Below are 55,164 nucleotides of genomic sequence, written 5' to 3'. Positions count from 1 at the left end.
CGTCTATGTGCGTGAACGCTTCTTCTGAAAACGGAGTGGCGAACGTGTCGGATGACGGCCCTCCCCTGCGCATCATTCACTGCTTCCGCTCCCCGGTGGGCGGTGTCTTCCGCCATGTGCGCGACCTCATCGAAGAACATGTGAAACAGGGCCACAAGGTCGGCATCGTCTGCGACAGCTCCACCGGCGGCGCGCATGAGGAACGGCTTTTCGCACAGATCACCCCGATGCTGGAGCTTGGCCTCACCCGCCTGCCCATCCGGCGGTCCATCAGCCCCGGCGACCTCATGGCGCTGTGGAAATCCTACAAGCACATCAAAAGTTTGCGGCCGGACATTCTGCACGGGCACAGCGCCAAGGGTGGCGCTCTCGCCCGGCTGATCGGCTCACTCCTGCGGGCGAACAGGTATCGCGTAGCCCGCCTCTATTCACCGCATGGCGGCAGTCTGCATTACGCCAGAAACAGCCTCAAGGGGCAGCTTTTCCTGCGGCTGGAGCGGTTTCAGGAGCATTTCACCGATGCGCTCTGTTTCGTCTGCAATTTCGAGCAGGCGACTTACGAGGCCAAGGTCGGTAGGCCACGCACCCGCACTGCGATGATCTATAACGGCGTGCAGGAAAGCGAGTTCGAAACCGTACCCGCCCGCGAAGATGCCGCCCGTTTTCTCTATATCGGCATGTTGCGCGACCTCAAGGGACCGGATGTCTTCATCAGGGCATTTGCAAAAATGGAACGCAGCATCGGCCAGCCGATGACCGGCGTGATCGTCGGCGACGGACCGGACAGGGACAAATATGCGGCGATGATCGACAAGGCCGGGCTTTCGCGACGGATTTCCATGCATGCGGCCATGCCCGCCAGGCAGGCCTTCGAACTGGCAACGACAGTGGTGGTGCCGTCGCGCGCCGAAGCCATGCCCTATATCGTGCTCGAAGCACTTGCGGCGGGAAAAACGGTCATCGCCTCCCATGTCGGCGGCATTCCCGAAGTCCTTGGAGAAGACAGCGAGGCGCTCGTGCCGGCCGGCGATGCCGATGCGCTGGCACGGATCATGGTCAAGGATGCCGAGGATGCCGGCTGGGCGCAGCGGATCATGCCTCGCCCGGACAGCTTCAAGGCGAAATTTTCAACCCCGGTCATGGCGGATGAAATGATGAAACTCTATCGCGACCTGTTATCGACCTAATAGCCATTTCAAAAACACGATTTTTAATTGTATATTCTGGCCGTCCTGTAGAAACTCATCATAAACGTTTCTTAGCATGTTTCGGCTAGTTTTCTGCTCGTAGAGCGCGCGTGTCCATTCGGATGCACAAAGGGCGCTCTACCACTTTGAGGTTGCGCATCGTTCCAGTCGAAAATCCAACGCGATTTTGAGGCCGATGCGCTGGAGGGTGCGGACCAAGGCAATGACCAAGACTGACAAGGACAGACTGCAATTCGATCTGGCGTCATTGCGCAAGAAACTCTCCGACCATGAAGCCGGCGGGGCTTCGGCCTCCGAAACCGTCGTTCTCAATCCGCTTGCACGGCAGATCGCCAACCAGCTTCGCGCTGGCAACCATTCGCCCAACATGGTGATCGGGCAATTGCGGCTTCTGGAATTCACGATGCTCGTCGTCATCGCCGCCATTGTCAACGGCATCGCAGCCGATCGCGGTCTCGAAACCTTTCTGTCGGTTTTCGGCGGCGGCGTGCTGGGGGCGGCGCTCTGCGTGTTTCTGTTGCAGGCCGGTGATTGCTATCAGCTTCCGACGCTGCGCACGCCGCTGAAGATGTTCGCCCGCATTCAGGGCGCAGTGTGCCTTTCCTTCGTGGGAATTGCCTGTTTCCTTCTCCTCTTCTTTCCCGATGCGCTGCATTCCTGGCAGGCCTTCGGCATCTGGTATGCAACGGGTGCGGTGGCGATCTTCGCCGGGCGGCTGATCCTCGGCTTCGCCATTCGCCACTGGGGCCGCAACGGCGTCATGGAACGCCGCGCCGTCATCGTCGGCGGCGGCGATACCGCCAAGGACCTTATCCGCTCGCTGGAGCAGCAGTCCGATAACGATATCCGCATCTGCGGTATCTTCGATGACCGGAAAAGCGCCCGTTCTCCCGAGGTTGTCGCCGGCTACCCCAAGCTCGGAACCTTTGCGGAGCTGGTGGAATTTGCCCGGCTGACGAAGCTGGACATGCTGATCATCGCCCTGCCGCTCAGCGCCGAGGCGCGCATTCTCCAGCTTCTGCGCAAGCTCTGGGTGCTGCCGGTCGATATCCGCATTGCGGCGCATGCCAATAAATTGCGTTTCCGCCCGCGCGCCTATTCCCATGTCGGCAAGGTGCCGATGCTCGATGTGTTCGACAAGCCGATCCGCGACTGGGATTCGGTGGCGAAACGGGTGTTCGACATCACCTTCAGCCTCATCGGTATCGCCCTTTTATGGCCGGTGATGGTGGGCGCGGGAATTGCCGTGAAAACAACCTCGAAAGGCCCGGTCCTTTTCAAGCAGAAGCGCCACGGCTTCAACAATGAGACGATCAACGTCTGGAAGTTCCGTTCCATGTATACGGAACTCAGCGATCCGACCGCGAAAAAGGCCGTGACGAAGAACGACCCGCGCGTCACGCCCGTCGGCCGCTTCCTGCGCAAATCCTCGATGGACGAGCTGCCGCAGCTTTTCAACGTTCTTTACGGCGATCTTTCGCTCGTCGGGCCGCGCCCGCATGCCGTTCATGCCCAGACGGGCGACCTGAAATATACCGAGGTGGTGGAGCACTATTTCGCGCGCCACAAGGTCAAGCCCGGTGTTACCGGCTGGGCGCAGATCAACGGCTGGCGCGGCGAGATCGACCATGGCGACAAGATCAAGTTCCGCACCGAATACGATCTCTACTACATCGAGAACTGGTCGCTGTTCCTCGATCTGAAGATCCTGTTCCTCACGCCGATACGGCTGCTGAAATCGGAAAACGCCTATTGACCCACACCGGCTACCAGCACGCACCGGATTTCGACGCGCCGCTGGCCGCCATGCGGCTCGTCGGCTCGTTCTTCATCGCATTCGGCGTGTTCCTTTCCGGTTTCGTCATTTCCGAGCCGGCGCCCTATGAGCTGATGATGGTGGGACAGGTGGCCCTGTGGTTCCTGCTCGGCCTTCGCCTTTCGCGCACCGTCATCCTGCTTCTGGGCCTGCTGCTGGCCTTCAATGTCGGCGGTTATCTTTCGCTCACCACCATGGCCGATCTGGACGAGGGACCGCTTTACCTCGCCGTCTCGACCTTTCTGGCACTGACCTCGGTTTTTTATGCGGCGATCATAGAGGACAAATACCAGCGGCTGCTTTTGATTTTCCGAGCCTGGCTTGCGGCGGCGCTGATTACCGCCCTGCTCGGCATCATCGGATATTTCCACGCCATTCCGGGTTTCGAGGTCTTCACCCTTTACGACCGCGCCAAGGGCGCCTTTCAGGACCCGAACGTTTTCGGTCCCTTTCTGGTGACGCCCTCGCTCTACCTCATTTACGGCCTTCTCACCGGCAAGGCGATGCATGCGCCCTGGCGGATCGCCGGGCTGCTCATCCTGTCGCTTGCTGTGTTCCTGTCGTTCTCGCGCGCGGCCTGGGGCCTGTTTCTGTTCGCCACCATCCTCCTCGTCTTCGTGATGCTGCTGAAGGAGCGGACGGCCGCGTTTCGCCTGAAGATCCTCGTGCTGTTTCTCATCGCCGCCGGGTTGATGGTCGCGGCGGTCATCATCGCGTTGCAGTTCAAGCAGGTGGCGGATCTGTTCTCCAGCCGCGCTTCGGCGGTGCAATCTTATGATGGCGGCCATCTCGGGCGTTTTGCCCGTCACTATCTCGGCTTCCTGCTCGCCATGGAACACCCGCTCGGCATCGGCCCCATGGTGTTCGACAATATCTTTCCCGCCGCCGAACATAATATCTGGTTGAAAAGTCTGACGACGCATGGCTGGTTCGGTTTCGTGATCTATCTCGTGTTGATCTGCTGGACCATCGCCGCCGGCTTCAGGCATCTGCTGCGGCCACGGCCCTGGCAGCCGTTCCTCATCATTTCCTGGGTAACCTTCGTCGGGCATGTGATGATCGGCGCCGTTATCGATACCGACCACTGGCGACATTTCTTCCTGCTGCTCGGCATATTGTGGGGATGCATGGCACTTGAAAAACGCGAAAGCCTGCGCCGCCGCGCGCGTGCCGCCTAAAACGCTTGCCCTTACGGAACCTTACGCCATTTCATGCGTTTAGCCCCGGATTCTGATTGTCAAACGGGGAGACATCTTAATGACGCAGACCAATAATCTCTATCTCATCATCGGCGCGCTCATCGTGGTCATCGCAGGCCTTGGCATCTATGTCTGGCACGAGGAAAGCAAGCCGAAGGGGATCGAGATGAATATCGGCCCCAACGGCGTCTCCGTTCAGGAGAACTGATCCGCAAGCGTCGCGCAAAGTCCGGCCACTAAGACCGGGTGCATCCCAAGCCGAACATGGCCGGGATTCGCCCGGTCTTCTTATGAGAGGAGACGAAAGGCGGGATCGATGCCCGCCGAGCCGGTTCGATACGAATGATGCGTATCGCCCGATCAAGGAAACAGCTAGCGCAATGGTCTCCTCCATCGACCTGTCCACACGCCTCACCGCCACCAGACTGGCCCTCAAGGCCATCAAGGAGCAGGAAGACAATTCCGCCGCCACATCCTCCTCCTCGACGCGGACGTCTCTCCTCGATTCCTACGGGCTGGACACCTCTTCCTCCTCGTCTTCCACCAACACGCGGCTCACGCAGCTTCTGGCGCAATATGCCCAGACCGAGAGCGAGGATACGCAGACCGACGACACGGATACCCAGTTTTCTTCCGGCGATATTACCAGGGCCGATTTCATGAAGGAGCTGAAGGAGACGCTGGAAGAACTGACCACGGATCCGGACAAGGCTTCGCAGGCCAAGGCCATGCTGGAGGCTTTGACGGCCGGCACGCTGACCGTCTCCGATCCCGCCGAGGGTGCGCAAATCAAGGCCTGGGATGTGGCCTCCGATACGGAAACCACCTCCAGACCGGCCTCGGACATCGCCATGACGGGATGGAGCGACTTTCTGAAAGACCATCTCAAACGCGACGGCTCGGCCTATGCGAGAAGCGAGACCGGCGCCTATGTCGATACCATTTCCGGCGACAACGCGTTTTTCGGCAGCGTCGGCAGCCGCTATTATTATCTCACCTGGCCGCAGGCGAAAAACGGCACTTTGACCGTATAAGCCGAATTCCCCGATGCCCGAGCGGATGGCTGCGACATGGAACATGCCGCAGCCTCGCTTTCATCGTCTGCTCAGACGGCAGGTGCGGCAGCCGGTTCGGCTCCGCCGGAAAGCGCCTTTTGCAACTGCGCTTCCTGCGCCGGCGACAGCGACGTCTTGATGACCCGCCCGCGCAGGCCTTCGAATTCCGCCAGCACCTTTTCCGGCTGCACCTTGCGGATCAGCACGAACAGCGCTGAAGAACCGTTGGGAATGGTCTCGCCGAGCGATTTGATGAAATCGTCATCGATGCCGAAATCCGTCAGCGAACCCGCAAGAGCGCCCGTGCCGGCACCGATCGCGCCGCCGATGGCAAATCCCGCCAGTGGATTGAGGAACAGCAGGCCGACGAGGCCGCCCCAGAGACCACCAGACAGGAAACCGGAGCTTGCGCCGATCGCCGTCAGATTGACGCTCTGTCTCAGATGCACCTTGCCGTCTTCATCGCGAACGACAACCACGGCATCTTCCAGATCGACCAGATATTCCTTTTTCAGGCCTGCAAGCTTCAGAAGCACCCTGTCGGCCACTTCCGTTCCGTCAAAACCAACAACGACGAGTTCGGACATAGTTCGTCTCCCTGAGTTTCAATTCCGCTGCGATTGAACGCCGAAGCGGGCGGCTTGTTCCGGCAATGATGGAAAGAGGATGTGTCATGCGTTTGACGGCCGCCCATCCGGGCTGCTTAGTCCCCTTCTGCACCATCCACACCCTTTGCTCCTTTTTTTATGAAAAGACCATTTTCCGCTTGCGCCCTAACAGGCTTATATATAAACGGCTTTCAGGTTCGGAGCGTAGCGCAGCCCGGTAGCGCACTTGACTGGGGGTCAAGGGGTCGTGGGTTCGAATCCCGCCGCTCCGACCATTAAAATCAGATAGATAGCCAGTTCCCCCAGAGCTGGCTATATTTGTTTCAGCTATCTGGTAACCCGCGCCATGCGCGAATTTAAAAGCCCGGATTGGGCTATACGTTTGTCCAGGCCTGAGAATGAGGTGTGCCGAGATGGCCAAAAAAACGAAAATAGAACACTCAGAATTCTCGGGCGAGTTTGAAGACGACGGTATCACGGTTCTGGTTGATATCTACCGGCCCGCTGGCACACAGCAGGATTGGACGCTCGAGGTCATCAGCGAGCATGACGATGTCACCACCTGGGACGAACCCTTCGCGACCGACAAAGACGCCTGGGAAGAATTCCTGGCCACGTGTGAGAAAGACGGGATTCGCAGCTTTCTGGATGGCGAAGATCCGTCGGTCCACTAACGTTCAATTCCGCAGTGCCGGACTGTAAAGGGCGACGCCCATTGCGTTGTTGACTCTCTGCTAAAATTAGAACATTTAGTGAACAAAAGAGAGGTCATCCACTATGTCCGACGCTGAAAAAATCACCCCCATACGGCCTGACGACATAGCCGGATATGTCATCCGGTGTCATGACGGCGATGCGAAGGCGGCTGTCGAAGCCCTTCTCGGCGAAATCGAGCATCTGCAGGAACAGCTTTCCCTGGCGGTCGCCATTATGGGAAAGGGATATACGCGCGGATGGACGCCGCTGGACGGGATTGGGCGCTGATAAGCCCTGTCATTGCACCGGACCGGAGAAGCCGATAACTTCCCGCAGATAGCGAACCTTCACTGCCAATCGTCGCGAGGTGTTGAATGGATATCGATGAAGAGAAAATCGATGACACGGTGCTTGCACTGTTATGGCTGACCCTTCACAACGATTACTACGCTTGGAAGGGGCATGACTGGGATGTGCTGGAGCGTTTGCACCAGAAGGGCATGATCGATAACCCTGTTAATAAATCGAAGTCGCTGGGGCTGACGCATGAAGGGCGTCAGCGTTCGGAGGCGTTGTTTCGGCAACTCTTTACGCGACAGTGATCGGGTTAGGCCGCCGTCACGCAGTATCGCCTGACAGATTGGAATGGCCACAACTTTTCTGAGGCGATGCCGAGTTCACCCGGCATCTTGGTACGTGATTTACCCGATCATGAATCGCATACTATTGAGAGTTGGGACTGGCGCAGCAATCAGCCCTTGTCCGCCAGCTGACCGATTTCGCGGTCGATCAGGTAAAGCGCATTGGGGCCGTCGCCGATCAGCTCGATCTTGCCTAGTATGGTGCGGCAAAGGCTGTCTTCCTCATGCTGCTCATCCACGAACCATTGCAGGAATGAGGTTGTGGCGTGGTCTTTTTCCACGTGGGCAAGATCGACTGCCGCGTTGATGGCGGCGGTGACGCGGGATTCGTGCTCCGTCACGATGGTGAACAGCCCCTTGATGTCGTTTGCCGTGACCTGCGGCGCCGGCAGTTCGGAAAAGGTGACGCGTGCGCCAAGATCGTTCAGAAAGCCGAAGATGCGGTGCATGTGCTCCAGCTCTTCCGCCGCGTGGCCGAGCAGGAATTTATAGCAACCGTCGAGATTGCGTTCCGCCGCCCATGCGGCCGCGTGAAGATAGGCGTGATGGGCGCGCAGCTCGCCATTGAGGAGATCGTTCAACGTCGTTTCGATCACTTTGTTTGCCATGGTTTCATCCTTGGTTTCGGGTTGAAGAAGCGGGTTTGCGGTGCGGATTGGTGCGGCCTGAAAGGCGGGGCGTTATTGTGCGGGCGTCACCTGCCCCAGCGCCGCCTCCAGCCTTTCGCTCTTCATGACGAGCTTGGGCCGCAGCTTCTCGGCCTTTTGTCTGACGGCTTCGAGATTGACGGGCTTGCCGACCTGAATGATACCGATCATCGCCATCATCAGATGCGGCGGGCAATAATAGAGATAGACACCCTCCTTCTCGACGGTGACGGTGAAAGCCTCATCGAGCTTGCTTTTCCAGGGTCTAACGCCTTCCGGAACCGCATAGGACTGCACATAGTGGCTGGAATTTTGCGGCACGAAGGTAATGGTGTCGCCCGGCTCCGCCTTCACATAGGAAGGCTCGAACACCATGCCGCCATCCCTGCCGTAATTGAGCATCAGGATCTTGTGTTCTGCGGAAAGGGATGGCGTGACGGGAAGGATTACGGCCAAAGCGGTGGCGAACGTCATCAAAAATCGTTTCATGCAATTATTCCTTCAAGGGTTTTGAAATGTTCGAGCGGCGGGTCGCCCGCCGGCTGGATGACGGGATTGCCGCGCCGGTCGCGCAACACCTCCACGGCAACGCCATAGGTCTCGGAAATGAGCTTCGGCGTGACGATATCGCCCGGTGCGCCGGTCGCCTTCAACGCGCCATCCGAAATCACCAGCAGGTTGTCGGCATATTGGCAGGCGAGGTTGAGATCATGCAGCACGACAAGCGTCACCCGGCCATTGGTGCGGGTTTCCCGCCGCACCAGATCGAGAAGCGCCACCTGATGCTTGAGGTCCAGCGCGCTGACCGGCTCATCGAGCAGCATCGCCTGCGGCTCACGCATCAGAACCTGCGCAAAAAGCGCCATCTGCCGTTGCCCGCCGCTGAGCGAGGCGATCTCCCTGCCCGCCAGATGGGCTATTCCGGCCTGATGCAGGCGTGTCATGGCCAGATCGAGCGTTTCGTCGTCGATGTGCAGCGAAAGCCGGCCGAAGCGGCCGAGCGCTACCACCTCCAGCACGCTGAGCGCTATATCGGCCGCCGTATCCTGCGGCATATAGGCGAAACGATCCCGCCATTCCCTTCTGTGCCGCCCTGCCCTTTCCCCGGCCTGAAGGCGACGATCGCCGAGGTTGATCGCGCCGGCGGCGAGCGGCAGGTCACCGAAGATCGCTCTGAGAAGCGTCGTCTTGCCCGTTCCGTTCGGGCCGATGACGGCATGGATGTGCCCCGGCTCCAGACGTGCCGAGAAATCTCTCACAATAGCCTGCCCGCCCCGTTCGACGGAAATATTATCCAGAACCATCATCGGCCGCGCCTCTTCGGAGCGAAAATCAGCCACAGGAGAAACGGCACGCCGACAATGGCGGTGACGATGCCGACCGGGAACAGAGCGCCGGGAATGATCGATTTGGAGAGAATCGAGGCTGCCGAGAGCATCAGCGCGCCGCTCAGTACCGACATGGGCAAAAAGAAGCGCTGATCCTCGCCCACCGTCATGCGGGCGATATGCGGCGCGACCAGCCCGATGAAACCGATGACCCCGACAAAACTCGTGGCCGTCGCTGTCATGATGGCGACGATGATGAGAACCTTCATGCGCAGCCGGCGCACATTGATGCCGAGGCTCGCTGCCCGCATTTCCCCCATCCTCAGCGCCGTCAGTTTCCAGCAATCCGCTATCAGCAGGGCGCAGCAGAAGGCGGTGACGGCGGCTGTCAAACCAAGCGTTGGCCAGGTCGCCTTGGTCAGGCTGCCGAACAGCCAGAAAAGAATCTGCTGCGACAGTTCCGGCGAGGACAGGAACTGAATGAGCGACAGCAGCGACTGAAACAGAAAAAGAAGTGCGATGCCGCCGAGAATGATGGTTTCGGCCGTCATCTGCCGCATGGAGGCCAGCATGAAAAGGAAAAGCGCAGCGAGCATGGAAAAGACGAAAGCGCCGAGCGGAACGGCAATCATGGCATCCAGCCCGAGACCGCCGAGCGCAAGCACCAGCGCGGCGCCAAAGCCCGCCGCAGCCGCCATGCCGAGCGTATAGGGGCTTGCCATGGGATTATTAAGCAAGGTCTGCATCTGCGCGCCGCCGGCGCCGAGCGCCGCTCCGACGGCGAGCGCCATCAGCGCCATGGGCAGGCGAAGGCCGCGCACGATGGAATCGGTCATCGCCGCCCGTTCGCCAAGGCCAGTCAGCGACTTCACCACTTCGGCGGGCGACAGCAGCGAGGGACCGGTGGCGATATCGAGAACGAGGCTTACCGCCATCAGCACGAAAAAGACCAAGACGACGCGCCAGCGACGACGTTCACGCAGCCGGTGCGCACCGATGGCTTCGGCATTGCGGGCGGCAATTGTCATGGAAAACCTGTTCGAAAAAGACGCTGAAAAGCGGACGCCGTGCAGTGGCGTCCGCAGAATTTAACCTTCAGCGGCAAGCAAATGTGCTTTTCCGCCGCCGGCAATAGAACCATCAATCCTTGACGGCGATGGCAAAGGTGCCTTCAGGCGTGACCGGCAGGTACTTCCTGTAATAGCCGAGATAGTTGGCGATCGGATCGACATCCTTGAACTGCTCGGGATAAAGCTGCTTGGCGATATATTGCACCATGGCGAAATCGGAGAGCGTGCGCGACGCGCCCTGATAGACACCGAACAGCTGACCGTTCTTGATGGCCGGCACTTCACTCCAGCCCTGACGGGTTTCGAAGGCCTTGAGCTTTTCGCGGGCATCCGCGGCCTTAACCGCCTGCCCCATCGGCAGCGCCGCGGGGTTCTTGTTGTTTTCACGGCCGGAAATGAAGATGGCGTCGGGCTTCGAAGCCAGAACCTGCTCGGGATTGATCGGCCCCCACCACTCGACGAAAGGTGCTGCGATATTGTCGCCGCCAGCGGCAGTGGACATGGCGCCCCACATGTTCTTGCCATAGGTGAAGGAATATTCGGCCGGTCCCTTATTGCCGAATTCGACATAGACCTTCGGTTTCGGCTGACCGGATTTCGCCACCCGTTCGGCGACATCCTTCAGCGAACCGGCATAGAATTCCGCAATTTCCTTGCCGCGCTGCTGCTGTCCGGTGAGTTCGCCGAAAAGCCGGGTGGAGGCGACGTGGCGCTCGACCGTCTGGGCGTTGTAGTCGACGACAACGACGGGAATGCCCTCTTCTTCCAGACGGTCGGCATCGAGACCGAGCGCCTTGTATTGCCAATCCGCCAGGATCACCAGATCGGGATTGAGGCTCAGAACTTTTTCGACCGAGAAGGTCTGGGCTTCGACTTCACCGACATCGGCAATATCCGCAAGCGAGGCGCGGTGAGCGAGATGCATTTTCCAGTTGGCGGGAACCCAGCCTTCCCACGCTTCGCGGGAAATGCCGACGACGGAATCATAGGCCTTTTCGCCACCCACCGCCATGTAGTCCTCGAAATAGAAACCGAGAACGACGCGTTTTGCAGGAAGATCAACCTTCACCTCGCGTCCGATGACGTCGGTGATTGTCTTCTCTGCGCCGGTGGCGGAAGGTGCGATAAAGAAAACGGATAAGAACGATGCGGCAAGGCCGCCGATAAATGTTTTGCGGGTCATGATGCGATCCAGAAGTTGAAACAATGCCGCTGTATAAAAGGTGACACTTCGAGTCAACTTAAATTACAAAATCACATAAGTTGCTAATATAAAAATGAAAATTGTCATTTCCGGTAAAAATGCATGCCGGGAAATATCGCGCTGGGCGACGGCAATAGATGCTGCGCCGCCGCGCCCTCAGCCGGCCGCGATCTGTGGGTTGCGCCCGTCCCGATAACCTCCGTCATCGAGACAGGACGCAAAATCCCGTTCAGATCATCGAAGTGCTGCCCTGTGGGAAATGCACCCGAGCCGACTTCAGAACTCGTTGGAGGCGATGGCAAAATCGTCGACGACGGGCATCTTTTCCGCGTTCTCCCAGGTTCGGTCCATGGCGTAGGTTTCCGAGAGATAGGGAATGCCGATATGGCCGAAGCGGAAGGACAGCTGGCTTTCCGCCTGTTCCTCATCAAGCTTTGCCACGCGGCTGAGATAGAGCGCGGTGGCGAGGCCTGTCCTGTCCGCACCGGCCTTGCAATGAATGAGAATGGGCTTCGGCGCATCGCGCATGATGGCGACCAGCTCGTTGACCCTGTTCATGTCGAGCTCCTGACTTGCCGACATGCCGAAATCGATATGATTAAGTCCCAGCTCGCGGGCGGTTTCGACCTCATCGCGATACCAGGCCTTGGATTCGTTTGCGCCGCGCAGATTGATGACCGTCCTGATACCGTGGTCTTTGGTATAGCGGACGAGCTGCTCATTGCTCGGCTGGTTGGAGCGATAGAGCTGCCCCGCGACAACCTCGTGAAAATTGCCCAGGAGCTGAATGGCGTAGAGATAACCGCCTGCGGCAAGCACAGCAATACCCATGCCCCAAAAGGAGCACTTCCAGAATCTTCGCATAATAAAACGGTTCCCTTATTCGACGAGAGAACCGATACAGGCGGATTCTGACAGTAAGCTGAAAGTTATGCGACAGTATTGTAAGAGTAGAAAATTTGCGCTTGATCAACGCACGAAAACGTAAACCGCATAGACCGCGATGAGCGCGGCGGCGGCCGCCGCGGTGATGGCGCCAAGGCGTTTTTCGATGAAATGACGCACCGATTCCCCGTATTTCTGCAGCAATCCGGCAAGGATGAAAAAGCGTGCGCCGCGCGTGACGACCGCCGAAAGAATGAACAGGCCAAGGCTGATATTGGCCGCGCCGGAAAGGATCGTCACGACCTTGATCGGCGGCAGATGCGCGAGCCCCGATGTTACCAGCAGGAGAACGATGGTTTCGTAATCCACGGAGTTCTTCAGATGCTCGAAGCTGTCGAGCTTGCCGTAAAATTCGAGAATGGGCCGCGCGATGCTTTCAAAGGCATAATGACCGAGGAACCAGCCGGCGATGCCGCCGAGAACCGAGGCGACAGTTGCCACGAGCGCATAAAACATCGCCTTTTTCGGCCTGGCCAGCACCATGGGCAGGAAAAGCACATCGGCAGGCACGACGAAGATGGAGCTTTCCACGAAAGCCACGATTGCCAGCCACCACACGGCGGTTTTGCGCGCGGCGAGCGCCATCGTCCAGGCATAGATGTTTTTCAGCATGTCGTGTCCCCGGGGAAGAGTGTTGCGGAGTGAAGGCAGGCGGGAGCCAAGGCATATCGGCGGTGATTCATGCGGTTTCCGGTGGGCCGGAGAGACCGGCCCCGAATGAGGATTAGAGACAACGCAAGAGAATGGCAAATGTTGGAAAATTTATTTTTGCATCGCAAAAAATCATAAAAACGAGCATTTCCCGCCCATACCGAGAGCGGGTTGCTGCGATGCGAAATTTCACCCTGTGGTAGATGAGCTCGCCTTTTTGCTGTAGAATGAAGGTGGACGGAAGAGGAGGAAGTTATCATGGAATATGTAAGCTTCGTTACATCGATCAATCCGGTCATACTTGTCATTCTGCTGGTGGTTCTTCTTGCAGGGGCTTACAGCAGCTGGGTTTCGCACTGAGCAGGAACCACTCGACCAAATGTGAAAGGCTCCGTTTCTATCAATGATAGGCATTGGGCCGGATGAATGTTATCAAGCCCGGAGTTAAACAACTTCCGGGAAGCCGCATGACGAACGAATTCGCATTCACTGATACGTCTGAAAAGCTCAGCACGACGCTTGAGAAGCTGATAGGAAAGCTGCAGGGTCAGACGATCACGTTGCGCGAGTTGATGGAAGCGATCGGCGAACAGGGCCTTTTGCTTATCTGCGCAATCGCCTCCCTGCCCTTTCTCATCCCGGTTTCCATTCCCGGCGTCAGCACGGTCTTTGGTGCGGCGATCATCCTTGTCAGCCTGGCAATCACCCTCAACCGCCTGCCATGGCTGCCGGCAAAAATCCTCGACCGGCAGATGGAGACGGCAAAGCTCGTTCCCGCCCTTCAAAAAGGCGTCGCCATCGTCTCCAAGCTCGACGGTTTCATTCGCCCGCGCATTCCCGCGCTGACGACCGGCATCATTGCCAACCGCATAAACGGGCTTGCGCTGATGACGGCGGGCGTATTGCTGATGATGCCGCTCGGCTTCATTCCCTTCTCCAACACCCTTCCGGGTGTCGCGATCCTGCTTTTTTCAGCCGGGATGATTCAGAGGGATGGCGTCACCGTGCTCGGGGGCTACCTGTTTCTGGGGCTGACGGCGATTTATTTCGCGGCGCTCGCCTATGCGGCCTTCTGGGCTGGCCAGGGCATCAGCAGTTCCATCGGCGCATAAGACCTATTGCCGGTCGCCATTGCGGGTCTCGCGGCGGTTCTGCCGCGATGCCCACCAGACCGCCAGCCTTCGCCGCTGGCGGCGAACCGCCGGCAGATCGTGGGAAAGCACGACGAGACCGAGCGGAATCATCCAGAAGCCGAGAACGGGCAGGAAACCCAGCGTTCCGCCCACCACCAGCGCCGAACCGGTCGCAATCCTGCCGACGCGCGAACGCGGCATGGCAAGGCTCCATTTTCCGACATGGAGGCGGTGCGTTCTGTGGTCGATACCGAATTTCATTTCCATCCTGCCCTTTTGCATTTGGCCTGTGGATAATTTTTTCACCGGCGATAAGCCCGGAAAATCGGGACTCTGGAGAGATAAAACAAGAGGAATGCGTTTTTTTTGAAAAAACCGCTTGGCAAATCGGAAAAGCATTTGTATTACCCCGCTCACACCGCGCCAAGCGGTGGACGTTCCCTGGTAGCTCAGCGGTAGAGCATTCGACTGTTAATCGACAGGTCGCCGGTTCGAATCCGGCCCGGGGAGCCATCTCTCTCAAAAACATGTTTTGAAGAGCGAAGTGCCGCTGCAATTTGCCCGATTTGGATCGGGGATTTTCTGAATTCCCGGTTATTCAGCCGTCAAACGGTCAGGTCTTCTTGACCACCCGTTTCGTCGCCCTTGTGGCGTTGGTCAGTGCCGGCGGATCACTTGCCGGAAAACTCTCCTCAAGGCTCTCGGTCAAATCGTCGTCCTTGTTCCTGACCGCAGATTTCCGCTCCTTCTCAAGCGATTTTACCGCTGGGGATTTGGCCTTTGCCGAGGCTGCCTTTTTCGCTGGCGTCTTCTTCGCGGGCGCCTTCTCCGCTGACGCCTTCGCGGCAGCTGGCTTCTTCACGCCATTCCCGCTTTTGGACTTTGCCGCTTCCGCATCTGCGGAAAGTTCCCGTTCTGCCTCGATCCAGTGTCTTTCATGATGCCCGTCGGGTCTTCCTTCCCTCTCCCATATTGCGCGCGCTTTTTCACGGATTGCGGCTTCGCGGTCATGGCTCATAACGGACCTCCCTGTTTACGTTGCACCGGTTTTGATTGTGCCATTGAAAAAACAAAAAAAGCCAGAGTTAGTTCCGCCTTGACCTGCGACGAATGAGCATTTCCGCGAGAAAGGGAACCGTCATCGGCCGCCGATCGTTTGGCCTGCAGAAACCAGCAGGAGATCGCTTCATGACCACCCCGCAGAAGCCGAAAACCGAACCGCTTGATATTGACGATGATGATGTCGTGCATTTCGAAACAGACAGCGAGCTGAAAGCCAAAGATGTCGAGATTTACCCGGACGAGAGCGTGAGCCTGCGTGCGCGCCGGCAGGCCGCAAGGCAGCACGAGGACGCCTTCATCGTCGCCACAGACCTTGAGGACGACGACCAGCGCGACGCAGCGCCCGGCACCAGAGAGCAGCCCTAGGCCCGAAAATGGAAAAGGCGGGTCAAAGCCCGCCTTTATCAAAAAATGCCGTCAAAAATGTCAGAGGATTTATCGGCGGACCGAAACGATGGCCTTGCGGTTGAAGTTCGACACCTGCACCCGGCCGGACTGGTTGCCGCCGAGGATCTGGGCGGTCTTGCCGCTCATGCTCTTCAAAATGCCGGCGTGGTAACCACGGCCGTTGCGAATGACGACGACATCGCCGGGCTTCGCCTGACTGACGGGCACGGCATAACCGAAGGATGTCCAGGACTTCGCAAATCCATAGGATTTGGGAGATTGCCGGCCGGCCTTGCTGGCGACCGCATGCAGGAAAAGGCCGCACCATGGGGTGCTGCGGGGATTTGCGCCAAGAATGTTCTTGAGGCTCTTGTTGTTTTTGGACTCATGCAGCCCGGTGTATTTTTCTGCCTGGTTCAGCATGCCGGCAGAGGCCGATGCAGCAACTGTAAAAGACAAGGCAACCGATAGAATTAACGCGGATACTCTCAAACGTCTCGCCCTTATGTTAGAGGGCGTCCGTGTATTGTGACAATTTAGCGACAATTTGACGAGAAATGGGCAGAAATCAGACACCTATTCATGCGCGCTGATCTGTCATTGCTTCAAAACAGGCTGCCCTGCGCCTCATCGGCGCGGCTGCGGCCGGCATTTTCGAGATCCAGCATACGCAATTTGGTGGTGGTTCCGCCCGGTGCGGAGAAGCCGCCAAGCCTGCCGCCGGCGGCGAGAACCCGGTGGCAGGGAATGATCAGCGGCACCGGATTTTTCGACATGGCCTGGCCGACATCGCGGGCCTTTTCCATGCCAAGACCAAGCGTTTTTACGATGCCGCCATAGGTCGTCGTGTCGCCCCAGCCGATCTGCCGCGCAACGGCGTAAACATCGAGGAAAAAACGCTCCTGCCCGGCGAGATCGAGTTCGACGGCGGTAAAATCAATCTCCTCGCCGCCGAAATAACGGGTGATCATTGCAATCACCTCACGCGTGCGTGTTTCGGGAACGGCGATGGAGGCGGATGGCAGACGCTTCTGGAGAAGTTTTTCGGTCTCGCCGGCGTCAGAGCCGGGCAATTGCAGACGCACAATGCCCCGCCCCGCCCATGCAAGGCCGCAATGGCCAAGGGCTGTGGGAAAAACAATATAGCCGTAATGGTTGCTCATTGCCGTCGCTCATCCGCTTTTTCGCATGCACGATGCCATATCCCGCATTCGAAACAACCCGTTTCCTGCTACTCAACAAACAAGGCCACCCGTTTTTGGCGGGTGGCCTTATACGCATCAGTTCCGAAAATCCGTTCAGGACGCGATTTTGCCCGGCTCTTCCACAAGGCACTGCGCCTGCCGGCTGGCAGCAACGAAGGCCGTGCGGGCAATTTCCCCCGCCACGTCGCCCATCAGCGAGGCGCGGCACAGGCGCAGCGCCTGTTCATGCACCTTGTCGCCACGCTCAGGCCATTCGTGCTGGAGAAAATCGAAGGCTTCGTAAACGCCATTGAAAATCCTGGGAGCACCGTTTTCGAGGGAGATGGTAACGGGCTTTTCCCACTTAACGTCATTCAGCAACATTGATTGCACTTCCATGCTCTATTAACCCGCGACAAACGCCGGCTCCTCCAGTTGGTTCCCTTTATCAGCGGTTTCAAGGGCGAAAAAATAACCCTCGAAAAACCATGTGCCTCCATCTTTCCATTCTAGCCGATTTGCGGAACAAAGCGTTTCAACACTCGTTCAAGCGGAAGTGAACCGGGTCTTTTCATGCCGACAACAGCCTCCCCCGCCATCGTCTGGTTCCGCAAGGACCTGCGCCTTTCGGACAATCTTGCCCTGCTTGCCGCCGTGGAACATGGCGGCCCCGTCATCCCCGTCTATATCAGGGAAAAATCCTGCGGCCCGCTGGGCGGCGCACAGGAATGGTGGCTTCACCACTCCCTCACGTCCCTTACCGCTGCACTGGAAAAAATCGGCAGCCGCCTCTTGCTTCTCAGCGGCGACGCCGGCGAGACATTGCGCCATCTGATATCCGAAACGGGTGCCGAGACGGTGTTCTGGAACCGCCGATACGATCCTGCCGGCATGGCGACGGACAAGGCGCTGAAACAGACGCTTCGGGATGACGGCCTGACGGTGCGCAGCTTTTCCGGCCATCTGCTGCATGAACCATCGAGGCTGCAGACGAAATCCGGCGGTCCCTACCGGGTCTATACGCCCTTCTGGCGGGCGCTGGAGGGCGGCGAGGAGCCACATGCGCCGGCGGATGCGCCGAAGGGTCTGAAGGCGCCGAAGACGTGGCCAAAATCGGAAAAGCCTGGCGATTGGAAACTGTTACCCACCAAGCCCGACTGGGCGAAACACTTCGGCGACATATGGTCTCCCGGCGAAGGCGGGGCGCGGGAAAAACTTGACGATTTCATCGATGGCGCTTTGAAGGGCTATGAAGAAGGCCGTGACTTTCCGGCAAAGGACGCAACCTCTTTGCTTTCCCCGCATCTGGCGTCCGGCGAAATATCGCCTTCTACCATCTGGCACGCGACGAAGGGGCTTTCCCGCCACATCGCCTCAAACGATATCAGCCGTTTTCGCAAGGAAATCGTCTGGCGCGAATTCTGCTATCACCTGCTGTTTCATTTTCCCGAACTCGACGAGAAGAACTGGAACGACAGTTTCGACGCCTTCCGCTGGCGAGACGATGAAAAATCCTTCACGGCGTGGACCCGCGGGATGACGGGATATCCGATCGTCGATGCCGGCATGCGGCAATTGTGGAAACACGGTACCATGCACAACCGGGTGCGCATGATCGTGGCGTCCTTCCTCATCAAACATCTGCTGATCGACTGGCGGAAGGGCGAGAAATGGTTCCGCGACACGCTTGTCGATGCGGACCCGGCCTCCAACGCCGCCAACTGGCAATGGGTGGCGGGTTCGGGCGCGGACGCCTCGCCGTTTTTCCGCATCTTCAACCCCATATTGCAGGGCGAAAAATTCGACGCCGACGGCGATTATGTGCGCCGTTTCGTGCCGGAGCTGGAAAAGCTCGAGCGAAAATACATCCACAAGCCGTTCGAAGCGCCGAAAGAGGCGCTGAAGAAGGCGGGCATCGAACTTGGCAAGACCTATCCGCTGCCGATCGTCGACCATGGAAAAGCGCGGGAAAGAGCGCTTGCGGCCTATGCCGACGTCAAGAAGAACGCATAAAATTGGGTATCGGCAAAATTTTGCGTGGCTAAGCCAAAGCCGGGAAGATAATTTCTTGCGTTGAAGCGGTTGTAACGGGACATAACGGCACCTAATTTCCGCTCAGACAAGAAGGCTCAATCATGACCATTCACTCCTCTGCGCTCAGTGCTATCGGCAACACGCCGCTCATCCGTCTGAAAGCCGCCTCTGAAGCGACGGGGTGTGAAATCCTCGGCAAGGCGGAGTTCCTCAATCCCGGTCAGTCGGTGAAGGATCGTGCCGCACTCTATATCATCCGCGATGCCGAGCGGCGCGGTCAGTTGCGACCCGGCGGCACCATTGTGGAGGGTACTGCGGGCAATACCGGCATCGGTCTTTCGCTGGTCGCCAATGCACTGGGCTATAAGACGGTCATCGTCATTCCCGAGACGCAGAGCCAGGAAAAAAAGGATGCGCTGAAGCTTCTCGGCGCCAAGCTGGTCGAAGTTCCGGCCGCCCCCTATTCCAACCCGAACAATTACGTGAAGGTCTCCGGCCGGCTGGCAAAACAGCTCGCCGCGACCGATGAAAACGGCGCGATCTGGGCCAACCAGTTCGACAATATCGCCAACCGTCAGGCCCATATCGAAACGACGGCCCCCGAAATCTGGGACCAGACGGATGGCAAGGTCGATGGCTTCATATGCTCGGTCGGTTCCGGCGGAACGCTTGCGGGCGTGGCCGATGGCCTTCGCGATTTCAACCCCGACATCAAGATCGGCCTTGCCGATCCCGAGGGTGCGGCTCTCTATGAATTTTACAAGCACGGCGTGCTGAAATCCGAAGGCTCGTCTATCACCGAAGGCATCGGACAGGGGCGCATCACCGCCAATCTGGAAGGTTTTACGCCGGACTTCTCCTATCGCATTTCGGATGCGGAGGCGCTGCCGGTGCTGTTCGACCTGGTGACGAAGGAAGGGCTTTGCCTCGGCGGCTCCTCCGGCATCAACATTGCCGGCGCAATCCGCCTTGCCCGCGAGCTTGGTCCGGGGCATACAATCGTGACGATACTGTGCGACTACGGCAATCGTTATCAGTCGAAGCTGTTCAATCCGGATTTCCTGCGCTCCAAGGGGCTTCCCATTCCGCAGTGGCTGGCGACGAAAAGCGAGATTGCGGTTCCGTACGAAACCGTTTGAGGACATGCCGAAATGCCTGTGAATGCCCTGTTCCGTGACGATTTTTATCTTTCCACCGCAGAAGCGATCGTCACGGCGGTGCATGAGGATGGCGGCATAGAGCTGGACCAGACCTGCTTTTACGCCACCTCCGGCGGCCAGCCGGGCGATAGCGGTTTTCTTGAGCGGGCCGATGGTTCGCGCATCGAACTCGGTATCACCAAAAACGGCGCCGACAAAAGCGTGATCGTCCATATGCCGCTCGGAGGCCAGCCTTCCCCTGATATCGGCGAAAAACTGACCCTGCATGTGGACTGGCCGCGCCGTTACAAGCTGATGCGGATGCACACCGCCTGCCATCTGCTCTCCGTCGTCTGCCAGTGGCCGATCACCGGAGCCGCCGTCGGCGAGGATGAATCGCGTGTCGATTTCGACATGTCGGAAACCATCGACAAGGACGAGGTGACGGCAAAGCTGATGGAACTGGTGAAAGCCAACCATCCCGTCTTCCTGCAATGGATCACCGACGAGGAATTGCAGGCCAATCCGGGCATCGTCAAATCCAAGAATGTGCGGCCACCGATGGGCCTCGGCCGCGTCAGCCTCGTCTGCATCGGCGAAAATTCCAGCATCGACAGCCAGCCCTGCGGCGGCACCCATGTTTCCGAAACGCAGGAAGTGGGCGATATTCACATTGCGAAGATAGAAAAGAAGGGCAAGGAGAACAGGCGGTTCCGCATTCGTTTCGGCGCGCCTGAAGCTGTTGCCTGAGATTGGGAGAAACATCGTGAGCACGGATAAGAGCCGTTTCGTCGTTTCGGCGGACTGGGTGGAAAAGCAGCTCGGCACGGCCGGGTTTCGTGTCGTTGATGCCTCCTGGTATCTGCCGGCGCACAAGCGCAACGGTGCGGAAGAATTCGCAGCCGGCCATCTGCCCGGCGCCGTATTTTTCGATCAGGACAAGATCGCCGATCATACCACCGGCCTGCCGCATTCCCTGCCCTCGCCGGAATTCTTTGCGGAACAGGCTGGCGCGCTCGGCCTCAGCGACACCGATACGATCGTGGTCTATGACGGCCCCGGCTTCTTTTCCGCGCCGCGCGTGTGGTGGATGCTGCGGGTTATGGGCGTGCGCAAGGCCTATGTGCTGGATGGCGGCCTCGACGGCTGGAAACGCGAAGGCCGGCCGCTTGAAACCGGTACACCGGAAATCGAGCCGGCAACCTTTACGCCTGATTTCAACGAGAAACGCGTAACCTCGCTTGGCGCGATGCGCGGCATCGTCGACAGCGGCGAAAAACAGATTGCCGATGCCCGTGGCGCCGGACGCTTTACCGGCGACGAGGCCGAGCCGCGTGCCGGCATGCGCTCCGGCCACATGCCCGGCGCGCGCAGCCTGCCTGCGACAGCCTTTTCCGAAAACGGCCACTTCAAGGACCTCACCGCCATCCGCAAAATGGTGACCGATGCCGGTATCGACCTTTCGAAGCCCGTCGTCACCAGTTGCGGCTCGGGCGTCACCGCCGCCGTCATTACGCTGGCGCTGGAATCGCTCGGTCATAAGGATAATTCGCTTTACGACGGCTCATGGTCGGAATGGGGCGGATTGCAGGATACACCGGTGGTTACCGGTCCGGCGGATGCAATCCCCACATTGTCGCACGGACCGCTGAAGGCGCATGTGACGCAGCTGGAAATGACGGCGCCGCCGAAGGTCAGCCTGCCGATCCCCGTCAACATCCAGACCGCGCTGATGCGGGTCAACAATATTCCCCTGCATTTCTACCGCTATCTTTACTGGCGGGTGGGGAAACGCTGGCACTGGCAAAAGCGCATGCGCATGAGCGATGCGGAGCTTTCCGCCATTCTGCGCGATCCGAAAAACAGCGTTACGGTTCTTTATATGAATGGTGCGCCCGCCGGTTTCTTCGAACTGAACAAGGCGGGCGACGAGGTGACCGAGCTGTCCTATTTCGGGCTGCTCGAAGAGGCGATCGGTGCGGGCGTCGGCAAATGGTTCCTGTTGCAGGCGCTTTACGCCGCCTGGCAGGACAATCCGAAACGGGTGACGGTGACCACCAACACGCTCGACCATCCGCGCGCGCTGCAGCTTTACCAGATGATGGGCTTTTCGCCCGTCGGCACCTATGAGGCCTGGGTGGAGCCGCTTGCCGATACCGAGCTTCTGGAGATATCGCTGCGCAACTGAGTAGCGCCATTCAGAGCAACGCTTGCCATTCTCCGATAAGGAGTGTCTGGTCCCCACTCCCTCATTCCTGTGCTCGTCACAGGAATCCAGTCAGCCCAAGTCCTTGGGCTGAAAAGGACTCTCGCCGATATTTTCGAAGCTCTTTTCGGAAAAATCCTCGTCCGTCCCGGTCGAGCCGCCTTGCTTGCCGAACATGCGATGAAAGGTGCGGGTCTTGAAGGCCCATTGGTGCAGCTCTTCGCCGTTCACACCCAGCGGGTTCTGCAGGCTCTGGTCTGGGCCCGCGCCGTATCCGTCAAGCGAGATGGCGAAATTGCGAACGACAACCTTTGGCACGGCACTCTCCTCCCATATCGGGAAGCCAGATTGCCAGCGTTCTGCAATCCGGCCTCAGATTTCCCGTTCCAGATTTGCGGCGGCCGTCGGGATTTGCCCGCCGGCAGCGCCCTTGTCTTCCGTGACGGTGTTCAGCAGGTGATCGGCAATCAGTTCCGCCTGGAACTTGCCGAGTTCATAGCAATAGGTGATCTCGCGCTTTTCCGCCGACCAGTAGACGTCGGGACGGCCGCAGGATTTGGCCGTCAGCTTGACGTCCCCCTTCAAGCCATAGCCGCTAAAACTGCGGCTGATGAGATCGAGAACCTTCGATTCCTTGATCATGATGGCGTAGGGCTCAAGCTCCGGGTCGCGCGGCGGCACGTAGCTGACGGAAAATCTGGAAGGCGTCTGGCTGCGGTGGGGGCTCAGAAAATTCTCCCAGGCCGAAGCAACGCCCGGATAGGCGGCGGCGCATTTGTCGAATTCGGCATTGTTGAGCCCCATCATGGCGGCCAGATCGCCATAACCGTCCTTGTCACGGCCGACCATCAGGCAGGCCATGTTGCGATCGCGGCTTCTGTCGGGCACCAGCGCGGAGAAGACCGGGGCTTCATGCTCAGGCAAGGTCTCCGCCTCACGCGCCAGATACCAGCTGTCGGTGGCATTGACGAGCGCGGTGTCGAGCCATTCCTCGTTGGCCTGGAGGATAAGCGTGCCAGCCAGTTGATCGGCCGGCGCCTGCACACTTGCCGTGTCCGCCGTTCCGAAATCCGAGATCAGCATGCGCGCACCCTCGTGATAAAGCGAGAAGATCGCATTGCCGATGACGAAATTGACCGCCTGCTGAAGCTGCTCGTCGGACAGGCCATCGAGACCGGAGGCGACCTGCGCCTCGGCCTCAAGCGGAGCCGTCAACGAAACGAAAGCCAGCGGAACGGCGGCCAGAAAACGACGGAACATAAAATCAGACCTTCCGGGAACGAGGAGCGTCACTGATTCCCGAAGCTAACGAGTCACGCAATGGGCTGGTTGCATCGCCTGTCAAGAATCGGGTGGATAGTGATCCGTTTCGCGACCATAGCTGCAAAGAAGCAACGCCGATCCCAACCAAGGAGGTCTCCGCCATGACCGATCTCGTTTTCACTGCAATGCCGGCCAAGCAAGCCGAAGCCTACCGGTCTGGAGCCGCCGACGCCTATGGCAATCCGCCGGAGAAAGCCGTTTCTCCCGGCGGCATGCCCTGCCGCCACTGCCTTTCCCAGATCGGGGAAGGCGAAGAGATGCTGATCCTCGCCTACCGGCCCTTTCCCTCGCTCCAGCCCTATGCGGAAACGGGCCCGGTGTTTCTGCATGCCGACGCCTGTGAGCGCTACCCGCAGACGCAGGCCATTCCGCCGATGCTGGACAGCCCCGATTATATCGTGCGCGGTTATGGAGCCGATGACCGCATCGTCTACGGCACCGGCGCGGTGACGGCGACAGGCGAGATCGTTTCGCGCGCGCGGCACCTTCTGGAGCGCGCGGATGTCGCTTATGTGCATGTGCGCTCCGCCCGCAATAATTGCTATCAGTGCCGTATCGACACAGCATAATCGGCAATTACATGCAATTTTAAGAGAAGAACTAAACGGCTCTCAAGTTTTCCGCGCCATGATGCAGGTATCGGAAACAATTGATTTGAGCAGCGAAATGACAAACAACCTCAATATGGCGACACGGACCGCGCCCCGCAGCAAGACCAGAATTTTTGCGACCGTGCATTATTTCAGCCAGTCGACCAGAGGGCGTGTGGTCGATCTTTCCGCCACCGGAATGGCGCTCGAGCTGGACGGGCCTTTCGCCGCGGCCAAGGGCAGCCGGGTCAAGGTGCAGAGTGAGGATCTGGGCTTCATCGAGGGCGTCGTGCAATGGCAGCACATGAACCGCCTCGGCCTGCAGCTCAAGCTTTCCACCAACACGCTGGCGCAGCTCTCCTCCTATTTCCGCTTCTTTCACGAAGAAGTGAAACCGACCCTCGCCCGCTGATCCTGAGCGCAGCAATGCGCATTCTCCGGTGCGGCGACACCTGCGCCGCACTTCCGTGATAAAAAATTTATCAAACGGTTGAAAACCGGCCCATCTGTCACGGGCCTGTCATTTTGGTGATGGACTCCTCTGCGATTGCTTCTACCCTGTCATTTTCAAGACAGAGCAAGCTTCATCCGAAGGAGTTCCCATGTCGTCGCTTCTCGCTCTCCACCCCATTACCCGGCGTTCGCTTCTGGGCGGCATCGCAGCCTCCTCGGCGCTGGTGATGCTGCACCCTTTTGCTGCGCGTGCGGCGGCCAACCAGGCGCATCTGCGCATCATGGAAACGACCGATATCCATGTTCACGTCTTTCCCTATGATTATTACGCCGACAAGCCGAACGACACGATGGGACTGGCGCGCACGGCCTCGATCATAGACACCATCCGCGCCGAAGCCGGAAATTCGATGCTGGTGGACAATGGCGACTTCCTGCAGGGCAACCCGCTCGGCGACTATATCGCCTATGAGCGCGGCATGAAGGCCGGCGACAAGCACCCCGTGATCAACGCCATGAACGTGCTGGGTTACGATTGCGGCACGCTCGGCAACCACGAATTCAATTACGGTCTCGACTATATGTCGAACACGCTGGCGGGTGCGGGCTTCCCTTACGTCTGCGCCAACCTCACCAAGGGCCAGCTTGCTTCCGATCCGAAGAACGACGAGCTGTTCTTCAAGCCCTATGTCATTCTGGAGAAGCAGATCCGCGACGGCGGCGGCGTGACGAGCCCGGTCAAGGTCGGCATCATCGGCTTCGTGCCGCCGCAGATCATGATGTGGGATTCCAAGAACCTCGAGGGCAAGGCGCAGACGCGCGATATCGTCGAGGCAGCGAAAGCCTGGGTGCCGGTCATGAAGGAGGAAGGTGCGGATATCGTCATCGCCCTTTCCCATTCCGGTATCGACGGCAAGGGCCAGACCGAGCGCATGGAAAACGCCTCGCTTTATCTGGCGGGTGTCGAAGGCATCGACGCGATCTTCACCGGCCACCAGCATCTCGTCTTCCCCGGTCCGAAGACCTGGGACGGCATCGAGGGCGCGGATGCGGTCAAGGGCACGCTGATGGGCAAGCCGGCGGTGATGGCCGGTTTCTGGGGCTCGCATATGGGCCTCATCGACCTGCTGCTCGAAAAGGACGGCAAGAGCTGGAAGATCGTCGACTTCACCTCCGAAGCCCGGCCGATCTACCACCGCGACGAAAACCGCAAGGTCGTCGCCGATTTCACAGACAAGGCGGAAGTCCTCGCCGCCGCCAAGGCCGATCACGAGGCGGCCCTTGCCTATGTGCGCCGTCCCGTCGGCAAGACCTCCGCGCCGCTCTATTCCTATTTCGCGCTGGTGGCCGACGATCCTTCCGTGCAGATCGTCTCCAATGCCCAGACCTGGTACACCAAGGACATGCTGAAGGAAGGGCAATATAAGGATCTGCCCGTGCTTTCGGCGGCAGCCCCCTTCAAGTCCGGCGGTCGCGGCGGTGCGGATTATTATACCGATGTCCCCGCCGGTGATATCGCCATCAAGAACGTCGCCGATCTTTACCTCTACCCCAACACGGTGCAGGCGGTGCTGATCAACGGTGCGCAGGTGAAGAACTGGCTGGAAATGTCGGCCGGCATGTTCAATACGGTGGAGGCCGGCGCAAAGGATGCGCCGCTGCTGAATGCGGACTTCCCGTCCTATAATTTCGATGTCATCGACGGCGTGACCTATCAGATCGACATTTCCAAACCGGCGAAATTCGACAAGGACGGCAAGGCCGTCAACCCGGACAGCAACCGCATCGTCAACCTGCAATTTGAAGGCAAGCCGATCGATCCCGAACAGAAATTCGTGGTGGCGACCAATAATTACCGGGCGAGCGGCGGCGGCAAATTCCCCGATATCGCCGGCGACAAGGTGATCTTCGTGGCCCCCGATACCAACCGCGACGTCATCGTGCGCTATATCATCGATCAGGGCACCATCAACCCGTCTGCGGATGCGAACTGGTCCTTTGCGCCGGTGGCCAATACCACGGCGATCTTCGAGACCGGCCCCAAAGGCCGCCACTATGCGGCCGATATCAAGGGCGCGAAGATCGAGGATGCCGGCGACGGTGCGGAAGGTTTCGCGAAGTTCCGTCTGGTTCTTTGAGGGCTGCGGCCCTTCGGCTGTTGGCGGCAGGGTGAAGCTCTGCCGTCATCCTTGGGCCTGTCCCAAGGATCTCACCACGTCAACAAAATCAATCCGTAGCAGATCCTCGGGACAAGCCCGAGGATGACGCCGAGTTTGATGAAAACTATCGGCAATACCGAGGGCTATCCCCTCAATCGCGCCCACCGAGCGCTCGCAGCAGAAGCGGTAGTTCCAATGGCGGTTTCTGCTCGATGCGCCGATAATCGCTGCCATCGCGGTTACGGCGGATGAGCCTCAGGCCGACCATGTCGCGCCTCAGCATGGCCGCATCCCCGAACAGGTGCAGGCTATCCAGAAAGCTGCTGAATTCGCGCTCTGAAAAGCTCCGCCCGGCGGGAATTTTCGCCCATAGATACCAGAGGCACAGTTCCTGCTGGGAGCGGCGGGCCGGCCATTGCATCAGCCGGCCGGCGGCGTCGAAGACACGAACGGTCTTCAGCACCCTGCCCTCATTGGCTGCCGGCAGCATATCTGGCCGGGATGGTCCGCTGTCATCGGATGGCTCGCGTGAGGCTCGCAAATGCTGGAAATTTCGGAACCCGGCAGCCCGGCTCAGAAGATTGAGCATCTCCACATGGCTTGGCTTTCGGTCCAGCCTGCCGATCTGTTCGCGGACGGATTTGGCGAAAGTCGAAAGGTCGGCAATATCAATGGAAAGGATCGAACGTGGCATGACTTACCCTCAAGTGCCATTCCGAAAAGGTGTCGCTGATCGCCGGCTTCCGACATGGCACGGGATAAGTGCTGTCAAACTTTAAAAATGCAGGTTTAGCTTCCCTTGCGGGACGGCGATGCCTCGGTGAACTGCTGACCGTGATCTAGGTATAGGCAGGCGGCCCGCCCACGTCAATTGGCCTTGCTGGCATAGCGCCGGGGTTGCCGCGCGTTTCTTCTCCCCGCCGGGGAGAAGGTGGCCCCGCTCGGTCCAGATATAATTAGACAATGTCACTCAGCGGCGACAGAAATGCTCCTCTGCTTGTGAGCAGCAAGCATCCCGTTGAAATCCTTATGGTTCGGACAGGCAGAGAGGCGTTGCTGAAATGCTTCGGCAAGCCATTGGCCGGCAGGGCCGGCGGGTGAATCGACCCGCCGCAGCGCAAAGAGCGGATATTCGCCCTGTTCATAGGCCTCGAGTTCAAGCGCCTTGAGGCTGCCATTGGTGATGTCGTTACGGACGATCGATGCGGGCAGGCCGCCCCAGCCCAGACCGCCCTTGATGAGCTGGTATTTCGTGGCGATATCGCTGACCCGCCATGTCTTGTAGGAAAGCACATTGAAATCGCGGCCCTTGGTCAGGCCGGATGCATCGGTGACGACCAGCTGAACCTCCTCGCGCACATCGGCCAGGCCCAGCGGCCGCTCGATCTGCGCGAGCGGGTGATCCGACGCAACGACCGGCAACATGAAGGAATGGCCGACCTTTTCGACGACGAGTTCATCGTCCTGGCGCAGCATCGCCCCGCCGATGCCAATACCTGCCTTGCGGGAGAGCACCATCTCCATGACCATGCCCAGCTCGCCGACATTGAGGCTGAGAGTGACGGTTGGGAACTGCTGGCGAAAATCCCGCAGCACGGCCACCATGGCCTCCGCCGGCACCATGGTGCTGATGGCGACCGAGAGTTCCGCCTCAAGCCCCTGCTTCAGCCCCTTGGCGCGGGCGCGCATCTCCTGCAGGCCGGCGACGATGCGCCTTGCATCCTCCAGCATGGCGCGGCCTTCATCCGTCAGCTTCGGCTGACGCACGCCGCTGCGCTCGAACAGCGTCACTTCAAGCTGCGCCTCGAGATTGGCGATGGTGTAGCTGACCACCGACTGGGCGCGATTGAGCGCCCGTGACGCGGCGGAAAAACTGCCGGTCTCGGCCACCGTCAAAAACACCTGCAATTGATCGAGCGTCGGGTTCGCGTCCATGTCCCATCCATTTCATCGATAGATTGCTTCCACATTATCACAGTTTTCTTGATGGCAGTAATTTTTCATATAGAGCGCAAAGGAAGGGCGTCGTGCTCTCCCGCCCTCCCAAGGCGCCCGTCAATTCATCGCATATGCAAGGAAAGACCATGTCCAACATTCTTCTCATCACCTCCAGCCCGCGTGGCGACGAATCGGTTTCCAACAAGTTTGCCGGTGAACTCGCCAGCAAGCTGAAGGCCAAGTCGGCTTCCAACACCCTTGTCCATCGCGATCTCGCTGCTGACCCGATCCCGCATCTCGACACCGTCAAGACCGCCGCCATCCGCAAGGCGCCCGACCAGCGCACCGCCGAAGAAGCGGTTGCCGCCGATTATTCCGACAAGCTGGTAACCGAGCTTCTGGCCGCCGATACCGTCGTCATCGGCACCGGCCTCATCAATTTCAACATTTATTCCGGCCTGAAGTCGTGGATAGACAATGTCGCCCGCGCCGGCCAGACCTTCAAATACACCGAAACCGGCCCGGTCGGCCTCGCCACCGGCAAGAAGGTCTACATCGTTCTGGCTGCGGCCGGCGTTTACTCCGAAGGCCCGGCCGTATCGATGAACCATGCCGTTCCTTACCTGAAGACCGTTCTCGGCTTCATGGGCATGACCGATGTGGAAGTCATCTATGTCGAAGGCCTGGCATTCGGTCCGGAAGCCGTTGAAAAGGCTGTGGCCGCCGCTGAAGCCAAGGTTGCCGAGCTGGCGCAGGCCGCCTGAGACCTTTAAATGTCTGGGCGATGCCGGCCAAGATTGCCGGTATCAGCCGACCCACATTCCGTAACGGCCGTGGACCTGGTCCCGGCCGTTATTTTTTGCCGCATAGAGCCGTGCGTCGGCCTCCGATAGGAGCGCGCGGAAAAGCTGCCCATCCTCGAAAGCGGTGGCGACGCCGATACTGACGGTCAGCGGCGAACCGTCCGGCCGTTGCAGGTCCGCAAGGATCGCGGCCCGGAGACTGTCCGAAAATGCCAGCGCCGTTTCATGCGTCATCGCCGGCAGGAGCGCCACGAATTCCTCGCCGCCGAAGCGGTAGAGATGTCCCAGCGGCTGCACGGCGCGCTTCAGGACGGCAGCAAATTCCCGCAGGATCTCATCGCCCTGCAGGTGCCCGAACGTATCGTTGACGGTCTTGAAATGATCGATATCGACAATCAGCACGCTGACCGGTCGCTTTTTCTCAAGGCATTCCACGACAACCGAGGGCGCATCGAGTTCCATGCGGGCGCGGTCCGATACGCCGGTCAGCATATCGCGTCCGGAGCGGGACAGAAGCTCCTCGTAACGTTCCCTGAAAGTGAGATCGTTGAAGACATCGGCAACGCTGCGGCGTGTCAGAAAGCGGCCCTTGGCCGATGTTAGCCAGAGATAGGTGGCAAACAGCAGCGAATAGATGCCGACTGCCGCCATCTTCGCCTTCCAGCCATCGTAAAAGACATCGAGAGGTGCGTTGAACAACAATCGCAGCGCCCCATAAAAACCCGCCTGATCGAAACTCAGGATAACGACGCCGCAGATCGCGAAGCGCAGCACGATATGGCGCTGCAGATAACGCCCCAGCTTTTCGTAAAACAGGATGATGGCGATGGCGTCGATATAAAGCAGGCTGGTTCCCCATACCATCAGCACGCCCATCTCATCCAGAAATGCGGTGCTGACCGATTGCCCGGGAACAATCGCCACCGTCTGATGGAAACGGATGATCTGCGCCATGGCGACGGTCACTATATTGCCGAGAAACAGGCCGTAGATCGGCTGTCGAACGACCGCCGCGTCCTCCCGCATATAGAGCATGAGGATCATCATCAGCTTGCCGGCAAAAAGAATCGATGAGCCGGGCGACGCCACACCGAAAGGCAGCTGCACGTAAAAGACGGCCGCGAGATAGGTTTCGAGGAAGTGCATAACCCCCAGCGCGGTGAGAAAAACACCGATGCCGAGAATATGCCGGTAATGAAGGAAGGCCGTCATTACCGAGAAATAGACGACGGCTTCCGTCAGAAAGAGGGCGAGATTTGCCCATTGCATCGGCACATGCCTTACCTATCCGCGCCACGCGGCGTCAGTGGCGCGCGGCTTCACATTTTGAGAAGGATAGGCCGAAGCAAACAACGGAATCTTAATATCCGGGGCAAGAATGCGTCATCATTTTCCTGGGAAAAGCGAAGCGCCGTTCTGGTCGATGATGAGCTTCGCCTTGCGGATCGTGAACTCAACCGCATCGTCCATGCTGGTGAAGACGTCGGCGCGCACGAATTCATGCACCAGCACTTCATCGCCGGCCTTTTTTTCGATGCGGCCCGCCAGGCGGAACTGGCCGCCTTCCTTGATCGGCGTCGCATAGATCAGATAGTCGCCATGCGCATGCGGCTCCGCCTGGGCCGTCTTCTGCGGCGCGTCGGAGGACGGCTGGCCGGAGCCGAAGGCCGAGAGGATTTTGGAAAAAAACGATGCCATGGCTTTCACTCCCTCAATCTGTGTCAGTTTTGAAGGGCGGAGGCGATCCGCCCTTCCCTGCCTTTCGCTCCCCGATCAGATGATCAGGTTCGACAGGATGTCGTTTTCGGTGATGTCCTCATAACCGAGACCAGCGGCTTCGAAGCGTTCCAGCAGGCCGGCGAAGTTCTCCTTCGCGCTGGTTTCGATACCGATCAGGATCGAACCGAAATTGCGGGCCGATTTCTTCAGATATTCGAAACGGGCGATATCGTCATCCGGGCCGAGCAGGTTGAGGAAATCGCGCAGCGCGCCGGGGCGCTGCGGCAGGCGCAGAATGAAGTATTTCTTCACGCCCGTATAACGCATGGCGCGTTCCTTCACATCCGGAAGGCGCTCGAAATCGAAATTGCCGCCGGAAACCACGGCAATGACCGTCTTGCCTTCCAGCCTCTCGCGGCCGAGCTTTTCCAGCGCGGCAATCGCCAGCGCGCCGGCCGGCTCCAGCACCACGCCTTCGAGATTCAGCATCTCGATGATCGTCACGCAGATGGCGTTTTCCGGGATGAGCATGACCTGCTCGGCCGGAAAATCCTTCAGGGCCTTGAAGTTCAGGTCGCCAATGCGGGCAACGGCGGCGCCGTCGACGAAATTGTCGACCTTGGTGAGCGTCACCGGTTCGCCGCGTTCGAGGCTTTTCTTCAGGCTCGGCGCCCCTTCCGGCTCGCAGAACACGAAGTTCTCCTTGCGGACCGTGCCGGCGAGAAAGCCCGAAAGACCGGCAGAAAGACCGCCGCCGCCGACGGGCATGACGACGATATCCGGCTTCGTGCCTTCCGGAAGCTGATCCATGATCTCGGCGGCGACCGTCGCCTGGCCTTCGATGATGTCCTCATGGTCGAAGGGCGGCACCATGTAGCCGTCATTGTCCTCAACATATTTGCGGGCAGCGGCGTAACACTGGTCGAATATATCGCCCACCAGACGGATGCTGATGAATTCGCCGCCGAAGATGCGGGTCTTTTCGATCTTCTGCTGCGGTGTCGTCACCGGCATGAAAACAACGCCGTGAACACCGAAATGACGGCAGGCGAAAGCAAAGCCCTGCGCATGGTTGCCGGCCGAAGCACAGACGAAAACCTTGTTCTTGCCGGCCTTGGCCACCGCCTTGCGCAGGAAGTTGAATGCGCCTCTAATCTTGTAGGAACGAACCGGGGACAGATCCTCACGCTTCAGCCAAATCGACGCGCCATACCGACGGCTGAGATGTTCATTCAACTGCAACGGCGTTTCCGGGAATATTTCCCGCACTTCTCGCCGCGCTGCTTCCACAAGCTGCTTGTCCACGATAGTCAATCCATTGAAATTCATAATGGCACCCGCTATGCCATAGGAAGACGTCCGAGACAAAGACTCATTTCAGCGCGGCAACAAACTCCGGGTTTCATTTCTTGAACAGCAACCTTCTGCGCTCGGTCATATATGTGGCGTCCATCTTCGGGCTTTACATGGCGACGGCCATGTTCCTGCCGGCGCTCACCGATCTTTATTACGGCAATGACGACTGGATGGTGTTTGCGCTGTCAGGGTTCATGTGCGGGGGCTTTGCGCTTGCCTGCGCGCTGGCGACGCGCGGCCCGATTGCTGCCTTCAACAAACGTTTCGGCTTTCTGCTCGTCAACCTGCTCTGGCTGGTGTTTTCCATTGTCGGCGCGGTTCCGCTTTACCTGTCCGAACTCAACCTGACGCTCGGCCAGGCGCTGTTCGAATCCGTTTCCGCGATTACGACGACGGGGTCTACAGCCATTGCCGGTCTCGACAACGCGCCGCAGGGCATCCTTCTGTGGCGTTCGCTGCTGTGCTGGCTTGGCGGTATCGGTATCGTGGCGCTTGGCCTCTTCATCCTGCCGCTGCTGCGCGTTGGCGGCATGACCTTCTTCCGCATGGAATCTTCCGATACCGGCAACGACCGGCCTTTTGCGCGGCTGGCGAGCTTCACCCGGGCTTTCGTGGCCATTTACATCATCATGACGCTTGCCTGTACCATCGCTTACGATTTTGCCGGCATGTCGCATTTCGATGCGCTGAACCATGCCATGTCGACGGTCGCGACCGGCGGTTTTTCCACCCATGACGCGTCTTTCGCCTATTTCGACAATACGGCGCTCTTGTGGATCGCCACCATCTTCCTGATCTTCGGCAGCCTGCCCTTCTCGGTCATGATCCTGCTGGCCGTACGGCGGCGGCTGGAGACGCTGCGCGACCCGCAGATCGCCGTCTTCCTCGGTTATCTCTGTGCGATCTCGATTGCGGTCGGCGTCTACCATCATTTCAGGAACGGCGTGCCGCTGGATGACGCGCTCAGCCATTCCTTCTTCAATATGACCTCGATCCTTTCGACCGGCGGCTTTGCCAGCGACGATTATACGCTCTGGGGGCCTTTCGTCGTCGTCGTCGCCTTTTTCGCAACCTTCATGGGCGGCTGTTCCGGCTCGACGGCGGGCGGTATCAAGGCCTATCGTTTTCTCATCATGTTCAACGTGGTGCGCGCCGGGCTAAAAAAGCTGATCTATCCGAACGCGGTCTATTCGGTGCGTTACGGCCAGCAGGTGGTCGATCCCGATACGATCCGGACGATCTTCCTGTTCGTCAGCTGCTTCATTGCCCTGTGGATCGCCGGCAGCCTTGCCATGAGCCTGATGGGTTACGATTTCCTGACCGCCACCTCGGCCGTTGCGACCTCACTCGCCAATGTCGGGCCCGGCATCGGCCCGATCATCGGCCCGGCGGGGAATTTCTCCACCATCAGCGATCCCGCGCTTTATCTCCTCTCGGTCCTGATGCTGCTCGGACGTCTGGAAATCCTGACGGTTCTGGTGCTGCTGATGCCGATCTTCTGGCGCAGCTGATGTCGTGGCACACTTGTTGAGCGCCGGCGAATAAAGCGCTTGACCTTCCCACGTTGGAATAGTCCAGGCTCCTCCTGTTAGAATTCCAAACCATGGAGAACCGCCTATGTGTACCGCTCACCAGCATCACGCCGAAACCACCACGGCACCGGTCGATGCAGACCTTTCTTTTCACGTTGAAGACATGACCTGCGGTCACTGCGCCGGAGTGATCAAGGGCGCGATCGAAAAGACCGTTCCCGGCGCTGCCGTGCATGCCGATCCGGCAAGCCGCACGGTCGTGGTTGGCGGCGTCTCCGATGCAGCACGTATTGCCGAAATCATCACCGCTGCAGGCTATACGCCGGAAGCGCGCGCCTGATCCGAAGAGATACCGGCGGCGCTTCATCCCTGCAGCCGCCGGATCGCCCCACCTGCCCCGCTTCACGCTGCATTATGTGACGGTTTTGGACGGCATCCGTCCCTCTTTCCTCCCCGATGGCGAATGCCCTCTCCCTTTCAATCAGGGATGACGGAGGAGATTTTTCCAGTTTAATAAAGCGAATCATCCACATGCCGTCACACCGGCCTTGTGAACCTGTCTGTTCCCCTCCTCCGTCATTCCGGCCTTGAGCCGGAATCCAGCCGACGTGCGTCTGTACGGCGGGAAGACTCCTTTCAGCCCAAGGACTTGGGCTGGCTGGATTCCGGCTCAGGGCCGGAATGACGGAGGAGAGGTTCAAGGGCCTCATCACAAAAAAGATCCGGCTCTTGCGAGCCGGGTCCCTCTCAATCAGCACCGTCGCACCAACTTACTTTGTCGCCAGATCCTTGGTCATGACAAAATAGTTCAGCGGATGCGGCTTGTAGTTTTCGAGCTTTGCCGAATAGGCATCGAACACGGTCTCATGGATGAGGAAGACGGAGACGGCTTCGTCATAAATCTTCTTCGCCGCTTCGCCGTAAATGGCGTAACGCTTGGTGGGTTCGCCCGCCGAATAGGCGGATTTGATCAGCTTGTCCGTCTCCGCATTGCAATAATGCGAGATATTGTAGCTGCCGCCGCAGGTGTAGTCGGCATTCAGGAAACCGGCCGGTTCGGCGACATCAGTGGCGTAACCGCGAGACAGCAGCGCCATGTCGAAGTTGCCGGCCAGCATATCGGGCTCGATGGCGCTGTAATCGGCAACGCGGACATCGACCTTGATGCCGATTTCCTGCAACTGCGCCTGGATGATCGCCGCGACGTCCTTTAGTTCGGTCTTTGCAGTATAGGCAAGGAGCGTCACCTTAAGGCTGCCGGGTGCAACGCCGGCCTCTTTCAGCAGATCCTTGGCTTTTTCCACGTCATAAGCGGGTTTGGTTTCCTTTGCAGCCCACGGTTCGCCGGCCGCAAAAGGCATGGTCGCGCCCTTGACCACGCCTTCATAGATACTCTCGGCGATACCACCCGTATCGATGGCGGCCTGGATCGCCTGGCGCACCTTGATATTGTTGAAAGGCGGCTTTGAATTGTTCAGCAGCAACTCGGTGATACGCGGCGACGGGATTGGCGCGACCTTGACGCCATCGGTGGATTCGATGGTCTTGACCGTCCATGGCGGCACGAGCCGCGAAACCTGCGCTTCCCCGGTTCGGACCTGGGTGGCGCGTGTGTCGGCATCGGGCACGAAATTGACACGGCCGCCGGAAAGTTTCGGCATGCCGCCCCAATAGTCGTGATTGGCCGTCAGAACCATATGCTGGCTGGGATCGACCTCGGTGATCTTGAAAGGTCCGGTGCAGGTTCCGATCGGGTCGACCTTACCGTCCTTATAGGCGGATGGAGCAAGGATGGAGGTGGCGGGGCTTGCCATCTGCGCCGGCAGCAGCACAGAGGGTTCGATCGTCGTGATCTTCACCACATCATCGCCGCCGGCTTCGACGGCGGCAATCAGCTTCGGAGAGAAGGCACGGGCGGGCACGGGCGCTTTTAAGAGATTGCTGAGTGCATTGACCGCGGCCTTGGCATCGAGCGGTTCGCCGTTCTGGAACTTGACGTCCTTGCGCAGCTTGAATTCCCACACCTTGGGATCAGACTGCTTCCAGGACTCGGCGAGGCTTGGCTCCAGCTTCATGTCATAACCGACACGCACCAGGCTTTCGAAACAACCCGCACGCGAGCCGAGATAGGCGTCGTCGGAAGCCATCTGCCAGCCGGTCTTCACACCGAAATTATCGTCATAGGTAATCGTGGCGGCCTCTGCCGCATGCGTTCCAAACGAAACCACAATGGCGCATGACGCCAAAAGTGCGTGCTTCATCATAGAATATTCCCCTTTTATTTTTGATGACAACGCTCACAATTCGTATATTTTCACGAAATTTCACTCAATCATTACAAAGGCAATAAGAATACCCTATGGATATCTCTCGATTATCCATTCGAATATTATCTATTTTACGTTTTGTACTCGGAATTTTATTCCGATATTAATCCGTAAACACACAATTCATCTGTTTTTACGGCAACAGAAAACTGTAACTGCGTTGTCCGTCAGCCCCATTCCCGCCAGCGATGGCAGCGCGCGAAATGCTCGCCGGAAACGCCTTCCAGAACGGGTTCCACCTCGCCGCATATCCCGGTCGCATATTTGCAGCGGGTGTGGAATTTGCAGCCGTTGGGAGGATTGAGAGGGCTCGGCAGATCGCCGTCCAGAAGCATCTCCGGTGCATATAACCCCGTCTCGTCCAGCATCGAGGATGCAATGAGAGCCTTGGTATAGGGGTGCTTCGGCGCCCGGAAAAGTTCCTCCCGGTCGGCTATCTCAACGACGCGTCCGAGATACATCACGGCGATGCGATCACAGAGATAACGCACCACGCGCAGATCGTGGGAAATCATCAGAACCGTCAAACCGTGACGGCGCTTCATGTCCATCAGAAGGTTCAGGATCTGCGTGCGCATCGAGGCGTCGAGCGCCGATGTCGGCTCGTCGCAGACAAGGAAGCTCGGATTGAGAAGCAGGGCGCGGCCGATGACGACGCGCTGCAACTGTCCGCCGGAACACTGGCTCGGATACCGATCGTAAAAAGAGCCGTCGAGGCCGACCTCTTCCAGCATCCGGAAAACCCGGGCCGTGCGCTCCTCGCGCGTGCCGATGCCATGCTGGGCAAGCGGCGCTTCCATGCTCTGGCCGATACGCATGCGCGGATCGAGTGCGGAATAAGGGTCCTGAAACACCAGTTGCACGACCCGGCGCATGCGCCGCAGCGCCTCGCCCTGCATGTGCAGCATATCGTTCTGCCCGATGCTGACCTCGCCTTTCGTTGCGTGGGTCAGCCGCGTAATCAGCCCGGCAACCGTGCTTTTGCCGCATCCGGATTCACCGACGAGACCAAGCACTTCCCCCTCACCGATCGTCAGGGAAACATCGTCGACGGATTTCACCACACGGTGACCGAAGCCCGATATGGGATAATATTTGCAAAGGTTCTTCGCGACCACGAAGGGCCGCTTGCCGTTTTCCGCCGATGGCGGGGTCTGTGTCGTCGCTGTCGCTAGCATCGTCGCCCTCCCTCAGCAGACCGTGTGACCGGCATGATCGTGACCGGCATGATCGTGGTTGGCATGGTCGTGACCGACCGCCCAGCACCGCGCCTTGCGCCCTTCGGGCAAGGCATTCAGATCCGGTTCCGAGGCCATGCAGCGGCCGCTCATGCCTGCCGAATTGGCAAGCGCGCAGCGCGGATGAAACCGGCAGCCGCAGGACATGTCATGGGCCTGCGCACTGGAGCCGGGGATCGTCAGCAACTGCCCCTCGCTGTCGGTGGTCAACAGCGAACAGCTGATGAGCGCCTTGGTATAGGGGTGCTGCGGCGCCTTGAGGATCGCCTGGGTCGGCCCCTCCTCGACGATGCGGCCGGCATACATGACCGCGATCCGGTCCGCGAAGGCGGCGACGACCGAGAGATCGTGGGTGATGAGCAGCGTGGCAAGCCGGCGCTTGCGGCGCTCGTCGTCGAGCAGGCGCAGGATTTGTGCCTGAACGGTGACATCAAGCGCCGTCGTCGGTTCGTCTGCGATCAGAAGCTGCGGATTGCCGGAGAGTGCGGCCGCAATCATCACACGTTGCGCCATGCCGCCGGAAAGCTCATGCGCAAAGCACTGCGCCCGCGCCGACGGATCGGGAATGCCGACATCCGACAGAAGGCCGACGACCCGGTTAAGTGCGGCATGCCGGCTCATTTTACGGTGAATCCAGAGCGGCTCCGCCACCTGCGTCCTCACCCGGCTTGTCGGGTCGAGCATGGCTTGCGGCTGCTGGAACAGCATGCTGATATCGGCGCCGCGCAGCGCATCGAGTTCGGAAGATGACAGAGCGAGAATGTCGCGCCCGGCAAAGGAAATGCGGCCGGAATTGATTTCCGCGCCCTGCGGCAAAAGCCGCATCAGCGACAGCGCCGTCATGCTCTTGCCCGACCCGGATTCGCCGACGAGAGCGACGACTTCTCCGGCGTTGACGGAAAGCGTCAGGCCCGAAATAACAAACTTGCGACCATTTTGCGCCGGCACGGAAACGTGCAGGTCCTCTATCTCCAGAAGCGGTGCGCATTCAGGGGACATGGCCGTATTGGCAAGCGTTTGTCCTTCGATATTCATAAGAGTTCCCCTTATTTTTATTGAATCGGAGGCATTGCGTATTCTTCATGCGGCTTCAGACGATATTACTCTCCTTCCGGTTCCGTTGCGTCATCTATGTTTGACAATCGTCAAATCGACCATTGCCCGTTGGCAGGCGTCAATGACCGTTGGTTTTCTTCGTTTCCAGGTTCAGGCCATGGCCGATCCACGTCACGCTCAGCGCCGCCAGGAAAATCGCCAGACCCGGTGCGATGACGAGAACGGGCATCCGTTCCGCGTAAGCCTGCGCATCGGCCAGCATCAGCGCCCAGTCGGCGGCCGGCGGCTGTACGCCAAGGCCCAGAAACGACAATCCGCCCACCGTGATCAGCTTGTGGCCAAAGCGCAGGAACGCCACGGCCGCAATGGGCCAGATCGTGTTGGGAATGATATGCCGGAAGATGATGAAGCGCCGTGTGCAGCCGAGCACCTCTGCCGCGCGGATATATTCGCGGGAATTGATCGAGAGCGTCAGCCCCCGCGCCAGCCGCGCAAAAGGTGTCCAGCCAACGATGGTCAGCGACGCGATCAGCGTGCCATATCCCGGACCGAAAATGGCGACGAGGAAAATCGCAATCACCACGTCCGGTATGGCGATGAGCAGGTCCACGATGCGCATCAGCACTTCGTCGAGGATGCCACGGCTGCGGCCGCTGATGATGCCGATGAAGGTTCCGATCACGACCGACAGAATGACGGTGATGGCGGCAATCGTGACCGTGAAGCGGCCGCCGATCAACAACCGGCTCAAGACATCCCGCCCGAGATGGTCCGTCCCCAGCCAATAGGCGGCGCTCGGCGCATTCAGCCTGAGCCGAAGGCTCTGCTTTGCCGGATCATAGGGCGAAATCCACGGCGCGATCACCAGCAGCAGGATGATGACGAGAAAAATCGCCGATCCCGCATAGAAGGTCCAGTGCCGACGGCGGATGAAATCCGTGAACCGGGCGAGGTTCGAAGGGCGCTTGGGCGTGGTCATCGGCATGGCGGCGGCAGACGCGCTCGGGAAGTGGCTAATGGTCATGGTGAGCTCGCATTGCTGGATTGATCAGGACATAAAAGCTGTCGGCCAGGGTATTGATCAGGATGGAGAGCGCCACGATGCAGATGAAACCGCCCTGCAGCATCGGAATATCGCGATTGACCACGGCGTCGTAGAGAAGACGGCCCATGCCGGGAATGGCGAAGATCACTTCCACGACCACCGATCCGCCAAGCAGGCCGGCAAGCCACAGGGCGAAGAAGGTGACCACCGGCAGCGAGCCGTTGCGGATGCCGTGGCGCATAACCGTGCCATGCATGCCGAGACCGCGGCTGCGGGCCGCCGTGATATAGGGCGCGCGCAGAACCTCGGCCATTGCCGCCCGCGTCACCTGGGTGAAATAGGCGAGCGGCCGCAACGTCAGGGTAAGTGCGGGAAGCACCAGCGAACGCCAGCTATCCCATCCGGCCGAGGGTAACCAGCCGAGATAGAGCGCGAAGACCAGCGCCGACATGGGCGCAAACCAGTATTCGGGCGTTGCAACGAAGGTCTGGATCATCAGCGTCGCGAAATTGTCCAGCCGACCGCCGGGACGCATCGCCGCCAGGGTGCCGAGCGGCAGGGCGACGGCCACCGCGACCGCCAGCGCCGTCAGCGCCAGCGTCACCGACACCCAGAGCGATCGCAAAAGCTCGGCGGCGACCGGCTGGCTGCTGGTGAAGGAAAATCCGAGATCGCCCCGCAGCGCGCCCGACAACCATGCGAAATATTGCGCATAGAGCGGGCGGTCCAGTCCGAGGCTGACCCTGAGCGCCTCGACCGCGTGAGGATCGAGCGCCGTATCGCGCATGCGCGACATGAGAATGGTGCGGGCCGGATCGCCGCCCGCCATATAGGGCAGAAGAAACGCGATGACGGACACGATCGCCAGCATCAGGCACAGAATAAGGAAGCGCTGTATTATCTGTATCCACATGGCTTGGTCTCCTTCACCACAATTGGCGTCTGCACTGCAATCCACGCCCGTTTCCCAAAAGGAAAACGGCCGCTTATTTCACCGGGCGCTGTAGATCCATCACCGGACCGGAGGTGCCCTTCAGCATTCCGGTGCGCTTGGGCACGATGGCCACGGTCGTAAAATCGATATCCTCGGCATGGGCGAGATCATGGATGATCGGGCAATCCGGCTCACCGTTGTCAGGGCAATAGGTTGCGAGGTTTCGCAGCGTATCGGCCATCTCGCGAAGCGTATGCATCTTCGCTTCCAGATCGACGACATGTTCCATGACGATGCGTTTGACATCGCAGGAGGCGCCGCCCGGATCGCGCCAGAGCGTCATGAGCTGCCTGATCTTTTCGATGGAAAAACCGAGATCGCGTCCGCGCCGGATGAAACGCAGCGTTTCCAGATCATTGGCCGTATAGACCCTGTATCCCGACTCCGTACGGTTTGCCGATTTGATCAGGCCGATTGTCTCGTAATGCCTGATCATCTTCGCAGAAACACCGGATGCGGTGGCGGCTGTGCCAATATTCATCGATCCTGCTCCTATCTTTCCGGGGTGAAAAACACGTCTGCATGAATGTCGGCGGTGCGCATGCCGCGCGCCAGAAGCTGCGGCACCGTCGCCTCGATCATGGCCGGCGGGCCTGCAATATAGGCTTTCCAGCCATCGAGATCGTCGAAATCATCCGCCACGGCCGCACCGACATAACCGCACCGGATATCGGCATGTTCCTCATGCGAGAGCACCGGAACGAAACTCAGATTGCCATGCCGCGCGGCAAGATCGCCGAAGCGGTCGAGCATATAGAGATCACGCTCGGCGCGCGCGCCGAAATAGACATGAACCGGTCGTTCGCGGCCCGTTGCGAGCGCCGCCTCGACAACGGCCTTGACGGGAGCGAGCCCCGAACCGCCGGCAATGCCGAGGATCGGCCCGCAATGTTTTTCCCGCAGAAACGAAGAGCCGAAAGGCCCGACTATCGTGACGGGGTCACCCGCGCTGGCGAGCGAGAAGATGCGGCTGCTCGTCATGCCGCCGGGAACATGCCGGATGTGGAATTCAATCAGTTCCTCATCCACCCTGCTGGCAATGGAATAATCGCGCGGCGAACAGTCGGGATAAAGCAGGCGCACATATTGTCCGGGTTTGAAGGTAAACCGCCCGCGATCGTCAAGCCGGATGCGGATGAGCTTGATATCATGCGTCGCGTCCACCGCCTCCGCAACCACGCCCTCAAAGCGGCCGGTCGGAATATCGGCGATCTCATCCGCCCCGTCGAGCCAGCTGATCGTCATGTCGCTCAGCGGCACGGCACGGCAGGCGAGCGTCAGGCCATCGGCTTTATCCTCTTCGGTCAAGGAGAAGGGCGTATGCTTGAGAAGATCGATTTCGCCGGAAATGAGATGAGACTTGCAGGCGCCGCAGCGGCCCATGCGACAGCCATGCGGATAAGTAACCCCTGCCGCCAGTGCGGCCTGAAGCACGGTCTCACCCTGCGCCGCCATGATGCTGCGTCCGATCTGCGGCAGATAGATTGTGTTGCCAGGCGTCATCATGTCCGCCTCCTATTCGGCCGCTGCGAGCTGCATGCCGGACGATCTGTCCACCAGCGGCGCGCGGAAGCTTTTCAGGCGCAGCGCGTTCGTCAATACGAAGACGCTGGAAAGCGCCATGGCTCCGGCGGCAAGGACAGGCGACAGCAGAACGCCGTTGACAGGATACAATATTCCGGCCGCCACGGGAACGAGAGCGGCATTGTAAGCGAAGGCCCAGAACAGATTCTGGCCGATATTGCGGATCGTGGCCTTGGAGAGCGCGATGGCATTGGCGACGCCGCGCAAATCGCCAGACATCAGCACCACATCGGCGCTTTCAATGGCGACATCCGTGCCCGTGCCGATAGCAAGGCCGACATCGGCGGCGGCCAGCGCCGGCGCATCGTTGATGCCATCGCCGACAAAGGCGACACGTCGCCCGCCGGCGGCAAGCCTCTTGACGGCCTCCACCTTGCCGTCGGGCAGCACTTCCGCAACAACCTCGTCAATGCCGAGGCGGCGGGCGATGGCTTCAGCGGTGCGGCGATTGTCACCCGTGATCATCGTGACCTTGAGGCCGAGCGCATGCAGCGCCGCAATCGCTTCCGGGGTGGTTTGCTTGACCGGATCGGCAACCGCGACGATCGCGGCCAGCCTGCCATCGACGGCGGCGTAAAGCGGTGACTGCCCTTCCCTGCCCAGCCGCTCGGCATCGTCTGCGAACATCGCGACATCGTAACCGAGCTTCGCCATGAACCGGTCCGCGCCCGCTTCCACCCTGCGGCCGTCGACCATGGCTGCAACACCAAATCCGGGGGTCGCCTCGAAGCCTTCCGCATCGGCAAGCGTCAGGCCGCCATGTTTCGCAGCCTCAACGATCGCTTCGGCAATCGGATGTTCGGAATGGTTCTCCAGCGAGGCGACGAGGCGCAACACCTCATCCGCATCGAAGCCCTCTGTCGTGGTAAAATGCACCAGTTTCGGCTTGCCGAGCGTCAGGGTGCCGGTCTTGTCGACGGCGATCACATCGGCATCGCGGAGCGTCTGGAGCGCATCGCCGCGGCGGAACAGCACGCCCATTTCGGCGGCGCGGCCGGTGCCGACCATGATCGAGGTCGGCGTGGCAAGGCCCATGGCGCAGGGACAGGCGATGATAAGCACCGCAACCGCATTGACGAGCGCGAAGGTCAAGGCCGGATCAGGCCCGAACATGAACCAGACGATGAAGGTGGCGAGCGCTGCCAGCATCACCGCCGGCACGAACCAGTTGGTCACCTTGTCCACCAGCGCCTGAATGGGCAGCTTGTCGGCCTGCGCCTCCTCGACCATGCGGATGATCTGGGCGATCAGCGTATCGGCGCCGACCTTGGTGGCGCGGAAGGTGAAAGAACCGTTGCGGTTGACCGTGCCGCCGACGACTTCGGACCCCGCCGCCTTGGTGACCGGCACCGGTTCGCCTGTGATCATCGATTCATCGACATAGGAAGAGCCACTGAGGACCAGCCCATCGACCGGCACCTTCTCGCCGGGGCGAACGACGATCACATCGCCGGTGCGCACATCCTGCAACGGCACATCGATGGTTTCGCCATCGCGCAGCACGCGAGCGGACTTGGCCTGCAGGCCGACGAGCCGCTTTATCGCCTCGCTGGTGCGGCCTTTGGCGCGCGCTTCCAGAAAACGTCCGAGAAGGATGAGCGTGACGATGACCGCCGCCGCCTCGTAATAGACATTGGCCGTGCCGCTCGGCAGGATTTTGGGCATGAAGGTTGCGACAACCGAAAATCCCCAGGCGGCGGCGGTGCCCAGCACGACGAGCGAATTCATGTCCGGCGCCAGCCGCAGAAGTGCGGGTATGCCCTTTTTGAAGAAGCGCAGGCCGGGCCCGAACAGAACCAGCGTCGTCAGCGCAAATTGCAGATACCAGCTTTCCTGCATGCCGACCGTTTCCATCACGAAATCATGGATGGCGGGCACCAGATGCGACCCCATTTCCAGCACGAAAACCGGTAGCGTCAGAACAACGGCGACGGCGAGGCTGATTTTGAGGCTGCGCAGTTCCGCCTCGCGCTTGTCCTGCTCTCCATCTCTGGCTTTGTCGGCGACAACCTCGTTCGCCTTATAGCCCGCCCGCTGGATGGCGTCCGCTAGATTGGCCGCAGAGGCGGCGTTGCCGGCGACGCGGACGGTGGCGCGCTCCGTCGCCAGATTGACGCTTGCACCGGAAACACCGGATACGGCCTTCAACGCCTTTTCGACACGTCCGACACAGGAGGCGCAGGTCATGCCCTCAATATCGAGTTCGATGGTTTTCTCTTCGACGCTGTAACCGGCCTGCCGCACTGCCTCGATAACGGCTGGCACATCCGGCGGCCCGGAAAAGGAAATGTCGGCACGTTCCGTTGCCAGATTGACCGAAGCTTTCAGAACGCCCGGCACCTTGGCAATCGCCTTTTCAACGCGGCCGACACAGGAGGCGCATGTCATGCCATCGATCGCAATCTGATGGCTCGCCCGGATCTCCATTTGTGACATGCGTATGACCCCTCTTTTCTTGTGTTAAAAAAAAGATAGGGCTTCCCATCGTGGCAAGGTCAATAGGTTCTTTTTGATGATTTTCAAGTGACCATGCCGTGCACGTGAACGGGTGTTTTACGCCGGCTCAGAAGGTGGACACAGACGATAAGTCAGGGGAAGAAAGTGGTGCGGACGGCGGGACTTGAACCCGCAAGACCAATGGTCGGCAGATTTTAAGTCTGCTGCGTCTACCGATTTCGCCACGTCCGCATTGCCGCGCCGCGTACCGTTTCGGCAGGGGCGCTGCAAAAAATCGTCATGCTTCTGGCGCCCGGCATTGGGGCCGGTCCCAAACACGACTGAGCCTCATCTACACAGGCCGAACCGTTTCGGTCAACGGGGCCTCGGAGCATTTCCAGGAAAAGTGGAACCCGGTTTTCCGTCCGGAAATGCAGCAAACAAAGAGCTGGAACGTTTTTCCGATTCGAAGAAAAGCGAGAACGCTTTAGCCACACCAGGACTGATTTTTTGCCGATGCCGGATGCGCGAGCCCTTCCCGCACGAGTTGATCGGCGAAGGATACGCCCGAACGCGAAAGCCGTTTGCGGTCCGTGGCTTGCCCGCCCGCAGCAGCGGAGGACGCCACATCGAAGGCGCCGGCATTCAGCATATCGCGAAGCCTGACCTTCGCAACGAAGCCGCGCTGGCGCTCTTCCATGCAGCGCGCCCGGTCGATCTGCGGCACTTCTATGCCGGCAAGCTGCATTTTCACGCCCTTCATCCAGAAGGTGTTGCCATCGGCCACGCAATTGTTGAGGCCGGAACGACCGCAAAAGGCAAATGTACCGCTTTTTTCACCGAGCGAGATTTTTTCGACCGAAGGGCGGGTTTCCGGCAGGATAGCGGCAACCTGGCTCGGCTGCGAGACGGACGGCATGGCGATCGGGCGCGGCGGCACCGGGCCGTTGCCGGGCAGAGCCGGCGATGCGGGGCGGATGGATGCCACTTTCTCCGGCGCGACGGAATCGCGTTTGGCCGCCGTCGCGACTTTCGAAGAACTCGTGGCCGGAGATGTCGCCTTTGCAACATGCCGCTGCGGCAAAAGACTGTCGCGATGTTCGTAAGCCTGAATGCCGCCGGCAACGACGCCCAGCATCAGCACCCATGGCCAAACGCTACCGCCACCCGATTTCTTCGCCGTGCGGCGTCGTGCTGTCGATTTTCGATTGCTCACGATCGGACTCCTTTTTACGGAGCCGCATTATCGGCCAAAGGAGTTTCCGAAAGGTTGGCATTGCCGGGCGTTTTCGTTTTTCAGAGAATCGGGAAAACGCCCTAACTCCTTGTTTTCTCGATTTCCCGAATGGAAAGCACGCAAATGAGCTGTGGATAAACCGTCAGCGAACCTGATCGAGAAGGCGCTTGCATTCGAGGAGATCGAACAGGGCTTCCTGCAAAAGCGCCTGATCGTCCTTGCCGATGCTCGACTTGCCGACCGATATTTCCGCATCGCCGCCACCACCGCCGAAACCGAAAAAACGGCCGCTTGGCTTGGCCTTCGGGCGACCGACGACCTCGTCCCCATCGGTATCGACGACACGCGGTTCGGCGACTTCCTTTTCACCGCTCGCCGCCATGATGGCTTCCATGGTCGCAAGATCACCGGAGGCGATGGCCGCCACGAAGCGATTGCCATTGGCTTTCAGCAGCTTCTGTACGCCCTTGATGGTGTAGCCATGGTCATAAAGAAGGTGACGAATGCCCTTCAGGAGATCGATATCGTCAGGACGGTAATAACGGCGGCCCCCGCCCCGTTTCATCGGCTTGATCTGCGGAAAGCGTGTTTCCCAGAAACGCAGCACATGCTGCGGCAGGTTCAGCTCATCCGCCACTTCACTGATCGTCCGAAACGCGTCGGGGCTTTTATCCAAATTTCCACTCCCATCCGAACCGGAGCGCCATGCATCCGGCCGGACACTGAACGAGAACGCTTTTCACCCGCCGGTCAAACACCACGCAAAGTCGGTTACGACCCCGCGCCGACGCCGTCGCGGCGAGATACAAATCACTAAAATGATTATGATGTGAGTCGACTGGATTTCAACGGCTTGCACGTTGAAATTCAAGTATGTTCACAAGAAGAATGGGGAAAAAGGCTTGCGATACGGCAAAAAAGGCGTGTCGCTCCGACCTTGAGTGAGGGATTATGCCCCCGCCTTCTGGCCCTTCTGCTTGGTCTTGCGGGCCGTATGGGCCTTCAGAATGCGCTGCTTGAGCACGTTCGAGGCCTTGAAGGTCATGACGCGACGTGGGGAAATCGGAACTTCCTCACCCGTCTTCGGGTTGCGGCCGATGCGCTCGTTCTTTTCCCTGATCTGGAAAGTTGCGAAGGAAGAGAGCTTGACGACTTCGCCGCGGGTGATCGCGTTGCATATTTCGTCGATGATCGTTTCGACCAGCTCGGCGGATTCGGTGCGGGACAGCCCGACTTTACGAAACACAGATTCTGCAAGATCTGCGCGTGTCACTGTCTTCCCGGCCATTTTTCCCCACAAACCGTGTCTGAACTCTTCTCTAGGAGCCGCCGAGATTATTTCCCTTGTGGCGACCGGTCAAGGGATTGTTCCAGATTCATTTGAGGCTTTCGGCAATCAGTGCAAGGGCTTAGAGCGACTGATACGGTTTTGACACAGCCTCGGGCCGCTCCGGCGCTTCCAATCGGGGCGAGAGCGCGAAAATCACAACCGATTTCGCGCCATCGCCCCGGCAAACGCGGAAATCAGGCCTTTACCAGCGCAGCAGCACCGCGCCCCAGGTGAAGCCGCCGCCCATGGCCTCCAGCATGACCAGATCGCCCTTCTTGATGCGTCCGTCACCGGCGGCAACGGCGAGCGCCAGCGGAATGGAGGCGGCCGAGGTATTGCCGTGCTGATCGACGGTGATCACGACCTTTTCCGGGTCGATGTTGAGCTTCTTTGCCGAACCGTCGATGATGCGCTTGTTGGCCTGATGCGGAACCAGCCAGTCGAGATCGTCGGACGTCGTGCCCGTCGCCTCGAAGGCCTGTTCGATGACGTCGGTGATCATGCCGACGGCGTGCTTGAACACTTCCCGGCCTTCCATGCGCAGATGACCGACGGTGCCTGTGGTGGAAGGCCCGCCATCGACATAGAGCTTTTCCTTGTGCGAGCCGTCGGAGCGAAGCTGCGCCGTCAGAATGCCGCGATCGGCGGAGGTGCCCTCGCCTTCGCCGGCCTCCAGAACCAGCGCGCCGGCGCCGTCGCCGAAGAGAACGCAGGTGGTACGGTCCTTCCAGTCGAGGATGCGCGAGAAGGTTTCGGAGCCGATCACCAGAACGCGCTTGGCCATGCCGCCGCGAATATAGAGATCGGCGGTCGATACGGCATAAACGAAACCGGAGCAGACGGCCTGCATGTCGAAGGCGAAACCATGGGTCATGCCCAGCCGGTTCTGGATGTTCACCGCCGTTGCCGGAAAGGTATTGTCCGGGGTCGAGGTGGCCAGAATGATGAGGTCGATATCGTCGGGCGTCAGGCCGGCATTATCGAGCGCGGCGCGCGCCGCCGCTTCGCCGAGGGACGCGGTGGTTTCACCTTCGCCGGCGATATAGCGCTGCTTGATGCCCGTGCGCTGCACGATCCATTCGTCGGAAGTCTCGACGACACCTTCGATTTCGCTGTTGGTCATGACACGCTTCGGAAGCGCTGCCCCGAAACCACGGACTATAGAGCGGATCATTCCCTTATTCCTCGTCAGCCACGAGAGCTTCGGGCGCCGGGGGCGGAAGCCGTCTTGCGTGGTAAATCTTCAGATCATTTTCAATCTTGGCCGTCAGGCCGTTGTGGACCATGTCGTAGCCGACATCGACGGCGGAGGCAAAACCGAGGGCATCCGTGCCGCCATGGCTCTTGATGACAATGCCGTTCAGGCCGAGAAACACGCCGCCATTGACCTTGCGGGGGTCCATCTTTTCCCTGAGTACGTCGAAGGCGCTTTTCGCGAGAATATAACCGATCTTGGCGAAGAAGCTGCGGGAGATCGCCTCACGCAGCAGCGTGGTGATCTGCCGTGCCGTGCCTTCGGCGGCTTTCAGCGCAATGTTGCCGGTGAAACCTTCGGTCACCACCACGTCCACCGTGCCCTTGCCGATATCGTCGCCTTCGACGAAACCGCGATAATCGATGGTGGCGAGATCGGCCTCGCGAATGAGACGCCCGGCCTCACGCACCTCTTCCTGACCCTTGACCTCCTCGACGCCGACATTGAGCAGTCCGACGGTCGGACGGTCGATATCGAAGAGCGCGCGCGCCATGGCGCCGCCCATCAGGGCGAAATCCAGAAGCTGCTGGGAATCGGCGCCGATGGTCGCGCCGATGTCGAGCACGATGCTTTCGCCCTTCAGCGTTGGCCAGATGCCGGCGATTGCCGGGCGTTCCACCCGCGCCATGGTGCGCAAACAGAATTTCGCCATTGCCATCAGCGCGCCGGTATTGCCTGCGGAAACGGCGACATCCGCCTCGCCGAGCTTCACGGCCTCGATGGCGCGCCACATGCTGGAGACGTAGCGGCCACGACGCAGCGCCTGGCTCGGCTTCTCGTCCATGCTGACCGACACTTCACAATCGTGAAAGACCGACTTTTCCCGAAGCGCGGGATATTGTGCCAGAATGGGGTCGCATTTGCTCTTCTGCCCGTAGAGCAGAAAAGTTACATCGTTGTGCCGTTCAAGCGCCTTGGCGGCACCGGCTATGGCAACATCTGGGCCGAAATCGCCACCCATGACGTCAATTGCAATTCTGATCACTCGTCCCTTATCCTTCTTCCCGCCAATCAGCGGTTTTGCGCGAAAATACCTTTTCCGGCCTTCGTTACAATAAAATTATTTCAGCCCAACGGGGCCATTCAGTCTTTTTTCCAATCTTTGAGCACGGCAAAGGGCGACGGGCGCTTTTCTTCTTCAGGCTCATTTTCGGCCGCTTCGGCAAATTCCGCATCCGCTTTGCGCGGATAGGGATCGATCGCGAGCGCCGCAAATTCGGCAACCACCGCGCCGACATCGATGCTGTCGCCGGTGAACTGGTCGGGAATATCCGGGCCGTCGGGGTCGAGCACGATCTCGCCTTCCTCATTGGTCACCATCCGCGCCAGTTTCGAACCTTCCGGAACGAAAATCTGCTCGACGGTCTCGTCGATCTTGCTCGATACCGGCTCCAGCGTGACGACGCAGGATTGCGTTACCGCCGCATGCACTTCGCCCTTGATCTTAACGCCATCCTTCTTCCAGCGGGAAACCTGCAGCTCCGCCTTCAGATATTCGACGGAAACCACATTCCAGAATTTCGCCAGCGCCTTCAGTTCCTCGGCACTGGCTTCAAGACCAATCCTGACCGGATTGGCGGAAATATGGCCTACCTTTACGGGATAGGAAAAAGGCAGGTCGTCATTTGCAGGGTTTCGCGCGTTCATCGTGAACCTCATCGTCCAGGCAAGGGCAGCGTCAGGCTTCCGGTTGCTATTGTGTCTTCGGACTGGGCGGCAAGTTGCGTGGATGCGTCCATCATCCAGCCTGCCAGCCCCTCCATATCGGGCGCCTTCTCATCTACCTGCGGATATATATTGCGCCGGAGCGCCGCGGCAAGGGCAACGCGGTCGGAAGCATCCAGCGCCGCCGCATAGGATTCCAGCCGCCCATAAAACATGCCGGCGAATTTCTTCATGCGCTTCGGCACGCCCTGATCGCCGATTCCCAGTTCGCGGATGGAATGATCGAGGTCCTGAAAAAAGGCGTCGACGATCTCCTGGGCAATTTCCTGCCCGCTGACATCGGAGGATTTGGTGCGGCGGAAATAGAGAATCATGATGACCGACAGCATCTCGAAGCGGCCCATGACCGTATCGGGAACACCGAGATCGAGATAGAAAGCGGGCGTGCGGGCAGCAGCGGTCAAAGTCGCATATTGCCGGTCGACAATGGCGCGATTGTTGTTTTTCTTCTTGAACAGCCCGAATATCATCGTTTTTTTTTCCGAACGGGACGGGTGAATTCGCTTACCGCCCATCGCACTTGTTGCATGATCGTCAAAGCTGGTTTACCGAAGCATCCACGAATTGCAATGCTGTCGCGGTCACGTTCGTCTTTCGCCTGAAACAGTCGAAGAGAACCGGAGGAGTTCCAAAAGACCGGGAAAGCATTGAATTTGGGGAGTGACCGGGATTTTCCGTCCCCGGATTGACACAATCATGTGCACAGACACTGTGCACCACGCAATGCCGGAAGGTGCCATTCATGATCGCAGTCGGGGAAAAGCAGTTGAGCAAGCAGAAATCCGCAAGTCACGGCAAAATTCTGAGCAAGACCGCCATCGCAATCGTGCTCGCATCCGGCCTGCTTTCCGCCTGCAGCAGCACGACCGATGTGTTCCATAACGGCTACGTCATGGACGAGCAGTCGCTCCAGCTGATCCCGGAAGGTTCGAGCCGCGAGCAGGTTCTGCTGACCATGGGCACGCCCTCCACCACCGCGACCTTCGGCAACGAGGTTTTCTATTACATCTCGCAGAAGCGCGTGCGCCGCGCGGCCTTCATGAAGCCGGCGCTGGTCGAGCAGAACATTCTCGCGATCTATTTCAACAAGGACGGCGTGATCGAGCGCAAGGCCAACTATACGCTGCAGGACGGCAAGGTCTTCGACACGATTTCGCGCACCACGCCGACGGGCGGCAAGGACCTCACCTTCCTGCAGCAGCTGCTTTCCGGCGGTACCTCGGGCGCCAATATCGCCAAGAGCATTCTCGGTCAGGGCAACAACACCCCCTGATCGGAAGAAGAAACGGAAAATTCAAAGGCCCGGGGATCGCTCCCCGGGCCTTTTTCATTGGCCGGAACCTAAGCCCTCAGTGGGCGAGAACCGCAAGCAGTAGCAGCGCCACGATATTGGTGATCTTGATCGCCGGGTTGACGGCGGGACCGGCGGTATCCTTGTAGGGATCGCCGACCGTATCGCCCGTCACCGACGCTTTGTGGGCGTCCGAACCCTTGACGTGGCGCACGCCGTCCTTGTCGATGAAACCGTCTTCGAAGCTCTTCTTGGCATTGTCCCATGCGCCGCCACCGGAGGTCATGGAAATCGCCACGAAGAGGCCGTTGATGATGACGCCGAGCAGCGATGCGCCAAGTGCCGCGAAGGCAGACGCCTTGGAGCCGGAAATGGCCAGCACGCCGAAATAGACGACGAGCGGTGCCAGAACCGGCAGGAGCGACGGGATGACCATTTCCTTGATCGCCGCCCGTGTCAGCAGATCCACGGCCTTGCCGTAATCAGGCTTTTCCGTTCCGGCCATGATGCCCGGCTTTTCGCGGAACTGGCGGCGCACTTCCTCGACGATCGAGCTTGCCGCCTTGCCCACCGCCGTCATGGCGATGCCACCGAAGAGATAGGGGATAAGGCCGCCGAACAGCAGGCCGGCAACCACGTAAGGATTGGCGAGGCTGAAGGAAATCTCGCCCATATCCTTGAAGTAGGGATAGGTATCGCCATTGGCGGCGAAATAGGAGAGGTCATTGGCATAGGCGGCGAACAGCACCAATGCGCCGAGACCGGCCGAACCGATGGCATAACCCTTGGTGACGGCCTTGGTGGTGTTGCCGACGGCGTCCAGCGCATCGGTCGCCTTGCGTACGTCAGGATCGAGACCGGCCATTTCGGCGATACCGCCGGCATTGTCCGTGACCGGGCCGAAGGCGTCGAGCGCCACAATCATGCCGGCGAGGCCGAGCATGGCGGTGACCGCGATGCCAGTGCCGAACAGGCCGCCGAGCTGGTAGGTTCCGATGATGCCGCCGACGATGACGATGGCCGGCAGCGCCGTCGATTCCAGCGAGACCGCAAGGCCCTGGATGACGTTGGTGCCATGACCCGTGACAGACGCCTGGGCGATGGAGTTGACCGGCCGCTTGTTGGTGCCGGTATAATATTCGGTGATGACGACAATCAGCGCCGTCACGACAAGACCGACCAATCCGCAGAAGAAGAGATTGGTGCCGGTGATTTCCATGCCGGCCACCGTGCCTACCGTGCCCCAGCCGACCGTGGAATGAGTGGCAACAGCAAGACCCGCGACCGAGAAGACGCCGGTGGCGATGAGCCCCTTGTAGAGCGCGCCCATGATGGAGTTGTTGGTGCCGAGCTTCACGAAGAAGGTGCCGGCAATCGAGGTCAGGATGCAGGCGCCGCAGATCGCCAGCGGATAGACCATGGCGCTTTCCAGTATCGGCGTTCCGGCAAAGAATATTGCGGCGAGAACCATGGTCGCGACGACAGAGACGGCATAGGTCTCGAAGAGGTCAGCCGCCATGCCGGCGCAATCGCCAACGTTGTCGCCGACATTGTCGGCAATGGTTGCCGGGTTGCGCGGGTCGTCCTCGGGAATACCGGCCTCCACCTTGCCGACGAGATCGCCACCGACATCCGCACCCTTGGTGAAGATGCCGCCGCCGAGACGGGCGAAGATGGAAATCAGCGATGCGCCGAAACCGAGCGACACCAGCGCATCGATCACCTCACGCGATCCGGCCGGATGGCCCATCACCGAGGTCAGGATGAAATAATAGATGGAGACGCCGAGCAGCGCGAGACCCGCCACCAGCATGCCGGTGATGGCGCCCGACTTGAAAGCGATATCGAGACCGGCGGAAAGGCTGTGCGAGGCGGCCTGCGCGGTGCGCAGATTGGCGCGCACGGAGACATGCATGCCGACAAAGCCGGCGACGCCTGAAAGCACCGCGCCGACGAGGAAGCCGATGGCTGCCATGGATGACAGAAGATACCAGGCCAGAATGGCGACGATCAGTCCGACGATGGCGATGGTGAGATATTGACGGGTGAGATAAGCCTGCGCACCTTCACGGATAAAACCTGCTATTTCACGCATACGCTCGTTGCCCTGATCGGCATCGAGAACGCTTTTGGTGGCCCATACCGCGTAAACCACGGACAGGACACCGCATAAAATTACTATGGGTATTACGGTCATGCGCACTTACCTCCCAAAAGGCCGGGTCTCACTCCCTCCCCGGCGTGGCGAAACCTTGTGCAGGGAGATGCGGACGGCCTGTCCCAAATCCCGTCTTGGGCATTTGTTCCCCTCCCAAGGAAAAATGTCCTCGGAGCGGAGATTGCGTTGGCGCGAGGTGCCGCGTCAAGCCCACAAATTTGCCTGAAACTTGAAAGGAGTAGAGTGCGGCGCGCGACTCAGGCTGCTTTTTTGCGGCTTGTCAGGACGAGCGACAGGACAAGCAGGAGGCAAAGCCCGGCAACCGGCCAGATGACGAGGTTCATCACCGACCAGCCCCAGGCCGTAAACACCTTGCCGGAAGAGAAGGATGACAGGGCCACGGTGCCAAACAGCACAATATCGTGGAAACCCTGCACCTTGTCCGCCTCATGCGGGCGGTAGCTGGAGGTGATGATGGCGGTTGCGCCGATGAAACCGAAATTCCAGCCGAGGCCAAGCAGGATGAGCGCGGCCCAGAAATTCCACAGCTCTATGCCCATATGGGCGACGATGGCGCAGGCCATCAGCACAATGAGGCCGACTGCCACGATTTTTTCCGCACCGAATCGGGAAATCAGCATGCCGGTGAAGAAGCTCGGGCCGAACATGGCGAGAACGTGCCACTGGATGCCGAGCGTGGCGAGTTCGGTGGGGAAACCGCAGCCGACGACCATGGCGAGCGGTGCGCCGGTCATCATGAAGGTCATGAGGGCATAGGAACCGATGCCGCAGATCATGCCGGTGACGAAACGCTGCGTGCGGACGATTTCCGACAGCGGCCTTACCGATTCGACATGGGCGGCCGCAGCCTTGGGGTCGGGCAGTTTCAGAAACGCCAGAATGGCGATCGAAACGAGGCCGAGCGGAACGAGCGCCAGAAAAGCGCCGGCAAAGGTGACCGGCGCAAGCAAATCCTTGCCGAAGATGGCGAGTTGCGGCCCGACGATGGCGGAAATGATGCCGCCGGCGAGTATCCAGGAGATCGCCTTCGGCTTGTAAAAGGATGGAGAGGCGTCGGCTGCGGCGAAACGGATTTTTTGCGTAAAGCCGCCGGAAATGCCGATCAGCAGGAGGCCGACGGCAAACAGCCAGAAATCCGAACGGAAGAGCGCCACGGCGGCAATGCCGCCGCCGATGGAGCACATCAGCGCGCCAACCATGAAGCCTGCCTTGCGGCCGAGGAAGCGCGATGCGGCCGCCACGCAGATCGCGCCGAGCGCAACGCCGATATTGAAGCCGGTGAGAGGCGCGGTCGCCAGCGACTTGTCCGCGCCGAGCAGCTGATAGCCGGCAAGCGCGCCGACCGAAAAGCTTAAGGGCGCAGCCGATCCCATGATCGCCT

The 55,164-nt window shown here is 59.4% G+C and carries 58 protein-coding genes, 3 tRNA genes and 1 pseudogene (2 of these 62 running past the window's edge); 24 read left to right on the top strand and 38 right to left on the bottom strand.

All coding sequences use genetic code 11. The features are described from left to right. The 6 genes from uppC to ACQZ5K_RS17280 form a co-directional block, all read left to right on the top strand. On the top strand, window positions 1–28 hold the 3' portion of the coding sequence (gene uppC, locus ACQZ5K_RS17305) for a polysaccharide export protein UppC (RefSeq protein WP_003521548.1). 545 nt of this gene lie to the left of the window's left edge; only the last 28 of its 573 coding nucleotides appear in the window; its start codon lies beyond the left edge, outside the window; the stop codon is at window positions 26–28. Window positions 29–44: 16 nt separating this feature from the next. Further along, the gene (gene uppD, locus ACQZ5K_RS17300) at window positions 45–1,187 is read left to right on the top strand and encodes a polysaccharide biosynthesis type 4 glycosyltransferase UppD (RefSeq protein ID WP_448731842.1); all 1,143 of its coding nucleotides are present in this window, start codon (window positions 45–47) and stop codon (window positions 1,185–1,187) included. 223 nt (window positions 1,188–1,410) lie between these two features. Further along, on the top strand, window positions 1,411–2,964 hold the full coding sequence (uppE, locus tag ACQZ5K_RS17295) for a polysaccharide biosynthesis glycosyltransferase UppE (RefSeq protein WP_080852228.1): 1,554 nt from the start codon (window positions 1,411–1,413) through the stop codon (window positions 2,962–2,964). Further along, window positions 2,961–4,202, top strand: a complete 1,242-nt coding sequence (uppF, locus tag ACQZ5K_RS17290; protein WP_448740942.1) for a polysaccharide biosynthesis O-antigen ligase family protein UppF — start codon at window positions 2,961–2,963, stop codon at window positions 4,200–4,202. The genes uppE and uppF overlap by 4 nt, the downstream gene beginning before the upstream one ends. 79 nt (window positions 4,203–4,281) lie before the next feature. Continuing rightward, on the top strand, window positions 4,282–4,431 hold the full coding sequence (locus ACQZ5K_RS17285) for a hypothetical protein (RefSeq protein WP_003521552.1): 150 nt from the start codon (window positions 4,282–4,284) through the stop codon (window positions 4,429–4,431). Between the two features lie 172 nt (window positions 4,432–4,603). Further along, window positions 4,604–5,257, top strand: a complete 654-nt coding sequence (locus ACQZ5K_RS17280) for a hypothetical protein (RefSeq protein ID WP_448740941.1) — start codon at window positions 4,604–4,606, stop codon at window positions 5,255–5,257. Between the two features lie 71 nt (window positions 5,258–5,328). Here ACQZ5K_RS17280 and ACQZ5K_RS17275 read toward each other — a convergent pair whose 3' ends face one another. Next, window positions 5,329–5,865, bottom strand: coding sequence for a DUF1269 domain-containing protein (locus ACQZ5K_RS17275; protein ID WP_448740940.1), 537 nt, complete (start codon window positions 5,863–5,865; stop codon window positions 5,329–5,331). A 219-nt stretch (window positions 5,866–6,084) separates the two neighbouring features. Here ACQZ5K_RS17275 and ACQZ5K_RS17270 point away from each other — a divergent pair. From ACQZ5K_RS17270 to ACQZ5K_RS17255, 4 genes are all read left to right on the top strand, one after another. Further along, window positions 6,085–6,161: transfer RNA gene (locus ACQZ5K_RS17270), tRNA-Pro, on the top strand. Window positions 6,162–6,299: 138 nt separating this feature from the next. Beyond that, entirely contained in the window at window positions 6,300–6,560 is a 261-nt protein-coding gene (locus tag ACQZ5K_RS17265) for a hypothetical protein (RefSeq protein WP_020811146.1), read from the top strand. Window positions 6,561–6,663: 103 nt separating this feature from the next. After that, window positions 6,664–6,870 carry a hypothetical protein gene (locus tag ACQZ5K_RS17260; RefSeq protein WP_448740939.1) on the top strand — a complete coding sequence of 69 codons (207 nt, stop codon included), beginning with the start codon at window positions 6,664–6,666 and terminating at the stop codon, window positions 6,868–6,870. A gap of 86 nt (window positions 6,871–6,956) precedes the next feature. Then, window positions 6,957–7,184, top strand: a complete 228-nt coding sequence (locus ACQZ5K_RS17255; protein WP_125145983.1) for a DUF6429 family protein — start codon at window positions 6,957–6,959, stop codon at window positions 7,182–7,184. 149 nt (window positions 7,185–7,333) lie between these two features. Here ACQZ5K_RS17255 and ACQZ5K_RS17250 read toward each other — a convergent pair whose 3' ends face one another. The 7 genes from ACQZ5K_RS17250 to ACQZ5K_RS17220 form a co-directional block, all read right to left on the bottom strand. Continuing rightward, a complete protein-coding gene (locus tag ACQZ5K_RS17250) occupies window positions 7,334–7,831 on the bottom strand; it encodes a ferritin (protein ID WP_448740938.1) in 498 nt (165 codons plus the stop codon). A gap of 72 nt (window positions 7,832–7,903) precedes the next feature. Continuing rightward, window positions 7,904–8,359, bottom strand: a complete 456-nt coding sequence (locus ACQZ5K_RS17245; protein WP_448740937.1) for a pseudoazurin — start codon at window positions 8,357–8,359, stop codon at window positions 7,904–7,906. Next, window positions 8,356–9,177, bottom strand: a complete 822-nt coding sequence (locus ACQZ5K_RS17240; protein ID WP_448740936.1) for an ABC transporter ATP-binding protein — start codon at window positions 9,175–9,177, stop codon at window positions 8,356–8,358. Before ACQZ5K_RS17240 ends, ACQZ5K_RS17245 begins: the two co-directional genes overlap by 4 nt. After that, on the bottom strand, window positions 9,174–10,226 hold the full coding sequence (locus ACQZ5K_RS17235) for a FecCD family ABC transporter permease (protein WP_448740935.1): 1,053 nt from the start codon (window positions 10,224–10,226) through the stop codon (window positions 9,174–9,176). The genes ACQZ5K_RS17240 and ACQZ5K_RS17235 overlap by 4 nt, the downstream gene beginning before the upstream one ends. Window positions 10,227–10,338: 112 nt before the next feature. Next, window positions 10,339–11,451: an ABC transporter substrate-binding protein gene (locus ACQZ5K_RS17230; protein WP_448740934.1), complete on the bottom strand. Its 1,113-nt coding sequence runs from the start codon at window positions 11,449–11,451 to the stop codon at window positions 10,339–10,341. Between the two features lie 297 nt (window positions 11,452–11,748). After that, window positions 11,749–12,303 (bottom strand): dual specificity protein phosphatase family protein, encoded by a 555-nt coding sequence (locus tag ACQZ5K_RS17225; protein ID WP_003521565.1) that lies wholly within the window; start codon window positions 12,301–12,303, stop codon window positions 11,749–11,751. Between the two features lie 138 nt (window positions 12,304–12,441). Continuing rightward, entirely contained in the window at window positions 12,442–13,029 is a 588-nt protein-coding gene (locus tag ACQZ5K_RS17220; RefSeq protein WP_059752579.1) for a YqaA family protein, read from the bottom strand. Between the two features lie 506 nt (window positions 13,030–13,535). Here ACQZ5K_RS17220 and ACQZ5K_RS17215 point away from each other — a divergent pair. Continuing rightward, the gene (locus ACQZ5K_RS17215; RefSeq protein WP_003521567.1) at window positions 13,536–14,180 is read left to right on the top strand and encodes an exopolysaccharide biosynthesis protein; all 645 of its coding nucleotides are present in this window, start codon (window positions 13,536–13,538) and stop codon (window positions 14,178–14,180) included. A 3-nt stretch (window positions 14,181–14,183) separates the two neighbouring features. Here ACQZ5K_RS17215 and ACQZ5K_RS17210 read toward each other — a convergent pair whose 3' ends face one another. Beyond that, window positions 14,184–14,462 (bottom strand): hypothetical protein, encoded by a 279-nt coding sequence (locus ACQZ5K_RS17210; RefSeq protein WP_448737079.1) that lies wholly within the window; start codon window positions 14,460–14,462, stop codon window positions 14,184–14,186. 177 nt (window positions 14,463–14,639) lie between these two features. Between ACQZ5K_RS17210 and ACQZ5K_RS17205 the strand changes: the two genes are divergently transcribed. After that, window positions 14,640–14,714: transfer RNA gene (locus ACQZ5K_RS17205), tRNA-Asn, on the top strand. Window positions 14,715–14,814: 100 nt separating this feature from the next. On the opposite strand, the gene ACQZ5K_RS17200 is transcribed toward ACQZ5K_RS17205, so the two are convergent. After that, on the bottom strand, window positions 14,815–15,219 hold the full coding sequence (locus ACQZ5K_RS17200; protein ID WP_448740933.1) for a DUF2934 domain-containing protein: 405 nt from the start codon (window positions 15,217–15,219) through the stop codon (window positions 14,815–14,817). 170 nt (window positions 15,220–15,389) lie between these two features. Here ACQZ5K_RS17200 and ACQZ5K_RS17195 point away from each other — a divergent pair, with 170 nt between their 5' ends. Next, complete coding sequence (locus ACQZ5K_RS17195) at window positions 15,390–15,629, top strand: hypothetical protein (protein WP_003521570.1); 240 nt, start codon at window positions 15,390–15,392, stop codon at window positions 15,627–15,629. A 69-nt stretch (window positions 15,630–15,698) separates the two neighbouring features. On the opposite strand, the gene ACQZ5K_RS17190 is transcribed toward ACQZ5K_RS17195, so the two are convergent. From ACQZ5K_RS17190 to ACQZ5K_RS17180, 3 genes are all read right to left on the bottom strand, one after another. Beyond that, a complete protein-coding gene (locus tag ACQZ5K_RS17190) occupies window positions 15,699–16,142 on the bottom strand; it encodes a TIGR02594 family protein (protein ID WP_003521571.1) in 444 nt (147 codons plus the stop codon). Between the two features lie 113 nt (window positions 16,143–16,255). Beyond that, the gene (locus ACQZ5K_RS17185; protein WP_448740932.1) at window positions 16,256–16,813 is read right to left on the bottom strand and encodes a methylated-DNA--[protein]-cysteine S-methyltransferase; all 558 of its coding nucleotides are present in this window, start codon (window positions 16,811–16,813) and stop codon (window positions 16,256–16,258) included. A gap of 135 nt (window positions 16,814–16,948) precedes the next feature. Then, window positions 16,949–17,218 carry a DUF982 domain-containing protein gene (locus tag ACQZ5K_RS17180; protein ID WP_003521573.1) on the bottom strand — a complete coding sequence of 90 codons (270 nt, stop codon included), beginning with the start codon at window positions 17,216–17,218 and terminating at the stop codon, window positions 16,949–16,951. Between the two features lie 189 nt (window positions 17,219–17,407). Between ACQZ5K_RS17180 and ACQZ5K_RS17175 the strand changes: the two genes are divergently transcribed. From ACQZ5K_RS17175 to sseA, 4 genes are all read left to right on the top strand, one after another. Further along, window positions 17,408–18,847, top strand: coding sequence for a cryptochrome/photolyase family protein (locus ACQZ5K_RS17175; protein ID WP_448740931.1), 1,440 nt, complete (start codon window positions 17,408–17,410; stop codon window positions 18,845–18,847). Window positions 18,848–18,969: 122 nt separating this feature from the next. Next, window positions 18,970–20,007: a cysteine synthase A gene (locus ACQZ5K_RS17170; RefSeq protein ID WP_003521575.1), complete on the top strand. Its 1,038-nt coding sequence runs from the start codon at window positions 18,970–18,972 to the stop codon at window positions 20,005–20,007. Between the two features lie 12 nt (window positions 20,008–20,019). Continuing rightward, window positions 20,020–20,757, top strand: a complete 738-nt coding sequence (locus ACQZ5K_RS17165; protein WP_448737025.1) for an alanyl-tRNA editing protein — start codon at window positions 20,020–20,022, stop codon at window positions 20,755–20,757. Window positions 20,758–20,773: 16 nt separating this feature from the next. Further along, window positions 20,774–22,195, top strand: coding sequence for a 3-mercaptopyruvate sulfurtransferase (gene sseA, locus ACQZ5K_RS17160; protein WP_448740930.1), 1,422 nt, complete (start codon window positions 20,774–20,776; stop codon window positions 22,193–22,195). A gap of 123 nt (window positions 22,196–22,318) precedes the next feature. On the opposite strand, the pseudogene ACQZ5K_RS17155 reads toward sseA, so the two are convergent. After that, window positions 22,319–22,531: pseudogene (locus tag ACQZ5K_RS17155) on the bottom strand (DNA-binding protein); the annotation flags it as partial. 54 nt (window positions 22,532–22,585) lie between these two features. Further along, window positions 22,586–23,473 carry a DUF4344 domain-containing metallopeptidase gene (locus ACQZ5K_RS17150; RefSeq protein ID WP_142779046.1) on the bottom strand — a complete coding sequence of 296 codons (888 nt, stop codon included), beginning with the start codon at window positions 23,471–23,473 and terminating at the stop codon, window positions 22,586–22,588. Window positions 23,474–23,637: 164 nt separating this feature from the next. Here ACQZ5K_RS17150 and ACQZ5K_RS17145 point away from each other — a divergent pair, with 164 nt between their 5' ends. The 3 genes from ACQZ5K_RS17145 to ACQZ5K_RS17135 all read left to right on the top strand — a co-directional run bounded on the left by ACQZ5K_RS17145 (window position 23,638) and on the right by ACQZ5K_RS17135 (window position 26,717). Further along, complete coding sequence (locus ACQZ5K_RS17145) at window positions 23,638–24,105, top strand: DUF1203 domain-containing protein (protein ID WP_448740929.1); 468 nt, start codon at window positions 23,638–23,640, stop codon at window positions 24,103–24,105. 97 nt (window positions 24,106–24,202) lie between these two features. After that, window positions 24,203–24,538, top strand: coding sequence for a PilZ domain-containing protein (locus tag ACQZ5K_RS17140; RefSeq protein WP_003502271.1), 336 nt, complete (start codon window positions 24,203–24,205; stop codon window positions 24,536–24,538). Window positions 24,539–24,728: 190 nt separating this feature from the next. Beyond that, on the top strand, window positions 24,729–26,717 hold the full coding sequence (locus tag ACQZ5K_RS17135; protein WP_448740928.1) for a bifunctional 2',3'-cyclic-nucleotide 2'-phosphodiesterase/3'-nucleotidase: 1,989 nt from the start codon (window positions 24,729–24,731) through the stop codon (window positions 26,715–26,717). 172 nt (window positions 26,718–26,889) lie between these two features. On the opposite strand, the gene ACQZ5K_RS17130 is transcribed toward ACQZ5K_RS17135, so the two are convergent. After that, window positions 26,890–27,432, bottom strand: coding sequence for a DUF2087 domain-containing protein (locus tag ACQZ5K_RS17130; RefSeq protein ID WP_174039058.1), 543 nt, complete (start codon window positions 27,430–27,432; stop codon window positions 26,890–26,892). 272 nt (window positions 27,433–27,704) lie between these two features. Continuing rightward, the gene (locus tag ACQZ5K_RS17125; protein ID WP_003521584.1) at window positions 27,705–28,673 is read right to left on the bottom strand and encodes a LysR family transcriptional regulator; all 969 of its coding nucleotides are present in this window, start codon (window positions 28,671–28,673) and stop codon (window positions 27,705–27,707) included. 149 nt (window positions 28,674–28,822) lie between these two features. On the opposite strand from ACQZ5K_RS17125, the gene ACQZ5K_RS17120 reads away from it, so the two are divergent. After that, entirely contained in the window at window positions 28,823–29,440 is a 618-nt protein-coding gene (locus tag ACQZ5K_RS17120) for an FMN-dependent NADH-azoreductase (protein ID WP_080856228.1), read from the top strand. Window positions 29,441–29,482: 42 nt separating this feature from the next. On the opposite strand, the gene ACQZ5K_RS17115 is transcribed toward ACQZ5K_RS17120, so the two are convergent. The 3 genes from ACQZ5K_RS17115 to ilvA form a co-directional block, all read right to left on the bottom strand. Further along, complete coding sequence (locus ACQZ5K_RS17115) at window positions 29,483–30,748, bottom strand: diguanylate cyclase (RefSeq protein WP_448740927.1); 1,266 nt, start codon at window positions 30,746–30,748, stop codon at window positions 29,483–29,485. Window positions 30,749–30,865: 117 nt separating this feature from the next. Continuing rightward, entirely contained in the window at window positions 30,866–31,177 is a 312-nt protein-coding gene (locus tag ACQZ5K_RS17110) for an HlyU family transcriptional regulator (RefSeq protein WP_020811123.1), read from the bottom strand. A 75-nt stretch (window positions 31,178–31,252) separates the two neighbouring features. After that, window positions 31,253–32,527 (bottom strand): threonine ammonia-lyase, encoded by a 1,275-nt coding sequence (gene ilvA / locus ACQZ5K_RS17105; RefSeq protein ID WP_020811122.1) that lies wholly within the window; start codon window positions 32,525–32,527, stop codon window positions 31,253–31,255. 80 nt (window positions 32,528–32,607) lie between these two features. On the opposite strand from ilvA, the gene ACQZ5K_RS17100 reads away from it, so the two are divergent. Both ACQZ5K_RS17100 and ACQZ5K_RS17095 read left to right on the top strand, forming a co-directional pair. Beyond that, window positions 32,608–34,065, top strand: coding sequence for a TrkH family potassium uptake protein (locus ACQZ5K_RS17100; protein WP_020811121.1), 1,458 nt, complete (start codon window positions 32,608–32,610; stop codon window positions 34,063–34,065). A gap of 106 nt (window positions 34,066–34,171) precedes the next feature. After that, the gene (locus tag ACQZ5K_RS17095) at window positions 34,172–34,426 is read left to right on the top strand and encodes a heavy-metal-associated domain-containing protein (RefSeq protein WP_003521591.1); all 255 of its coding nucleotides are present in this window, start codon (window positions 34,172–34,174) and stop codon (window positions 34,424–34,426) included. A gap of 430 nt (window positions 34,427–34,856) precedes the next feature. Here ACQZ5K_RS17095 and ACQZ5K_RS17090 read toward each other — a convergent pair whose 3' ends face one another. From ACQZ5K_RS17090 to ACQZ5K_RS17015, 16 genes are all read right to left on the bottom strand, one after another. Beyond that, window positions 34,857–36,350 carry an ABC transporter substrate-binding protein gene (locus ACQZ5K_RS17090; RefSeq protein ID WP_448740926.1) on the bottom strand — a complete coding sequence of 498 codons (1,494 nt, stop codon included), beginning with the start codon at window positions 36,348–36,350 and terminating at the stop codon, window positions 34,857–34,859. 230 nt (window positions 36,351–36,580) lie between these two features. Continuing rightward, window positions 36,581–37,591 carry an ABC transporter ATP-binding protein gene (locus ACQZ5K_RS17085; RefSeq protein WP_448740925.1) on the bottom strand — a complete coding sequence of 337 codons (1,011 nt, stop codon included), beginning with the start codon at window positions 37,589–37,591 and terminating at the stop codon, window positions 36,581–36,583. A 12-nt stretch (window positions 37,592–37,603) separates the two neighbouring features. Further along, window positions 37,604–38,686 (bottom strand): ABC transporter ATP-binding protein, encoded by a 1,083-nt coding sequence (locus tag ACQZ5K_RS17080; RefSeq protein ID WP_269830790.1) that lies wholly within the window; start codon window positions 38,684–38,686, stop codon window positions 37,604–37,606. 139 nt (window positions 38,687–38,825) lie between these two features. Then, complete coding sequence (locus ACQZ5K_RS17075) at window positions 38,826–39,731, bottom strand: ABC transporter permease (protein WP_020810437.1); 906 nt, start codon at window positions 39,729–39,731, stop codon at window positions 38,826–38,828. Then, window positions 39,721–40,665: an ABC transporter permease gene (locus ACQZ5K_RS17070; protein ID WP_448740924.1), complete on the bottom strand. Its 945-nt coding sequence runs from the start codon at window positions 40,663–40,665 to the stop codon at window positions 39,721–39,723. The genes ACQZ5K_RS17075 and ACQZ5K_RS17070 overlap by 11 nt, the downstream gene beginning before the upstream one ends. Before the next feature lie 73 nt (window positions 40,666–40,738). Next, window positions 40,739–41,227, bottom strand: coding sequence for a Cu(I)-responsive transcriptional regulator (gene cueR, locus ACQZ5K_RS17065; RefSeq protein WP_003520818.1), 489 nt, complete (start codon window positions 41,225–41,227; stop codon window positions 40,739–40,741). Window positions 41,228–41,238: 11 nt separating this feature from the next. After that, window positions 41,239–42,249: a 2Fe-2S iron-sulfur cluster-binding protein gene (locus ACQZ5K_RS17060; RefSeq protein WP_080853185.1), complete on the bottom strand. Its 1,011-nt coding sequence runs from the start codon at window positions 42,247–42,249 to the stop codon at window positions 41,239–41,241. A 12-nt stretch (window positions 42,250–42,261) separates the two neighbouring features. Continuing rightward, entirely contained in the window at window positions 42,262–44,766 is a 2,505-nt protein-coding gene (locus ACQZ5K_RS17055; RefSeq protein WP_448740923.1) for a heavy metal translocating P-type ATPase, read from the bottom strand. 166 nt (window positions 44,767–44,932) lie between these two features. After that, a tRNA-Leu gene (locus ACQZ5K_RS17050) sits at window positions 44,933–45,018 on the bottom strand. Window positions 45,019–45,253: 235 nt separating this feature from the next. Next, on the bottom strand, window positions 45,254–45,982 hold the full coding sequence (locus ACQZ5K_RS17045) for a nuclease (protein ID WP_448740922.1): 729 nt from the start codon (window positions 45,980–45,982) through the stop codon (window positions 45,254–45,256). Window positions 45,983–46,145: 163 nt separating this feature from the next. Next, window positions 46,146–46,679 (bottom strand): MerR family transcriptional regulator, encoded by a 534-nt coding sequence (locus ACQZ5K_RS17040; RefSeq protein WP_003520813.1) that lies wholly within the window; start codon window positions 46,677–46,679, stop codon window positions 46,146–46,148. Between the two features lie 273 nt (window positions 46,680–46,952). Further along, the gene (locus tag ACQZ5K_RS17035) at window positions 46,953–47,291 is read right to left on the bottom strand and encodes an integration host factor subunit alpha (protein WP_003512530.1); all 339 of its coding nucleotides are present in this window, start codon (window positions 47,289–47,291) and stop codon (window positions 46,953–46,955) included. Between the two features lie 244 nt (window positions 47,292–47,535). Then, window positions 47,536–48,507, bottom strand: coding sequence for a beta-ketoacyl-ACP synthase III (locus ACQZ5K_RS17030; protein ID WP_059752548.1), 972 nt, complete (start codon window positions 48,505–48,507; stop codon window positions 47,536–47,538). 4 nt (window positions 48,508–48,511) lie between these two features. After that, window positions 48,512–49,573: a phosphate acyltransferase PlsX gene (plsX, locus tag ACQZ5K_RS17025; protein WP_448740921.1), complete on the bottom strand. Its 1,062-nt coding sequence runs from the start codon at window positions 49,571–49,573 to the stop codon at window positions 48,512–48,514. Between the two features lie 98 nt (window positions 49,574–49,671). Next, window positions 49,672–50,235, bottom strand: coding sequence for a YceD family protein (locus ACQZ5K_RS17020; RefSeq protein WP_448740920.1), 564 nt, complete (start codon window positions 50,233–50,235; stop codon window positions 49,672–49,674). An 8-nt stretch (window positions 50,236–50,243) separates the two neighbouring features. Beyond that, the gene (locus ACQZ5K_RS17015; protein WP_127757564.1) at window positions 50,244–50,783 is read right to left on the bottom strand and encodes a ubiquinol-cytochrome C chaperone family protein; all 540 of its coding nucleotides are present in this window, start codon (window positions 50,781–50,783) and stop codon (window positions 50,244–50,246) included. Window positions 50,784–51,055: 272 nt separating this feature from the next. On the opposite strand from ACQZ5K_RS17015, the gene ACQZ5K_RS17010 reads away from it, so the two are divergent. After that, on the top strand, window positions 51,056–51,586 hold the full coding sequence (locus ACQZ5K_RS17010) for an outer membrane protein assembly factor BamE (RefSeq protein WP_003502231.1): 531 nt from the start codon (window positions 51,056–51,058) through the stop codon (window positions 51,584–51,586). Window positions 51,587–51,662: 76 nt separating this feature from the next. Here the strand turns inward: ACQZ5K_RS17010 and ACQZ5K_RS17005 are convergent, their stop codons facing one another. Both ACQZ5K_RS17005 and ACQZ5K_RS17000 read right to left on the bottom strand, forming a co-directional pair. After that, window positions 51,663–53,801, bottom strand: coding sequence for a sodium-translocating pyrophosphatase (locus tag ACQZ5K_RS17005; protein WP_448740919.1), 2,139 nt, complete (start codon window positions 53,799–53,801; stop codon window positions 51,663–51,665). Between the two features lie 218 nt (window positions 53,802–54,019). Then, a protein-coding gene (locus ACQZ5K_RS17000; protein WP_080856220.1) for an MFS transporter crosses the window boundary here: on the bottom strand, window positions 54,020–55,164 show its 3' portion. Its footprint extends 79 nt past the window's final position; 1,145 of the gene's 1,224 nt are visible here — the last part of the coding sequence; its start codon lies beyond the right edge, outside the window — the gene reads right to left on this strand; the stop codon is at window positions 54,020–54,022.

It is taken from the genome of Agrobacterium sp. 22-226-1 (assembly GCF_053522345.1).
The sequence above is the reverse complement of the archived record's forward strand: the minus strand, read 5'-3'. Positions and strand labels throughout refer to the sequence as shown.

What these genes read in the sequence shown, in the direction of transcription:
- ACQZ5K_RS17230 (WP_448740934.1), bottom strand. Translation starts at nt 11,451, where the DNA reads ATGACCCGCAAAACATTTATCGGCGGCCTTGCCGCATCGTTCTTATCC.
- ACQZ5K_RS17165 (WP_448737025.1), top strand. Translation starts at nt 20,020, where the DNA reads ATGCCTGTGAATGCCCTGTTCCGTGACGATTTTTATCTTTCCACCGCA.
- ACQZ5K_RS17145 (WP_448740929.1), top strand. Translation starts at nt 23,638, where the DNA reads ATGACCGATCTCGTTTTCACTGCAATGCCGGCCAAGCAAGCCGAAGCC.
- ACQZ5K_RS17255 (WP_125145983.1), top strand. Translation starts at nt 6,957, where the DNA reads ATGGATATCGATGAAGAGAAAATCGATGACACGGTGCTTGCACTGTTA.
- ACQZ5K_RS17280 (WP_448740941.1), top strand. Translation starts at nt 4,604, where the DNA reads ATGGTCTCCTCCATCGACCTGTCCACACGCCTCACCGCCACCAGACTG.
- ACQZ5K_RS17180 (WP_003521573.1), bottom strand. Translation starts at nt 17,218, where the DNA reads ATGTTGCTGAATGACGTTAAGTGGGAAAAGCCCGTTACCATCTCCCTC.
- ACQZ5K_RS17130 (WP_174039058.1), bottom strand. Translation starts at nt 27,432, where the DNA reads ATGCCACGTTCGATCCTTTCCATTGATATTGCCGACCTTTCGACTTTC.
- ACQZ5K_RS17095 (WP_003521591.1), top strand. Translation starts at nt 34,172, where the DNA reads ATGTGTACCGCTCACCAGCATCACGCCGAAACCACCACGGCACCGGTC.
- ACQZ5K_RS17030 (WP_059752548.1), bottom strand. Translation starts at nt 48,507, where the DNA reads ATGATCCGCTCTATAGTCCGTGGTTTCGGGGCAGCGCTTCCGAAGCGT.
- ACQZ5K_RS17215 (WP_003521567.1), top strand. Translation starts at nt 13,536, where the DNA reads ATGACGAACGAATTCGCATTCACTGATACGTCTGAAAAGCTCAGCACG.
- ACQZ5K_RS17245 (WP_448740937.1), bottom strand. Translation starts at nt 8,359, where the DNA reads ATGAAACGATTTTTGATGACGTTCGCCACCGCTTTGGCCGTAATCCTT.
- uppE (WP_080852228.1), top strand. Translation starts at nt 1,411, where the DNA reads ATGACCAAGACTGACAAGGACAGACTGCAATTCGATCTGGCGTCATTG.
- ACQZ5K_RS17120 (WP_080856228.1), top strand. Translation starts at nt 28,823, where the DNA reads ATGTCCAACATTCTTCTCATCACCTCCAGCCCGCGTGGCGACGAATCG.
- ACQZ5K_RS17110 (WP_020811123.1), bottom strand. Translation starts at nt 31,177, where the DNA reads ATGGCATCGTTTTTTTCCAAAATCCTCTCGGCCTTCGGCTCCGGCCAG.
- ACQZ5K_RS17090 (WP_448740926.1), bottom strand. Translation starts at nt 36,350, where the DNA reads ATGATGAAGCACGCACTTTTGGCGTCATGCGCCATTGTGGTTTCGTTT.
- ACQZ5K_RS17250 (WP_448740938.1), bottom strand. Translation starts at nt 7,831, where the DNA reads ATGGCAAACAAAGTGATCGAAACGACGTTGAACGATCTCCTCAATGGC.
- ACQZ5K_RS17115 (WP_448740927.1), bottom strand. Translation starts at nt 30,748, where the DNA reads ATGCAATGGGCAAATCTCGCCCTCTTTCTGACGGAAGCCGTCGTCTAT.
- ACQZ5K_RS17070 (WP_448740924.1), bottom strand. Translation starts at nt 40,665, where the DNA reads ATGTGGATACAGATAATACAGCGCTTCCTTATTCTGTGCCTGATGCTG.
- ACQZ5K_RS17275 (WP_448740940.1), bottom strand. Translation starts at nt 5,865, where the DNA reads ATGTCCGAACTCGTCGTTGTTGGTTTTGACGGAACGGAAGTGGCCGAC.
- ACQZ5K_RS17285 (WP_003521552.1), top strand. Translation starts at nt 4,282, where the DNA reads ATGACGCAGACCAATAATCTCTATCTCATCATCGGCGCGCTCATCGTG.
- ACQZ5K_RS17055 (WP_448740923.1), bottom strand. Translation starts at nt 44,766, where the DNA reads ATGTCACAAATGGAGATCCGGGCGAGCCATCAGATTGCGATCGATGGC.
- ACQZ5K_RS17080 (WP_269830790.1), bottom strand. Translation starts at nt 38,686, where the DNA reads ATGAATATCGAAGGACAAACGCTTGCCAATACGGCCATGTCCCCTGAA.
- ACQZ5K_RS17175 (WP_448740931.1), top strand. Translation starts at nt 17,408, where the DNA reads ATGCCGACAACAGCCTCCCCCGCCATCGTCTGGTTCCGCAAGGACCTG.
- ACQZ5K_RS17225 (WP_003521565.1), bottom strand. Translation starts at nt 12,303, where the DNA reads ATGGGTATTGCTGTGCTTGCCGCAGGCGGTTATCTCTACGCCATTCAG.
- ACQZ5K_RS17150 (WP_142779046.1), bottom strand. Translation starts at nt 23,473, where the DNA reads ATGTTCCGTCGTTTTCTGGCCGCCGTTCCGCTGGCTTTCGTTTCGTTG.
- cueR (WP_003520818.1), bottom strand. Translation starts at nt 41,227, where the DNA reads ATGAATATTGGCACAGCCGCCACCGCATCCGGTGTTTCTGCGAAGATG.
- ACQZ5K_RS17140 (WP_003502271.1), top strand. Translation starts at nt 24,203, where the DNA reads ATGACAAACAACCTCAATATGGCGACACGGACCGCGCCCCGCAGCAAG.
- ACQZ5K_RS17260 (WP_448740939.1), top strand. Translation starts at nt 6,664, where the DNA reads ATGTCCGACGCTGAAAAAATCACCCCCATACGGCCTGACGACATAGCC.
- ACQZ5K_RS17210 (WP_448737079.1), bottom strand. Translation starts at nt 14,462, where the DNA reads ATGAAATTCGGTATCGACCACAGAACGCACCGCCTCCATGTCGGAAAA.
- ACQZ5K_RS17185 (WP_448740932.1), bottom strand. Translation starts at nt 16,813, where the DNA reads ATGAGCAACCATTACGGCTATATTGTTTTTCCCACAGCCCTTGGCCAT.
- ACQZ5K_RS17265 (WP_020811146.1), top strand. Translation starts at nt 6,300, where the DNA reads ATGGCCAAAAAAACGAAAATAGAACACTCAGAATTCTCGGGCGAGTTT.
- ACQZ5K_RS17200 (WP_448740933.1), bottom strand. Translation starts at nt 15,219, where the DNA reads ATGAGCCATGACCGCGAAGCCGCAATCCGTGAAAAAGCGCGCGCAATA.
- ACQZ5K_RS17235 (WP_448740935.1), bottom strand. Translation starts at nt 10,226, where the DNA reads ATGACAATTGCCGCCCGCAATGCCGAAGCCATCGGTGCGCACCGGCTG.
- ACQZ5K_RS17240 (WP_448740936.1), bottom strand. Translation starts at nt 9,177, where the DNA reads ATGATGGTTCTGGATAATATTTCCGTCGAACGGGGCGGGCAGGCTATT.
- ACQZ5K_RS17015 (WP_127757564.1), bottom strand. Translation starts at nt 50,783, where the DNA reads ATGATATTCGGGCTGTTCAAGAAGAAAAACAACAATCGCGCCATTGTC.
- ACQZ5K_RS17085 (WP_448740925.1), bottom strand. Translation starts at nt 37,591, where the DNA reads ATGCTAGCGACAGCGACGACACAGACCCCGCCATCGGCGGAAAACGGC.
- ACQZ5K_RS17035 (WP_003512530.1), bottom strand. Translation starts at nt 47,291, where the DNA reads ATGGCCGGGAAGACAGTGACACGCGCAGATCTTGCAGAATCTGTGTTT.
- ACQZ5K_RS17220 (WP_059752579.1), bottom strand. Translation starts at nt 13,029, where the DNA reads ATGCTGAAAAACATCTATGCCTGGACGATGGCGCTCGCCGCGCGCAAA.
- ACQZ5K_RS17020 (WP_448740920.1), bottom strand. Translation starts at nt 50,235, where the DNA reads ATGAACGCGCGAAACCCTGCAAATGACGACCTGCCTTTTTCCTATCCC.
- ACQZ5K_RS17010 (WP_003502231.1), top strand. Translation starts at nt 51,056, where the DNA reads ATGATCGCAGTCGGGGAAAAGCAGTTGAGCAAGCAGAAATCCGCAAGT.
- ACQZ5K_RS17170 (WP_003521575.1), top strand. Translation starts at nt 18,970, where the DNA reads ATGACCATTCACTCCTCTGCGCTCAGTGCTATCGGCAACACGCCGCTC.
- ACQZ5K_RS17075 (WP_020810437.1), bottom strand. Translation starts at nt 39,731, where the DNA reads ATGACCATTAGCCACTTCCCGAGCGCGTCTGCCGCCGCCATGCCGATG.
- ACQZ5K_RS17005 (WP_448740919.1), bottom strand. Translation starts at nt 53,801, where the DNA reads ATGACCGTAATACCCATAGTAATTTTATGCGGTGTCCTGTCCGTGGTT.
- ACQZ5K_RS17195 (WP_003521570.1), top strand. Translation starts at nt 15,390, where the DNA reads ATGACCACCCCGCAGAAGCCGAAAACCGAACCGCTTGATATTGACGAT.
- ilvA (WP_020811122.1), bottom strand. Translation starts at nt 32,527, where the DNA reads ATGAATTTCAATGGATTGACTATCGTGGACAAGCAGCTTGTGGAAGCA.
- ACQZ5K_RS17060 (WP_080853185.1), bottom strand. Translation starts at nt 42,249, where the DNA reads ATGACGCCTGGCAACACAATCTATCTGCCGCAGATCGGACGCAGCATC.
- ACQZ5K_RS17125 (WP_003521584.1), bottom strand. Translation starts at nt 28,673, where the DNA reads ATGGACGCGAACCCGACGCTCGATCAATTGCAGGTGTTTTTGACGGTG.
- ACQZ5K_RS17135 (WP_448740928.1), top strand. Translation starts at nt 24,729, where the DNA reads ATGTCGTCGCTTCTCGCTCTCCACCCCATTACCCGGCGTTCGCTTCTG.